At 29.9% G+C, this 57,671-nt stretch carries 49 protein-coding genes (1 of these 49 running past the window's edge); 25 read left to right on the forward strand and 24 right to left on the reverse strand.

Going from position 1 to position 57,671, the window contains the following annotated elements; translation table 4 throughout:
* The first annotated feature begins 567 nt into the window (after positions 1-567).
* From FJR74_RS00590 to FJR74_RS07200, 10 genes are all read left to right on the forward strand, one after another.
* Positions 568-1,653, forward strand: a complete 1,086-nt coding sequence (locus FJR74_RS00590; protein WP_140914610.1) for a M42 family metallopeptidase — start codon at positions 568-570, stop codon at positions 1,651-1,653.
* Positions 1,654-1,842: 189 nt separating this feature from the next.
* Positions 1,843-2,232 (forward strand): tRNA (adenosine(37)-N6)-threonylcarbamoyltransferase complex ATPase subunit type 1 TsaE, encoded by a 390-nt coding sequence (tsaE, locus tag FJR74_RS00595; RefSeq protein ID WP_140914611.1) that lies wholly within the window; start codon positions 1,843-1,845, stop codon positions 2,230-2,232.
* Entirely contained in the window at positions 2,232-2,786 is a 555-nt protein-coding gene (gene tsaB / locus FJR74_RS00600; protein ID WP_140914612.1) for a tRNA (adenosine(37)-N6)-threonylcarbamoyltransferase complex dimerization subunit type 1 TsaB, read from the forward strand. The genes tsaE and tsaB overlap by 1 nt, the downstream gene beginning before the upstream one ends.
* Positions 2,780-3,709 carry a tRNA (adenosine(37)-N6)-threonylcarbamoyltransferase complex transferase subunit TsaD gene (gene tsaD, locus FJR74_RS07180; protein WP_140914613.1) on the forward strand — a complete coding sequence of 310 codons (930 nt, stop codon included), beginning with the start codon at positions 2,780-2,782 and terminating at the stop codon, positions 3,707-3,709. Before tsaB ends, tsaD begins: the two co-directional genes overlap by 7 nt.
* Before the next feature lie 37 nt (positions 3,710-3,746).
* Positions 3,747-4,298, forward strand: coding sequence for a ribosome biogenesis GTP-binding protein YihA/YsxC (gene yihA, locus FJR74_RS00610; RefSeq protein WP_140914614.1), 552 nt, complete (start codon positions 3,747-3,749; stop codon positions 4,296-4,298).
* A gap of 58 nt (positions 4,299-4,356) precedes the next feature.
* Entirely contained in the window at positions 4,357-6,321 is a 1,965-nt protein-coding gene (locus FJR74_RS07185; RefSeq protein ID WP_140914615.1) for a GGDEF domain-containing protein, read from the forward strand.
* Positions 6,302-6,739, forward strand: a complete 438-nt coding sequence (rplI, locus tag FJR74_RS00620) for a 50S ribosomal protein L9 (RefSeq protein ID WP_140914616.1) — start codon at positions 6,302-6,304, stop codon at positions 6,737-6,739. The genes FJR74_RS07185 and rplI overlap by 20 nt, the downstream gene beginning before the upstream one ends.
* A 23-nt stretch (positions 6,740-6,762) precedes the next feature.
* Positions 6,763-8,223, forward strand: a complete 1,461-nt coding sequence (gene dnaB / locus FJR74_RS07190) for a replicative DNA helicase (protein WP_140914617.1) — start codon at positions 6,763-6,765, stop codon at positions 8,221-8,223.
* A gap of 8 nt (positions 8,224-8,231) precedes the next feature.
* Positions 8,232-9,683 carry a DUF2179 domain-containing protein gene (locus FJR74_RS07195; RefSeq protein ID WP_306766858.1) on the forward strand — a complete coding sequence of 484 codons (1,452 nt, stop codon included), beginning with the start codon at positions 8,232-8,234 and terminating at the stop codon, positions 9,681-9,683.
* A 120-nt stretch (positions 9,684-9,803) separates the two neighbouring features.
* Positions 9,804-11,114, forward strand: coding sequence for a YitT family protein (locus tag FJR74_RS07200; RefSeq protein WP_140914618.1), 1,311 nt, complete (start codon positions 9,804-9,806; stop codon positions 11,112-11,114).
* A 67-nt stretch (positions 11,115-11,181) separates the two neighbouring features.
* Here the strand turns inward: FJR74_RS07200 and FJR74_RS00640 are convergent, their stop codons facing one another.
* Together FJR74_RS00640 and FJR74_RS07205 are read right to left on the reverse strand one after the other, a co-directional pair.
* Entirely contained in the window at positions 11,182-11,637 is a 456-nt protein-coding gene (locus FJR74_RS00640) for an RpiB/LacA/LacB family sugar-phosphate isomerase (protein WP_140914619.1), read from the reverse strand.
* Between the two features lie 11 nt (positions 11,638-11,648).
* Positions 11,649-12,116, reverse strand: a complete 468-nt coding sequence (locus FJR74_RS07205) for an L-threonylcarbamoyladenylate synthase (protein WP_140914620.1) — start codon at positions 12,114-12,116, stop codon at positions 11,649-11,651.
* 30 nt (positions 12,117-12,146) lie between these two features.
* Between FJR74_RS07205 and mutM the strand changes: the two genes are divergently transcribed.
* From mutM to nrnA (FJR74_RS07215), 4 genes are all read left to right on the forward strand, one after another.
* The gene (mutM, locus tag FJR74_RS00650; RefSeq protein WP_140914621.1) at positions 12,147-12,971 is read left to right on the forward strand and encodes a DNA-formamidopyrimidine glycosylase; all 825 of its coding nucleotides are present in this window, start codon (positions 12,147-12,149) and stop codon (positions 12,969-12,971) included.
* Positions 12,971-13,219 carry a hypothetical protein gene (locus FJR74_RS00655; protein ID WP_140914622.1) on the forward strand — a complete coding sequence of 83 codons (249 nt, stop codon included), beginning with the start codon at positions 12,971-12,973 and terminating at the stop codon, positions 13,217-13,219. Before mutM ends, FJR74_RS00655 begins: the two co-directional genes overlap by 1 nt.
* A gap of 110 nt (positions 13,220-13,329) precedes the next feature.
* Positions 13,330-14,307: a bifunctional oligoribonuclease/PAP phosphatase NrnA gene (gene nrnA, locus FJR74_RS07210; RefSeq protein ID WP_140914623.1), complete on the forward strand. Its 978-nt coding sequence runs from the start codon at positions 13,330-13,332 to the stop codon at positions 14,305-14,307.
* Complete coding sequence (nrnA, locus tag FJR74_RS07215; protein ID WP_140914624.1) at positions 14,294-15,280, forward strand: bifunctional oligoribonuclease/PAP phosphatase NrnA; 987 nt, start codon at positions 14,294-14,296, stop codon at positions 15,278-15,280. Before nrnA (FJR74_RS07210) ends, nrnA (FJR74_RS07215) begins: the two co-directional genes overlap by 14 nt.
* A 74-nt stretch (positions 15,281-15,354) precedes the next feature.
* Here nrnA (FJR74_RS07215) and FJR74_RS00670 read toward each other — a convergent pair whose 3' ends face one another.
* Both FJR74_RS00670 and FJR74_RS07220 read right to left on the reverse strand, forming a co-directional pair.
* On the reverse strand, positions 15,355-16,011 hold the full coding sequence (locus tag FJR74_RS00670) for a hypothetical protein (RefSeq protein ID WP_140914625.1): 657 nt from the start codon (positions 16,009-16,011) through the stop codon (positions 15,355-15,357).
* Entirely contained in the window at positions 15,998-17,017 is a 1,020-nt protein-coding gene (locus FJR74_RS07220) for a nicotinate phosphoribosyltransferase (RefSeq protein WP_140914626.1), read from the reverse strand. Before FJR74_RS07220 ends, FJR74_RS00670 begins: the two co-directional genes overlap by 14 nt.
* A 124-nt stretch (positions 17,018-17,141) precedes the next feature.
* Here FJR74_RS07220 and FJR74_RS07225 point away from each other — a divergent pair, with 124 nt between their 5' ends.
* Positions 17,142-17,534: a hypothetical protein gene (locus FJR74_RS07225; protein WP_140914627.1), complete on the forward strand. Its 393-nt coding sequence runs from the start codon at positions 17,142-17,144 to the stop codon at positions 17,532-17,534.
* 86 nt (positions 17,535-17,620) lie between these two features.
* Here the strand turns inward: FJR74_RS07225 and yidC are convergent, their stop codons facing one another.
* The 3 genes from yidC to rpmH are packed head-to-tail and all read right to left on the reverse strand — an operon-like array spanning position 17,621 to position 20,114.
* Complete coding sequence (gene yidC, locus FJR74_RS07230; protein ID WP_140914628.1) at positions 17,621-19,627, reverse strand: membrane protein insertase YidC; 2,007 nt, start codon at positions 19,625-19,627, stop codon at positions 17,621-17,623.
* Entirely contained in the window at positions 19,617-19,943 is a 327-nt protein-coding gene (rnpA, locus tag FJR74_RS07235; protein ID WP_211333928.1) for a ribonuclease P protein component, read from the reverse strand. The genes yidC and rnpA overlap by 11 nt, the downstream gene beginning before the upstream one ends.
* Positions 19,944-19,967: 24 nt before the next feature.
* Positions 19,968-20,114: a 50S ribosomal protein L34 gene (gene rpmH, locus FJR74_RS00695; protein WP_140914630.1), complete on the reverse strand. Its 147-nt coding sequence runs from the start codon at positions 20,112-20,114 to the stop codon at positions 19,968-19,970.
* 385 nt (positions 20,115-20,499) lie between these two features.
* On the opposite strand from rpmH, the gene dnaA reads away from it, so the two are divergent.
* The 5 genes from dnaA (at position 20,500) to FJR74_RS07245 (ending at position 24,209) form a co-directional block, all read left to right on the forward strand.
* Complete coding sequence (dnaA, locus tag FJR74_RS00700; protein WP_140914631.1) at positions 20,500-21,858, forward strand: chromosomal replication initiator protein DnaA; 1,359 nt, start codon at positions 20,500-20,502, stop codon at positions 21,856-21,858.
* Between the two features lie 14 nt (positions 21,859-21,872).
* Positions 21,873-22,970: a DNA polymerase III subunit beta gene (gene dnaN / locus FJR74_RS07240; RefSeq protein ID WP_140914632.1), complete on the forward strand. Its 1,098-nt coding sequence runs from the start codon at positions 21,873-21,875 to the stop codon at positions 22,968-22,970.
* Position 22,971: 1 nt separating this feature from the next.
* The gene (locus FJR74_RS00710) at positions 22,972-23,190 is read left to right on the forward strand and encodes an RNA-binding S4 domain-containing protein (protein WP_140914633.1); all 219 of its coding nucleotides are present in this window, start codon (positions 22,972-22,974) and stop codon (positions 23,188-23,190) included.
* An 80-nt stretch (positions 23,191-23,270) separates the two neighbouring features.
* Positions 23,271-23,468, forward strand: coding sequence for a 50S ribosomal protein L28 (rpmB, locus tag FJR74_RS00715; RefSeq protein ID WP_140914634.1), 198 nt, complete (start codon positions 23,271-23,273; stop codon positions 23,466-23,468).
* A gap of 99 nt (positions 23,469-23,567) precedes the next feature.
* Entirely contained in the window at positions 23,568-24,209 is a 642-nt protein-coding gene (locus FJR74_RS07245; protein WP_140914717.1) for a nitroreductase, read from the forward strand.
* 44 nt (positions 24,210-24,253) lie between these two features.
* Here the strand turns inward: FJR74_RS07245 and FJR74_RS00725 are convergent, their stop codons facing one another.
* From FJR74_RS00725 to FJR74_RS07270, 8 genes are all read right to left on the reverse strand, one after another.
* Positions 24,254-25,099, reverse strand: coding sequence for a hypothetical protein (locus FJR74_RS00725; RefSeq protein WP_140914635.1), 846 nt, complete (start codon positions 25,097-25,099; stop codon positions 24,254-24,256).
* Between the two features lie 2 nt (positions 25,100-25,101).
* Complete coding sequence (locus FJR74_RS07250) at positions 25,102-26,586, reverse strand: phosphotransferase (RefSeq protein ID WP_140914636.1); 1,485 nt, start codon at positions 26,584-26,586, stop codon at positions 25,102-25,104.
* A 24-nt stretch (positions 26,587-26,610) separates the two neighbouring features.
* Positions 26,611-27,360: a phosphotransferase gene (locus FJR74_RS07255; protein ID WP_140914637.1), complete on the reverse strand. Its 750-nt coding sequence runs from the start codon at positions 27,358-27,360 to the stop codon at positions 26,611-26,613.
* Positions 27,361-27,372: 12 nt separating this feature from the next.
* The gene (gyrB, locus tag FJR74_RS00740) at positions 27,373-29,337 is read right to left on the reverse strand and encodes a DNA topoisomerase (ATP-hydrolyzing) subunit B (protein ID WP_140914638.1); all 1,965 of its coding nucleotides are present in this window, start codon (positions 29,335-29,337) and stop codon (positions 27,373-27,375) included.
* Positions 29,338-29,482: 145 nt separating this feature from the next.
* On the reverse strand, positions 29,483-30,142 hold the full coding sequence (locus FJR74_RS07260; protein WP_140914639.1) for a LemA family protein: 660 nt from the start codon (positions 30,140-30,142) through the stop codon (positions 29,483-29,485).
* 46 nt (positions 30,143-30,188) lie between these two features.
* Entirely contained in the window at positions 30,189-32,090 is a 1,902-nt protein-coding gene (locus FJR74_RS07265; protein ID WP_140914640.1) for a hypothetical protein, read from the reverse strand.
* A gap of 68 nt (positions 32,091-32,158) precedes the next feature.
* On the reverse strand, positions 32,159-33,442 hold the full coding sequence (locus FJR74_RS00755; RefSeq protein WP_140914641.1) for an SLC5/6 family protein: 1,284 nt from the start codon (positions 33,440-33,442) through the stop codon (positions 32,159-32,161).
* A gap of 31 nt (positions 33,443-33,473) precedes the next feature.
* Positions 33,474-35,129 carry a ribonuclease J gene (locus FJR74_RS07270; protein WP_140914642.1) on the reverse strand — a complete coding sequence of 552 codons (1,656 nt, stop codon included), beginning with the start codon at positions 35,127-35,129 and terminating at the stop codon, positions 33,474-33,476.
* 151 nt (positions 35,130-35,280) lie between these two features.
* Here FJR74_RS07270 and FJR74_RS00765 point away from each other — a divergent pair, with 151 nt between their 5' ends.
* The 3 genes from FJR74_RS00765 to FJR74_RS07280 all read left to right on the forward strand — a co-directional run bounded on the left by FJR74_RS00765 (position 35,281) and on the right by FJR74_RS07280 (position 39,190).
* Positions 35,281-35,799 carry an adenine phosphoribosyltransferase gene (locus FJR74_RS00765; protein ID WP_140914643.1) on the forward strand — a complete coding sequence of 173 codons (519 nt, stop codon included), beginning with the start codon at positions 35,281-35,283 and terminating at the stop codon, positions 35,797-35,799.
* Complete coding sequence (pepF, locus tag FJR74_RS07275) at positions 35,799-37,634, forward strand: oligoendopeptidase F (RefSeq protein ID WP_140914644.1); 1,836 nt, start codon at positions 35,799-35,801, stop codon at positions 37,632-37,634. The genes FJR74_RS00765 and pepF overlap by 1 nt, the downstream gene beginning before the upstream one ends.
* 224 nt (positions 37,635-37,858) lie before the next feature.
* On the forward strand, positions 37,859-39,190 hold the full coding sequence (locus FJR74_RS07280; protein ID WP_140914645.1) for a hypothetical protein: 1,332 nt from the start codon (positions 37,859-37,861) through the stop codon (positions 39,188-39,190).
* Here FJR74_RS07280 and FJR74_RS00780 read toward each other — a convergent pair.
* Positions 39,183-39,710 carry a cysteine hydrolase family protein gene (locus FJR74_RS00780; protein ID WP_140914646.1) on the reverse strand — a complete coding sequence of 176 codons (528 nt, stop codon included), beginning with the start codon at positions 39,708-39,710 and terminating at the stop codon, positions 39,183-39,185. The genes FJR74_RS07280 and FJR74_RS00780 overlap by 8 nt on opposite strands.
* 173 nt (positions 39,711-39,883) lie before the next feature.
* Between FJR74_RS00780 and FJR74_RS07285 the strand changes: the two genes are divergently transcribed.
* Positions 39,884-41,599, forward strand: coding sequence for an APC family permease (locus FJR74_RS07285; RefSeq protein ID WP_140914647.1), 1,716 nt, complete (start codon positions 39,884-39,886; stop codon positions 41,597-41,599).
* 138 nt (positions 41,600-41,737) lie between these two features.
* A complete protein-coding gene (locus tag FJR74_RS07290) occupies positions 41,738-44,644 on the forward strand; it encodes a cation-translocating P-type ATPase (protein ID WP_140914648.1) in 2,907 nt (968 codons plus the stop codon).
* Between the two features lie 42 nt (positions 44,645-44,686).
* Here FJR74_RS07290 and FJR74_RS07295 read toward each other — a convergent pair whose 3' ends face one another.
* The 8 genes from FJR74_RS07295 to FJR74_RS07325 form a co-directional block, all read right to left on the reverse strand.
* A complete protein-coding gene (locus FJR74_RS07295) occupies positions 44,687-45,556 on the reverse strand; it encodes a diacylglycerol kinase family protein (RefSeq protein WP_140914649.1) in 870 nt (289 codons plus the stop codon).
* A 103-nt stretch (positions 45,557-45,659) separates the two neighbouring features.
* Positions 45,660-46,364 carry a pseudouridine synthase gene (locus FJR74_RS00800; RefSeq protein ID WP_140914650.1) on the reverse strand — a complete coding sequence of 235 codons (705 nt, stop codon included), beginning with the start codon at positions 46,362-46,364 and terminating at the stop codon, positions 45,660-45,662.
* Between the two features lie 48 nt (positions 46,365-46,412).
* A complete protein-coding gene (locus FJR74_RS07300; RefSeq protein ID WP_306766859.1) occupies positions 46,413-47,732 on the reverse strand; it encodes a M20/M25/M40 family metallo-hydrolase in 1,320 nt (439 codons plus the stop codon).
* A gap of 85 nt (positions 47,733-47,817) precedes the next feature.
* Entirely contained in the window at positions 47,818-49,455 is a 1,638-nt protein-coding gene (locus tag FJR74_RS07305) for an endonuclease (protein ID WP_306766860.1), read from the reverse strand.
* Positions 49,456-49,595: 140 nt separating this feature from the next.
* Positions 49,596-49,724 carry a hypothetical protein gene (locus tag FJR74_RS07310; RefSeq protein ID WP_306766861.1) on the reverse strand — a complete coding sequence of 43 codons (129 nt, stop codon included), beginning with the start codon at positions 49,722-49,724 and terminating at the stop codon, positions 49,596-49,598.
* Positions 49,725-49,777: 53 nt separating this feature from the next.
* Complete coding sequence (locus FJR74_RS07315; protein WP_140914651.1) at positions 49,778-52,588, reverse strand: DNA topoisomerase (ATP-hydrolyzing); 2,811 nt, start codon at positions 52,586-52,588, stop codon at positions 49,778-49,780.
* An 8-nt stretch (positions 52,589-52,596) separates the two neighbouring features.
* Positions 52,597-54,516, reverse strand: coding sequence for a DNA gyrase/topoisomerase IV subunit B (locus FJR74_RS07320; RefSeq protein WP_140914652.1), 1,920 nt, complete (start codon positions 54,514-54,516; stop codon positions 52,597-52,599).
* A gap of 891 nt (positions 54,517-55,407) precedes the next feature.
* On the reverse strand, positions 55,408-57,671 hold the end of the coding sequence (locus FJR74_RS07325) for a valine--tRNA ligase (protein WP_306766862.1). 2,620 nt of this gene lie beyond the right edge of the window; the window shows 2,264 of its 4,884 coding nt (coding positions 2,621-4,884); the start codon falls outside the window, past its right edge; it ends in the stop codon at positions 55,408-55,410.

A 57,671-nucleotide genomic window follows, 5' to 3' on the forward strand; every position in this document is an offset into this window, starting at 1 on the left:
AGGCTGGAGGTGTAAGTGCAGCAATGCATTCAGCTGACCAGTACTAATAAATTGATAGGTTTAATAGTGAATTCTATAGAATAAGTTAATCTAAATTTACAAGTCGTATTCAGTTTTCAGAGAACAATTAATTATAGCCAGTTGGCTATTTTTTTATACTTTTGTAACCCCACTATTAAAAAAGCAGTATTTAATTTGATTTAATATGGTTAATTATGCTTATTTGAACCACATTGTATAAAATTAATTAGATCCTTTTCTTCATTTGATGAGATTTTATCAGTATCAGAAATTATTACAATATATAAATCAATTACATTAATTATGTTTTCTATTATTAGCCGGTGATTAAAAAAAAGCAAAATTATGCCTTTAAAAGGTGCTGTGGGTATATATTTTTATCTATTTTTATTTACTTTATGCTTATTTAAATCTATTAAAAATATAATATTTCAAAATTATAAAAGCTATTAAAATTAAGATAATAATATCTTATTTGTATAATTGACACTTAGATTTTTTTAAATGATAAAATTAAGTTATAAATTTTTGTTAAGGAGTAAAAATATGAACAAACAAGAAAATTTTAAACAAAGATTAATTAAATATATGGAATTAAAAGGAATGTCACGTTATGAAGATTTAATTGTTGAAGAATTAAAAAATTCATTAGGAAACAAAAACTTTGAAATTTCACGTGATAACCTTGGATCAGTTATTTTTCACAAGCCTTCAAAAAAAGCTAACGCTCCCAAAGTTATGATCGCAGCACACATGGACGAAGTTGGTTTTATTGTAAGAAACATTGATAAAAAAGGACAATTATTATTATCAGCTGTTGGTGGAATTTGACCAGCAACAGTAATTGGAACAAAAGCTACTTTAAAAACAGCTGATGGACGTGAATTTATAGGTTTATTCGGACATACTTCAATTCACATTATGAAATCAGAAGAAATGTCTAAAGCTCCTACTATTATGGACTTATATGCTGACTTTGGTTTCAAATCTGAAGAAGATGTTTTAGCTAACGGTGTTGGTGTTGGTGATTTAGTATATATGAGTGGTGAAACAATTCACTTTGCTGACCCTAACTTAATTGGTGGTAAAGCTATGGATAACCGTGCTGGTGTTACTGTACTTGAATACATCGCTAAAAACATTGAAAATCTAGATTTAGATGTTGATTTATATTTAGTTGGAACAGTTCAAGAAGAAGTTGGAACACGTGGTGCTAAAACTTCAGTAAGTTTAGTTGACCCCGATGTTGCCATTGCACTTGATACTTGTGCATCGCACGATACACCTAATACAATTCCAGGTAACACTTCATTATTTAAAGGTGCTGCTTTAAGAATTTTTGACCGTGGTACAATGATGGACCCTAAATTAGTAAATTATTTCCAAAATGTAGCAAAACAAAACAATATTCCTGCTTATAAATTTGTTGCTATGGGTGGTGGAACCGATGCTCACGAATTACAATTCTCACACGGCGGAGCAGCTACTTTAACTATTTCATTGCCTCAAAGATATTTACACTCACCAATTGGTGTCTGCGCAATTAGTGATTTATTAGCTGCCGGTGATTTATTAACTGAATTCATTAAATCATTCAACGAAAACGACTGAAAAGAAATGCAATACAAATAATAAAAATTTTAAGCATAAGACTATGGTTGGTTATCAAATCAACCATTTTCTTTTTTCATTGCCAAAATTAAAAAACATGTAATTTGTTTTGATTTGAAAATATTTTTCTAGTAAAGATATTATACTGGGCTTTTTTTGGCAATTTATAATATAATTTTTTATTGATAAATAAACATTGAAGGATCTAATATGAAATTTACTTTTAAACATAATGAAAATTTAAAACCATTAGTTGATTATGTATTGCAACGCAAAAATATTGAAGCCATTTTATTAAACGGAGAATTAGGAGCCGGCAAAACAACGTTTACTTCTGAATTGGCTAAGGCTATAGGAGAAAGGAAACAAATTGTTTCGCCTACATTCAATACAATTTTGGTATACGATAAATTAGTACATATTGATGCTTATAAATTAAAAGGCGATTTGTTTGCTTATGAAGATTATTTTGAAAATAAATTAGTTGTGGTCGAATGATCTGATTTAATTAAATGTAATTTCAAAAAGTATTTAAAAATCAATGTTTATTTCGATAAAGATCAAAACCACGTATTTGAGATTGTTGAGGAGGCTTTATAATGAAATTATTTGTTGAAACTTCATTATCTGATTTATATATGGCATTAATCGATAATCATGAAATAATTGCTAAAGTTAGAGTTGAAAATTTAGTCAAAAAGACTGACGCATTTTATGAAAATTTAAATCAGTTATTAGAAGACGCAAAAGTTTCTATTGACAATGTTGAATCAATTTATACAACATTGGGTCCAGGAAGTTTTAGTGGAGCTAGAATTGGCTTCCTATTTGCCAAAACATTAGCTCAAATTAGTGATAGAAAATTATATGTTTCTCCTACCTATGAATTATTCAGATGGCAAAAACAATTATTGAGTGAAAACAATAACAAAATCAGAATCAAGGCCAATCGTTATAATGTTTATTTAATTGAATTTAACCCAGAATTTAGTTGCAAATTAGTTGATGATGATTTAGCATACGATAAGTTTGATTATGATTTATTTGAGCAAAATCCTATATATTTTTTAAATAAATTTACTAAAGTAGAAAACCCATTGGATGTTGAGTTGCTTTATTTACATGAACCACAAATTGGAGGTGAAAAATGTTAATTTTTGCTATTGAAAGTTCGCATGATGATACCTCTTTTGCATTACTAAAAGATAATGAACCACTATGAATGAAAACAATATCTCAAATTGATGTCCACAAGCAATATGGCGGAACTGTTCCTGAAATTGCTTCAAGATTACATGTTAAAAACATTGGTTTATTAATTGATGATTTAAAACGAGAAATTAATTTAAATGAAATTGATTTGATAGCCTATACCAAGGAACCAGGATTAATTGGCTCTTTACATGTTGGGCATATGGTGGCACAGGCAATGGGTATGTCATTGCATAAAAAAGTAGTCGGCTTAAATCACCTAGAAGGACATTTTTATTCAGCATTTATTGGTAAAGAAGTTCAATATCCCGCGCTAGGATTATTGGTATCTGGAGGACATTCTCAATTAATGCTATATAAATCTAAAGATGAATATGAATTGATTGGCGAAACTCAAGACGATGCTGTCGGCGAAGTGTATGACAAAGTAGCCAGAAAATTAAATTTAGGTTTTCCTGGTGGACCAATTATTGACAAAACATGACGCGAGTATAAAAATATTTATTTAAGTCACTATACAATACCTAAAACAGATAAATACTTGAACTTTTCATTTAGTGGTATTAAAACCAATATTATTAATTTAATTAATAATCAAATCAATCGTCATGAAGAAATTGATTGAAAAAAATATGCGACTGAATTCCAAAATACGGTTGTGTTATATTTAAAAGAACACATGCAAAAGGCAATTGAATTATATAATCCAAAATGTATTGTTTTAGCCGGAGGAGTTAGTGCTAATTCTGCTATCAGGGCAATGTTTGAAAAGTTGCATGACAATGTATATTTACCTCAAATGGAATATACTACAGATAACGCAATGATGATCGCACGTTTAGCGTATGAAAAAAACCGTAAGTAACCTTTTATAGCGTTACTTTTTTTTGTATAATTTTGGTATGTGAGAATATGTAAAAAGCGCTTCAGACCATCGTAGTTGATTGGAACATGGTCAAGAAGAAATTGTTTTTTGAGGTCGTTCGAATGTTGGAAAATCAAGTCTGATAAATGCTTTGGCAAAACAAAAGATTGCTAAAACATCTTCAACGCCCGGTAGAACAAGATTAATTAATTATTTTAAAACCGATACTGGTAAAATTATTGTTGACTTACCCGGTTATGGTTATGCGGCTATGAGCAAGAAATCGCAAGACAAAGTAGCGGGAATTATTGATTATTATTTTAGAAACGATACAAACCCAAAAACTGTTTGTATTTTAATTGATGCTAAAGTTGGTTTTATGCCAATAGATTTAGAAATGATTGAATATATTCAAGAATTGGGCATTAAATTTGATATTATCATTACTAAAATTGATAAAGCAAATCAATCGCAAAAACACAAAGTAAAGCAGCAAGCTTTAACTTTTACTAATGATATTAATATTTTCATGATTTCTTCAGAAAAGAAAATCGGATTACAAGATATCATAGACTTTTATAACTTATAAGGTACCAATATTTATATATTGGTATTTTTTATGCAATTTTTTATATAATTTTAATTGTATGAATAACAAAAAAAATAGAAGAATATATTTAATTTTAGAAATTGTCTTCTTATTCTTACTTCCAACAATTTTATTTTTTGTAGGAATTTTTAAACTAAATTGAAGCGGCCAAATTGCTGTTGCTGTTTTATACACTTTGTTTATTGGTGGTTTAGCAATATACATCGCAATTTTATTAACTAATTATTTAAAAACCGCAGCTGTTGCTAAAAATTCATTAAATTATTATGTGCAAAACGAAATAGGACAATATGGATCTGGCTTTATCTTTTTTTTAAATACAGGAAAGATAATTTTGGCTTCTAATTTTGTGGAAAGTCGTTTTGGCAAAAAAATTATCGGTCAGAATATTAGAGATGTTTTTAATGTTAAGGAATGAACAAATAACAACCTAGACTTTAACTTTTCAAAAGATAACTTTGAATATGAGGTTCACGTATCATTTGAAAGAAATATGGCAGTTATTAAAGATATTACAACGCAAACGAACCTTTTGAATGACTACAAACGCCAAAGAATTGTGTTTGGTGAGTTGAATGTGGATAATATAAATTTATATCAAGTGTTTTTATCGCAAGAAGAAATCTTTAAACTTTATGCTGGTATTGTTAATGTATTAGATGATTTAGCAAAAAAATATAATCTAATATATCGTCAATATGAAAACGGGCGTTTCTTCTTGATTACTAACCAAGAAACGCTAGAAATATTTGAAACAGATAGTTTTTCATTCTTTGCCAATATTAAAAATAAACTAGTTATCAAAGATATTTCTGTAACTTTATCAGCTGGTTTTGCTTACGGTATTTATAAACATGATACACTCGACCAAATGGCAAAAGAAGCCTTGCTTCAATCACAAACCCGGGGCGGAGATCAAATCACTGTAATGACAAAAAATGAAAAACCTCGGCACTATGGTTCAAGTTCTGAAATTGATGTTAATTTATCAAGAACAAACGTAAATTACATCAGTAAACTATTGATATCGAGATTAAAATCAAAACAAATATCAAAAGTGATTATTTATGGGCATAAAAATGCTGACCTTGATGCGTTAGGTTCGACTATGGGAATTTATGCGTTATCAAAAGGTTTTGGTAAACGACCATATATTCAAAATGAAACGTTTGACGATACAACAAATCGTATAATCAAAACATTACCAAAAGAAGAACAAGAAATATTTATTAGTCCAAAAGAGGCACAAGCTCTTCAAGATGAAAAAACCATGGTGGTTATTTGTGATACATCTGACGAAAACAGAATTGAAAATACGGCACCATTCAAAAATATCAAAAAAGAAAATGTTTTTGTTTTAGATCACCATAGAATTAGTAAAAATCCAGACTTTGCCTTTAGAGAAAATTTATATATTGACTCATCAGCTTCATCAGCATCAGAAATAGTAACTGAAGTTATTGCCCTAACTAATAACCGTGATAAGATTAATGAGCAAGTGGCACAATTTTTACTAAATGGTATTTACTTAGATACAAATACTTTCCAAAAACAAACTTCAGCTAAAACTTTTGCTGCAGCTTCGTTGTTGCAAGAATGAGGCGCAAAGATTTTAACATCAGTGAATACATTGAAGATGAATGAAGAAATTTTTAAAACAGTTAAAGAACTTTTGGAAAATCTTCAAGAAGTTAAACCGGGTTATTATCTTGCCTATAAAGATATTGAAGCATCAACTGATATTATTTCGATTGCTGCTGATGAAATTTTAAGAGTTAATGGCAGAAAAGCAGCTTTCGTAGTTGCTAAATTACCTGGCACAAAAATTTGTAAAATGTCTGCTCGGGGTATTAATACAAACGTTCAAATTATTGCCGAAGCAGTTAATGGTGGCGGGCACTTTGGTGCAGCCGCTGCTGAAAGTAATGAAAGTCTAGATTTATTTGTAGACAATATTAAACAAGCGATAGTGAGTGTGAAAGATGAAAGTAATATTAATTAAAAACTATGAAAAACATAAAGTAAACGAAATCATTGAAGTTAATGATGGTTTCGGAAAAAATTTTTTAATCAAAAATGGTTATGCACAACCTGTTAATGAAAAAACCTTAGCAAACCTACAAAGAGTTAAGGCAAACATTGCTGAAAATTTAGCAAAAGAAATTGCTGAAGCTAGTGCAGTAAAAGCTGAAATTGAAAAATTAAATTTAACATTCTATTTAAAATCAAACGGTAACATTGTACACGGTAACGTTACAAGTAAAGCTATTGAAAAAGAATTAGCAAAACACAACATCAAAGTGGGAGCTCACGCCCTAAAAGGAGTGTCATACAACACTTTTGGTGTTCACATGGTTTCTGTCAAATTACATGACCAGGTTACCGCAAAATTAAAAATCACAATTTTAGAAGAAAAATAATAATTTAATTAACGGAGGATTTTATGAACGAATTGGATACCAAAGAATTTGCGATTCTAAATAATGAAACATCATTGTTGGGTTTAATCATTAATGATACTGTTTCTTATTTAAATGTTAGTGAAATCATCCGTCCTGAAATGTTTCATTTCGCGCCTAATGGAATTTTATACGGCGCAATTCAAGCCGTAAGAAACGGTTCTGAAAATTTTGATATTAGTAACTTAATTAATTACCTAACTAAAGAAAAACTAATAGAAAAAATTAAATTATTAGGTATGGAAGGTTATGAATATATTAGCAAATTAATGGCTAATGCCGGATTTGCTTCTGAACTTGAAACATACAAAAAAAATTTAATCGATCAATATAAAACCGATAGACTAAATGCATTGCTAAAAGCAGTTGAACAAACTGTTGAAAATAAGAAATTTGATATTAATAATTTGATAAACGAATTACAAATTCAATTAATAAATTTAGATATTTCCGAAGTTAATGCTATGTGAGAAACTATTGGGGACTCTTCTAAAACTATTCTAAATAACATAATTAATAAAGAAAAAACTGATACCGGGATTGGCCTTAAATTCGGTTTTCCTCAGTTGGATGATTTAACATTAGGTGTTAACCCTGGTGATCTCGTAATTTTGGCCGCCAGACCAGCCATGGGGAAAACAGCCTTTGCCTTGAATATTGCAAATAACGTAGCTAAAAAAGGCAAAACTGTATTGTTTTTCTCGCTTGAAATGTCAACTCCGCAGTTATCACAAAGAATGGTTGCAATTGACTCGATTGTTCCAATGTCAGCAATTCGTAAAAATGAAATTAGTCAAGACCAATTGAAACAATTATATTGAACAGTTGATAGAATGAAAGATTGACCGATGTATTTAATTGATAAAGCATCATTGACGATTTCAGACATCATTACTTTATCAAAACGTTTTCACAATAATAAAAGAGTTGACTTAATAATTGTCGACTATTTACAACTAATTGCCGATTCTGGCAAATCAAATCAAGAAAATAGACAACTTGAAGTTGCTAAAATTTCTCGTTCATTAAAACAATTGGCACGTGAATTGGGTTGTCCAGTTTTATCATTAAGCCAATTGAGCCGGAACGTTGAAAAACGTGAAGACAAAATTCCAATCATATCAGATTTACGTGAATCTGGTAATATCGAGCAAGATGCTGATAAAATTATTTTCTTGCACAGAAAAGACTATTATAATAAAGTTAAACCGCTTGGCGGCACTGATGACTATGATGAAAATAAATTTTTTAATGATAATTCAAACACTACCAAGTTTAATAATTCATCATTAACAGACGTTATCGTAGCTAAAAACCGTCAAGGTGGGACAGGTGTTGTTAAATTGTTATTCAACCCTGAATGTAACCGCTTCATTTATGATGCTGAAGCTGTTAGAAAACAAGAAAAACAAAAATTATATGTTCCTAAAAAGGGAGAGGAGTAAATTTCTTTATGCCTAATTTAAGCTCAAAAATGCAAAAGGCTAAAGCAAAGGTTAGAAAGCAAGCTCTTACTAAAGAAGAACGTATTAAGAAAAACGCGGAAAAAATGAAAATATTGAACCCACAAAAAGTTAATTTGTTCAATATTTGAAAAAAATATCCTAAAAAAGTGTTGTGAATGTTTGTCAGTGCTTTTTTATACAACGTTGCCTTAACAGTGTTCTTAAAGAAGGCCGCAACTATTGCTAGTGGTACTTCGTCATTAGCACAAATTATTACCTTTACTGCGCCTGCTACTGCACAATTTTATGGTTTATTCTATGTTTTGGTAAATTTACCATTGATGTTTATTTTTTGGAAAATGAACCCGAGAATGTTTATGGTGCTCACTTATTATTGAATGTTATTCCAAGTAATTATTCAATGTATTTTTATTGAGTATGCTGGACGTGGTTCAAACCCAATCGTAAACTTTATAAACCAACGTATCACAATTTATAATCCAGTCGGACAAGTGGTTGAAAATGGTAAAGTTTTAAGATTCTACTGAGACCCATTTGGTCTTGACACAAGAATATTGCCTCAAATAACTAAAGAAAATTACAATATTATTTTTGACAATGCAATTTTATTATCTCAAAACAAACCATTAGCAGCAAATCTATCTGCTGAAAACATGAGATTAATAAAATATTTTGCTAACTTATTAAGTGAAAAAGATTTAAAAATTGTTTACCACAATATTAATTCACTATTTGAATCTTCGAGTGCTTTATTAGCGCTAAATGAAAGCCATGTCGTAAAAATTCTATATGGAGATGGCGCTGCTTATAACACTCGTTTATTAGGCGTTTACAACGGTGAAAACTGACCCGTTTTAGTTTATGCAATTTTAGGGGGAGCGGCTGAAGGATTTGCTTCTATCGTTGCTTGAAGACAACGTGGTTCAATTGGTGGAACATCAGTTATTTCTAACTACATTGCTTATAAAAATAAAAAACCAGTTGGAAATGTATTTTTAATGGTTGCTATTTGTTTCTCATCATTTTCAACCTTAGTTATTGGTTCACTTGAATACACCGGAAACATTTTAGGCCATGTGTGAAACTTTGACGAATTTTTAGTAAGAATTATGGGTACAATAGTATATCTATTAGTCTTCTCAGCATTAGTAAATAAATTCTATCCTAAGTACAAAAAAGTTAAAATTGATATTTACACAAAAAGACCTGAACTTGTTGCTGAAAGATTCAAAAAAATTGGTTACATTCACTCATTTAATATTTTCAATGGTGTTGGCGGATTCAGTCACGCCGAATTCGGTAAGATTGAAACTGTTGCTTTATATCTAGAACGTGATCAAATTTTAGATGAAGTAAAAAGAGTCGATAAGGACGCTTGAATTACCATTTCGAATATACATGGTTTGATAGGTGAATTTGATACTTCATATGTAGATTAATTAAAGCCAGAAATTTCTGGCTTTTTTATTACTCATTTTAAATATTTTATTTAAATATAAAATTGTAAAAAAGCATAAAAAAATGTTATTATTATTGCGAAGCAGAATATAGGAGTAAAAATGGCTAACGAAACAGAAGAATTTAGAGAATTAAAAAAACAATCCAGAATAAAACATTCGAAACGTGTGAAAAACAGAGTTAATGGTATTGATATCAATCCATACGGGGTTACATTCTTTAATGTTTGAGTCAAGTTTCCTAAAAAAATGTTAATGATTTTTATTTCTGCAATTTTATATAACATTGGTGTTGCCACGTTCTTAGCAAAAGCTGCAACTGTTGCTACCGGTATATCAGCGCTAGTTCAATCGATAACTTATACAGTTTCTGCAACTGCACCATATTTTGCTTATATATACTTTTTATTTAACTTGCCATTCATTATTATTTTCTGAAAGAAAAACTCACGGCTATTCATGGTTTTAACAACTTATTGACTGCTATGGCAAGTTGTTTTCCAATCGTTTTTATTAATACCTGCAGTGCAAAGTTTATTTGATAACGTTTCGATACTCTACGTTAACTGACATTCACCAATGAAAGATGGTAAAGAAATCACTAACTCATTTAAAGCCTTAATTCCTTGAGATGTATACGGAAATTATCAATCACATTACGCGCCGGTTTGAGATTATATTAAAGCGCACAACGGTGTTGCTTATACACCTGCCGAAGCAACCATTGGTGGCATCGCATATACAGCTGCTCAGATGTCGCAATTCTTACGTTTCTACATCATTTTAGAAGCAGGATATAATAATCCAACTTGACCAATTATCGTTTATACAATTATTGGTGGTGTATGTGCCGGTTCGGCTGGTGGCCTATCATGAAAAAACTCAGCTTCAACCGCTGGTTCAGATTTTGTAGTTTATTACGTATCAAGAATTAAACAAAAAAGTGTTGGTAGAATCTCAACCATCGTTGCCCTATGTTTTGCAGCATTCTCAATCATTTTAATTTCATCACTTGAACTTGCTGGTGTAATTGATAAAACAAGTAATAAACCTTTAAATCACGCAGCCTTGTTATTAAGAGCTGTATGTACGATCGGATATGTATTTCTATATAATGCATTCATCGAGGTTATTTATCCTAAATATAGAAAAATTAAAATTGAAATTTATACCAAAGAACCAGATAAGATTATTAAACACTTCAAAGAAATTAATTATTGACATGGTTACAACATTGATAACATGTTAGCGGGATACACAAATACCCAAACTGTTCGGATCGAAACTTTTGCTCTTTATTTAGAACAAAACCTAATTCGCAACGAAGTTTTATTGGCTGACCCTAATGCATGAATCACAGTAACTAAAGTTCATCAAGTATTTGGTAAATTTGACACTTCGAAAATAGAATAAAATTACAAGGCCACAAAGCCTTGTTTTTTAAATTTTTAATATAAAAAAATTTGGTCGAAACCAAATTTTAATTATCTTCCCCAACTTCGTCAAGTTTGTTAATTCTTGGAATGTGACGATTGCCTTCAAATTGGGTGTTTTCTCATTCGTGGAATATGTTTTCAACTTGATCTGATTCCAACATTCTTCCACCCATACATAATACATTAGCATCGTTGTGTAATTTTGCTAGGTGCGCATCTTCTTCACTGGTTACCCTTGCGCCTCTTACGTGTTTGAAACGATTTAATGCCATACTGATGCCAAGTCCTGAACCACAGAAAGCAACGTATTTTGTATTTTCATCATCTTTGTCTTTTAAAATTTCTTTAGCAAATTCAATTCCAACTTCTGCATAAGATACTGATTTGTCAGCTGATGTTGATCCAAATAATTCAACATCATAACCTTCTTTTTCTAAACGTTTCGCTAATTCTTCTTTAGCTAAGTGTCCTGCGTGGTCGCTTGTAATTTTAACTTTCATTATCTCTCCTTTTAACTTCTTAAAATTTCGCCATCTTCAACTCTAATAATTTTGCTAGGTTGTTGAGACATTTCTCCAAAATTATAAACATTATCAATTTCTGGAAATAGTTGTTTTGCATTTTCAATAGTTTTACATACCGGAGCATTTGATAGATTGCAGCTTGACATATAAGCTGGCCCATTAGTTTCTAAATATTCTAATAAACCTTTTTGGTTAGGCATTCTAAAACCTTGATCATTTACTACTAGAGTAACAGCTCCTGGTCAATAATTTTTAGCATAAGCTTCAGCTTGTGAATTTCATTCTGGAAATTTGCGGGCTTGTTTGATTGAAGAAACTAAAATTATTAATTTTTTGTTTCTATCGCGGCCCTTAATATCATATATTAAGTTTTTTACTTCTTCATTAACTGGGCCACCGATGCCAATGACAGTGTCAGTAGTTGAAATGAATAATTTATTATATTTATTTGGCATAATTTTATTATAACAAAACAAGGAGAATATATGCCAGAATTACCAGAAGTTAGAGTCGTGTGTAAAGCCTTGCGGCAAAAAGTTTTACACAAACGCATTAAGGATTTAGTAATTTTGAAAGAAAAATTATTTAAAGAAAAAAATGTAGCAGATTTTAAAAAAGCCTTGCTCAATAAAGAGATCTTAAATATTGAAAATCGCGGAAAACATATCATTATATTTTTAAGTGATAATATAGTACTGCTTTCTCATTTAAGAATGGAAGGTAAATATAGATATTATGATAAACCAAGCCCAGAAGACAGTCATTTGATGGCACGCTTTATATTTGAAGACAACTCTGAATTACATTATTGCGACAGCCGTATGTTTGGAACATTTTATTTAAGAGACCTAGACAATTATAATAAAATCTTGCCGCTATCTAAAGTGGCTAATGAGCCAAATTCAGTTAATATTGATGAAGTTTATAAAAAGCTTAAACATTCAGATGTTTCAATTAAAACAAAATTATTAGATCAAGAAATAGTTTCGGGAATTGGAAATATTTATATTGATGAAGCTTTATTTGCTTCTAAAATTAGCCCCCTAACAAAATCATCAAGTTTGAGTAAAGAACAAATTGCGAAGATTATTAAAAATGCTGGTGACATTATGGAGATAAGTTTTCAAAAAGGCGGCACAACGCTATTTTCATATGAAAGTTTGAATAACCAAGAAGGCGAGTATCAAAACTTTTTAAAAGTTCACAATGACAAATTAAAAGAATGTAGCGTGTGTCATAATCCAACTAAAAAAATTAAGGTTAATCAAAGAGGCACATATTACTGTCCACATTGCCAAAAAGAGTACTAATGAACTTTAGATTTTTCCCCTTAGTATTGGATTTACACGGCTATGACACAATCGAAGCAACTGCGGCGACATTGAATGCCTTAAAGGAATTTGAAGAAGATGAATATATGGAGTATATTGACATCATAGTTGGCATTGGAACTGGGGCAGTTAAGTTTGTTGTAGAAGATTTATTAGAAGAAGAGTGCTTCCCCTTTAGTTATTTAAATAAAAATGGGTCAAAAATAAGAGTATATAAACGTAAATAAGTTAGTTGCTTTTTTTTGCTTTTTTGAAATTTAATCATAATTAAAAATGATTAATTTATAATTAATAATGTACATACACTACAATTTTAGATTTTATAATAGGAGCATATATGGCAAAAAATACATGAGAAATTGCTAAAAAAGCAATTGAAGAACATGAAAATATTTTTATTTTTCACCACATTCGTCCAGATGGTGACTGTCTAGGTTCACAATTTGGACTTAGAGAATTGATCAAAACTAACTACCCTGATAAAAATGTTTATGTATTAGGAGATAATGGTGGAATTTTCCCATTTCTAGTTTGAGATTTTGATAAATTTGACGAAATCCCAAAAGAACACTTTAATAATTCATTAGGAGTTGTTGTCGACGCTAATAGTTCAAACAGAATTCAATTCGCAAAATACATTTTGGATGGTAACTTTACCCATATGTTACGAATTGACCACCACCCTGTTGATCCAGATATTAATTATGACTATACTTGAGAAGATGCAACATACGCTGCTGCTGCTGAACAAGTTGCTTACATTGCAATGAAAGCAAAATGAAAAGTTACTGAAAAAACTGCTGAATATACATATTTAGGAATTAATACAGACTCAGGTAGATTCCAATACGAATATGTACAACAAAGAACATTTGATGTTATGAGTTATTTACACGAAGGAAATAATTTCAGAGTATGAGATGTTAATTTCCCATTGTCAGTGCGTGATGAAAAGAAAGTTCGTTTTAGCGCTTACGTATTATTAAACTACGTAAATGACGGCCAAGTTCTATGATTCCACGCAAGCAAAAAAGTTCAAAAGAAATTTGGCTTAGATGAAAATAGTGCAAATGATGTCAATATCATGGCAAACATTGGAGATTGCAAAATCTGAGTATTATTCATTGACCAACCAGATGGAACAATTCGTGCTCGGGTAAGATCAAACGGCATTTGAATTAATCACATTTGTGAAAAATATGCGCCTGGCGGTGGCCACGAAGTGGCTTCGGGCGCAACATGTCAAAATAAACGTGACATGAAACACTTAATCGAAGATCTTAAAGCGGAGGTTAGAAAACATGCTAAAAATTAGTGATGAAAAAATGGAAATTTTCTATCAAATTAGATCTAAAATCATAAAACATAAAAACATCGTTATTTTTCACCACATTCGTCCAGATGGTGACTGTCTAGGTTCACAATTTGGAATGAAAAACTTAATTGAAGTAAACTACCCAGAAAAAAATGTTTATGTAGTTGGTGATCCTAAAGATGTGTATCCATATCTAAACTTTAAAATGGATGACTTACCATATGAAAAATTAGAAGACTCTTTAGCAATTATTGTTGATGCAAACTATAAAGAAAGACTAGAATGCAGAAAATACTTAGACGATAATTGTTTTGATGAAGTTATTAGAATTGACCACCACCCTAATGATGATGATTTAAACGCTTCATTGCGTTGAGTTGAACCAGAAGCTCCTGCAGCTGCTCAACAAGTTACTGAATTAGCATACGGCTTAGGATGAAAATTAAACTCTGCAGCCGCAACATATCTATATTTAGGTATTTATACTGACTCAGTTCGTTTAACAACGAATACAACAACCTATAAAACTATGTTCTTAGTAAGCTGATTATGAGAAAATGGTGCTCAAAAAGATTTATTACATGGTGAAATGGCAAAAAGAAGTTTAGAAGACATTAAAATCAATAACTATATTCAACAAAATATGCAAATTAAAAACGGCGTTGTTTCATTCTTCTTTTCATTAGAAGACCAAGCTAAATTAGGAATTGATGACCCTCTTAAAGCTAATCGTCCATTCGTATTGTCTTCTATTGATGACAATAAAGCGTGAGTATTTTTCACTGAAGAAAAACCAGGACAAATCAGATGTGAATTCAGATCTAATGGTGCTTGTGTAAGAAATGTTGCTGTTAAATGAGGAGGCGGTGGACACCACCGTGCTTCAGGAGCACAAATTAGTGACCCTAAAAATATTCCATTGATTGTTAGAGATTTAGAAGAAGAAATCAAAAACATTGCTGAATATAAATAATATAATTAGACCTTATTGGTCTAATTTTTTTATAAAAAAATAGAATGACAAAAGCCATTCTATAATTTAATTTACTATTCTGATTTTTTTACAGTAATAAATGTATCATAAATAAAATCATCACAGCAATGAATTATACTTCTTATGTATTGGAAGTAAGTTTTGTATTTTTTAAAATCACCTTTTCAGACGAATTTTTTATTCAATGATTTAGTAAAATCAATTGCTAGATATAAATCAAATAATCCATATTCTTTAGTAGTTTCTATAATCATTTTTTCAATTAAAGCCCTAACTTCAGGGTTTGTTATATGAATTGAGTCACGCTTAAATTGTTTCTTTTCAAGTTCATACATGAAGCCAAAATAAATATTAACTGCGCTTTGTAGGTTCGCATAGTTTGTTTTAAATTCCTCATGAATTTTAGCTTCTTCTTCGCTTAATACCGAATTTTTAAATAATGCATCAGTATCAATTGCCTGCTTTTCGTATAGATTCTCCGCCTTAATAATTAAAATTAATTTAACAATGATTAGAATAAACAATACTAGAAAAATCGAACCGAATACATAACATGTAATTTGACTAGCTTTATTTAGCTGACCTAGCACTTGTGCGCCAGCAATCATTAATATAATTCCGATTACTAAAAATGCAGCAACAGCTAAAAAACCTAAAAAGTTAAAAAAACCATTTTTAAATTTAGCTTTACGTTCCTTATTTTTGTCCATTTAGGCCTTCTTCCTTGTTTCATACTAATAACTTTGGATTTTTTAAATATCCACGACCAGCTTTAGCAATGTTTTGTCCGTTCAATCTAGTTGCATCAGCACTGAAATTTACTCATATTTTCAATAAAGAAGCACCAACTCCATAATAATCAACAGGGATGCCTTCAGCTTCAAATTCGGCAATTCTATCAGCATTAAACCCGCTTGAAACCGTTATCTTGACATGCTCACCGCCGTTTTCATCAAGTGCTTCTCTTAAACGTCTTACTTGAGTTGGAGTTACGCCAAATTCAGCTTCACCTTCGGTAAACATTTTATCAATCAATGCTTTTGATGTGTCTATTCTTACGCCTTTTAAAGTTTTTCCAAATTCTTTTAGACAAGCTAATGAATCGCCAATAACATCATTATGGAAATCAACTAACGCGTATAAATCATCTTTTGGAAATGCTTTATGGTATGCCCGGCAAGCTTCAACAACATCTCCACCAAACATTTGAATAAGCGCATGTGGCATTGAACCAAAAGTGTGAGATTTATCGTGATTTGAGCTTGCTAAGGTTGAGTGGTTTTCGATACCGCCGACTTTGATAGCATATGCATCATTTAGTTGATTGATGTAATGATCAGCACGATCGGCCATACTAATAACGACTTTTCCGTTTGCTGCTTTAATCACACGATATGCATTGGTTGCAATTGATGTTTGACGAGCCAAAATACCATCAATCATTCCTTCTCAAATCCCAAATTCATAATATGGGCCTTCTAATTCTAAAACAACCTCACGGTTATTAATAATGCTGCCTTCGGGTAAATAGCGAATAATATATTTTGTTGTATCTGTATTTTTAGTTAATAATTCTATTGCTTCATTAATACCGCATAATTTAACATCATTGTGTCTTTGGAAAAATTGCAAAGTAACGATATCATCGTGGCGGTACTTTTCAGCAATTTTTTTAGTTTTAAAAAAATAAATAGATATACGATCTTTTAGATTCATAATTTTCCTTTACACATAATATTTTATTATAAAGAAAATATATTAATTATATTTAGGCAAAAACCCTTTGAATTTATATAAAAAAGTAATAAAATAATATTGATAATATTATTAAGGAGTTAAAATGGCAAAGAAAAAGATAAGCAAACCGATGAGATTATATAAAATTGGTAAATGATTTATAACCTTCGAAATTTTCTTTTTGGTAGGAGCGATTTCGGCAATTATTTTATTAACAACTAATAAAATAAATAATGGAAATTATGGTCATATTTATCCAACTTCAATTTTATTTTTCGTAATGACATTTGTTTTCATGATAGGACTTATGATTTGAGGTGGTTTTGGATATAAATATAGCATTAAAATAAATGACCTTAAAATGAAAAATAAATTTATCTTTACTTTTATTCCTTTGTTAAACATCGTTTGACTTTACTTCTGCGTTGCGGCAATGATTGCACTAAAAGAAGCAAATGATAAACCAATTCAAGCATACATTCAAGCTGATAATTAAAATAATTAATGATGCATATATAGCATCATTTTTTTATATTTTTGTAAAACTAGATAATAAAAAGCCGAATCACATTCGGCCCTCTATTATAAACGTGGTTCTACTTTGGTTTTGAATAATTTTGTTCTTTGGAAGTAGAATACGAAGATGTGTTGGAAGATTGTTCAAATTCCACCGATAATTCAATAAATTTGTAAACCGGCGCTGAATAATACACCTATACCAATAAAGACTAAGGAAATAATGTTAGCCTTACGATTTTCCTTTTTCATTGCTGCTCTTTGATATGCATCGCCCCGTAATGATTTTTTACGTTTTCAATTCAATATCTTAGGCATGTATTGAGCTAAAGCTTGTATTGCAATAGAAACTAAAATAATCGGAATGTAAATATATTCTTTTGCTCTAAATACCTGGTTAATTGAAGTGGCTGATAATTGAATTCCATATCATGAAGCTTGTTTGATTTCAGGAGATGTAGAAATAATTCTAAATACAACAATTAAGATAGGCAATGTAATGAACATCGTGACAATTTGTCCGAACGGAGAAATCTTTTCACGTTTGTATAGTTCGCTAATTTCCATTTGTTTACGTTGTTGCATTTGTTTATCGCCTTTATAGGCTGAATATTTGGCTTCGATTTTAGCTTTCTTTTGATTAAATTCTTCCATCTTTGATTGAGTAAATAAGGTTTTGAATGAAACGATAAATGTAATCAATCTAACGATAATAACTGTAACAACTAAAGCTAAGATAACACTTCATCCAGTTGTTCCTAAACTTGAAATAATTGAATGCATAAATGCATTAACTGGTTGTACAAACATTCCGTAGAATGGACCTTGTTGTCAGTATTCTTTGTATGTTGTAACTGCTTTTTGAGGCACTAAAGCACCTGTGTTGTATAAGTTATTTTTTCAGTTGTCTAATGAGAAGTTACCAATAGCACTAATGTTTGAGTGAGTTAAAACTTCTTTGCCATCTGGTCTGTAACCATTTGTTCTAAAGTTTAGAGTGGATAAGTAACTCTTAACTGCTTCAGAAGTTCATAACATAACAGCATTGAATTTTTGACCTTCTGCTTCGGTAATTTTTGTTTGATTTTTAGCTATTTCAGCATATTTTTGTAAGTAAGCGTTTCAAATTTGAATTAATTCTTCACCAGTGGCATTTGGGTTTGCGCCAATAATTTGGTTGAAGGTAAATTCATTGTTTGAAGAATTTTCAGTAACTTTGATTTTAAGTGTGTTGCTTTTGTTTCAGGTTACAAGAGTTTCTTCCATTAAGATTTGCAATAAATCACGTAACAGAACTGTTTCTTGTGAAGTTCCACCAGGCAATGTGCTATCAACATATTGTAATTTAATAGATTGCAAGCTTGTGTAGTCATTTACTTTAGCTTTAACATTTGCATTAGCGTCTTTAATTTCATCTTTTTGATCCCAAATAATCGAAACTGGTACATAAATTTCGGTAAATTTCGAAACTGGTTGGTAATTTAAAGTTTTTCCAACTCCCTTGTCGGTACCAAGGTTCATATATACATAATTTCCATTACGCTCGTATACAAAACCCTCTTTAGTTGATACACCTTCTGGAGTGGCAACGACGTTATTTCAACTATTTTCATCTTTATAGTTTGTTGCACCATCTTTAGGCGTTTGCAATTGTAATGCAAATGTTGACCCACCATAAATACCGTAATCTCCACCGGTTTTTTGGTCTTGTTCTCTTAATTTAGCAACTGTTTCTTTGCTTTTTAAACCTAAGTAAGTATTAACAACAACGTTCTTTTCGTCATACTTGTTAGGTAGAACAAACATGTTTTTGGTTCCGTCATATCTCATGGTAACAACGTTTGGAGAAATGTCAGCTTTGTTAACATAAACTTCCTGACCAGCCCCAACTTTGGTACTTGATTTAACTGAGAATGACTGAACGCAACCAACTAAACCAACTGTGATAAAAAGCACCATGATAACGATTTTTAATCATTTCCAGATTTGTTTTCAAACGTTTTTAGGCGCTTTGTTTTCTGGCTTATGGACTCTAAATTCTTGATAGTGTTTAGAACCGTCTTTATTTGCCATCAGTTATCCTTTCGTAAAGTTTATTTATTTCTTTAACCTTTTGGTTTCAATCAAGTGAGAAAAAACCTTTGCGAGCAATAATCACAGTATCGTAATTAATTTTACTTATGTCCATCTTTCTCAAAATTGATCTTATTTGGTTTTTGTAATGATTTCTTTGGACGGCATTTGCAAATTGTTTTGGTATTGAAATTCCAACTCTAAAGAAATCAGATTTGTTAAAGTAAAGAATTAAGTTACGAGACACAACTTGGTTATGTTTGTCGAGTATTTTTTGAAATTCTCAATTCTTTTTAACAACGTTAGTTTTATTCATAATTAAAATAAAAATAATATCAAACTATTTATCGTCTGATACTGTTAATCTATGTCTTCCTTTTGCACGTCTAGCTGCTAAAACTTTTCTTCCGTTTTTAGTTTGCATTCTAGCCATGAAACCATGCACTTTAATGTGTTTACGTTTTTTAGGTTGATATGTTCTTTTCATAATATCGCTCCTTTGTGATGTTTTATATAATAAAATAACTTAATTTATTTTACCAAATAACCAAAAAATTAAGCAATAATATTATAGAAAAAATTGCGTAACTTTTGGCGTAAATGTCATATTTTTTAATGGCATTTAAATATATATAAAGATTTAGCGGAAAATAAGTTGTCAAAAATAAAAAAAACTGAAAAAGTTAATAACAAAATAAAAAAACTAAAACTTAAAAATGTTAATTATATTTTTTATTTAAAATTCTGACTTATTTTAAGAATTATTTTATAACTAATTAATGTTAATAACTTTGTTTATAATCATGAAAAAATGCTTTATTTTGTGATAAAAGCCGCCTTTTTTCGGGTTTATAAACTATAATATTTTAAATATGAAAACTATCGAAGAACAACAAGCAGATTTGAAAGTAAATAACTTGGCATTTCAAACCGAATTAAAAAATAATGCAGCGGATCAATTAATATATAATCAGTTTTTATCAACGATACAAATTGTTTATGAAATGAATGATTCTGTTTATATTTATGTACCAGAACCAATCATGCAATATGTTAAACAGTTACATAATTCTAATATTGAAAGAGCAATCAAAAATGTTTATGAACGGCACATGAATGTTACTTTAATCAGTGACATGAACGAGTTACGTAAACTTAATCCGGTTAAAGTTGAAATCCCTAAAAATACGGTTAATAACAATATAAAATCGCATTTAACTTTTGATAATTATGTTACTGGAAAATTCAATCAAACAGTGCTTAAAGCTGCAAGAATTATTTGCCAAAATCAAGATGTTATTTATTCTCCATTATTTATTTATTCACCAAGCGGACTGGGGAAAACTCACTTGTTACACGCGATTGGAAACGATATGGAAAAAGCTGGCAAACGTTGCTTATATATTAACCCTGATTTATTAACAAAAAAATTAGTTGAGCAACTAAGAAATAAAAACCAAGAAGAAATCAATCGAATCGTGGATGATTTAACAAGCTATGATTGCTTAATGTTCGATGATGTTCAGCAGTATGGAAACCGCGAAAGTACATTGAATGTTTTATTTAATGTTATTAACACCATGATATCAAACAATAAACAAATTATTGTTGCTGGCGATAAAAAACCAAATGATTTGGGTGGATTTGAACAAAGATTTATCACGCGTTTTAATGGTGGCTTGACAGTTGAAATTGTTTCACCAGATATCAATGATGTTATTTCGATTTTGAAATTTAAATTAATTGAAAATAATATAAATCCTGAATTATGAGAAGATGATTCGCTTAAATTTATTGCTAGAAACTTTTCGACTTCAATTCGTAGTATTGAAGGGGCAATCAACAGAATTAAGTTATTTGCTGAAGATGATGATTATTTTACATATGACTTATCAACAATTCAAATGATATTTAAAAATGTGACCCAAATTAAAGAAAATATTACACCCGAAAGAATAATTGATGCAGTCTCAAAATATTATAAAATTGATAAGAAAAAAATTACTGGAAGCAGTCGTACAGAAGATGTAGTTATTGCTAGAAGAATTTCAATATATTTAATTAGAAATAATTTCAATTACACATTAATGGAAATTGGAAAAATGGTTGGTAATCAATCACACTCAACTATTTTAGTTTCATTGCAATGAATTGACCAAAATATTAAATCCAATTCAACACTGAAAATAGCTATTGAAAAAATTCAAGATAACCTAAGAAAAATTATTTAAAATAAGGAGTTTTTATGCAATTAAAAATTAATAGATTACTATTAGATCAAGCAGTTGAAAGAGTGGCAAAAGCGATTGATCCCAATCCATTTATTCCTGTAATGAAAGGTATTTTAATTACTGCTGAAGATAATAAAATTACCCTAGTAGGTTCAAATGGAGAAATCAGTATCAAACATGAAATTCCAGCGAGTGTTGATGCTGAAATTCTTATTCCAGGAATTTTCTTAGTAGAGTTAAGTTTATTTAGAAATATTATTAAAAAATTGGATGGTGATTTAATAATTACAAGTAATGATTCAACATTAGAAATCAGCACTGAAAATGACATTTACCGTTTGAATTTATATCAAACAAATGAGTATCCTGAAATTGATTTCAATGTTTATGGCGATAAACTAAGAATCAAGTGAGAAACATTAAAAGAAATGTCAAAAGACGTTATTTTTGCAGCTTCAAATAATGAAATGAATATATTGTTATGTTGTGTAAATATGTCAGCGCAAAACCATAAATTAAAATTTGTGACAACTGACCGCTATCGTTATGCTGAGGTAGTTAACGAGATTGAAGAAGATGTTGAATTTAACATTTCAATCTTAGCTAAAAACTTAAGAGATATCCTAGGGTTTGAATATAGCAAAGAAGTAACATTAAATATTTCAGATCAAAAAATTCTATTTGAAATCGATGGTACTATTATTCAATCTAAAGTTGTAGATCAACCATATCAAGATATTTCGCGGATTGTTCCAAAAGAGTTTGCGACCGAATTAATTATTAATAAAAAAGAATTAAATAACTTATTAAACAAAGCTTCAGTAATTATTACTGAAAATTATAACAAAATTAGAGTGCACATTTTAGATGGAACTCTAACAATAAGCTCAGCAAGAGAAGAAATTGCTAACGCAACAGTAAAAACTCAAGCTTTCACATATAATGGTGAAGAATTAAAATTAGCATTAAATAGCAAATTCTTAAAAGATGCAATTTCAGTATTTGAAGAAGAATTAAGAATTTTATTAACTAAGGACAAAATGAGAATTGTGATTAAATCAGATTCAAATCCAAATGTGCTGCAATTAATCACACCACAAAAAGGTTTTTAATATGAAAGTAGAAATAACTGGTGAATTCATTAAATTAAGTCAATTTTTAAAAAAAATTGAAGCATGTCCTACTGGTGGAATGGCTAAATATTTTGTTAAAATTCATAAGATTTTAGTTAACGATAAACCAGTTGATGGAAGAAATGCCAAGTTAAGAGTAGGTGACACAATTTGAATTGACGACAACATTTATATCTTAGTTGCTAAAAAAGAACAATAAAAATCAACATTTTTCTTTATTTTAATATAAAATAATTGCATACTAATTTAATAAATACGATAACAAATAAAGGAGATACCATGCCAGGAAGAGATCAATTAACAGGTCAAAAAGCTCTAAGTGGAAACAAAAGATCACACGCTTTAAACACATCAAAAAGAACTTTTGACTTAAACCTTCAAAAAGTTACCGTTTTAACCGAAAACGGAAGCAAAAAAACAGTTCGTGTAACTGCTAAAAATGCAAGAACTTTAAAAAAATACGGATTAGTAGCTTAATATATTTATTTTAATCAATTATAAGTGGTTGCTGAAAGCAACCTTTTAATTGCTCTATTTTGAGTTATATTATAATTTTTTTATATAAAGGAGAGTTATATGGAATTTAAAGAGGTAATAAAAAATCGAAAATCAATACGTGATTTTCTTGATAAAGAAATTGATGATGAGATAATTTTACAAATTATGAAAGATGCACAACAAAGCGCTTCATGAATGAATTCTCAACCTTGAAAAGTGTATGTATTAAAAGGCGAATTACTTAAAAAAATTAGAGAAGACCATTTACGCTCAGTTATAAATAGTGATCCTATTTCATCAGATTATAAACATTATAAAAGAGAAGAATGACCAGCGTACATTAGCGATCACATTACCCAAATGTCATTGATTAGAAATGAAACAGTCGATAATAAAACATTCAACGAACTTAACTGAAGATTATTCAATTCGCCCGCAATAGTTTTATTGTGTTTGCCTAAAAATGCACTAGTTTGAAATGTTTTAGATTTAGGCGCATTTTCATCTACACTGATGTTGTCAGCACAAAATTATGGGATTGATTCAGTACACGCTTATGAAATAGTTAAATATGGTAAAAACTTACATGAAATTGCAAACATACCATATGAATTTGACATTGTAAGTGGAATAGCATTGGGTTATCGCTCAGATCATAAAATTAATTCATATAAATCACAAAGAATTGATGTTAAAGACTTTTTAGAAATTTTAAAATAAAAAACACGCTTGCGAAACGTTTCTCGCAATATAGCGCGTTTTTTTTAATTATTTTCATTTGCTTTGGTTAATTCAATAACGATTTTATTATTAAAAACAATACTTGTAACTTTGCTTAGTTCATCATTTAAATTCACATTAGCACTTAAATTGGCACTAATTAATTTATAATCGATCGCATCAGGCAAATTATTTTCCTTACGGTAATTATCTAATCATGTAGTGATTGATCTAAAGAAATTAACAGTACTATAACCTTGATATCCCGGCGCATTGTCATAATATACTAAAAACTTTCCATTCACATAAGCATATGTCATTGAAGTATTAACTTTGTCAATTGATTTAATAAAAAATGAATCACTTACTTTGTTTTTAGGTGAACGACTCTTATTGAAGTCTTCGATCATTTTTAGTATATCGATATTGAAAATTTGTACATTATTTTGATTAATTTCGACTGTATGCGTTTTTTTATTGTTGTTTGCAAAAAAACTATCGAAGTTATACCCTGATTGAATAAACGAAAAAGTGTTTTGATAAGCTAATAAGTGATCATATTTCGATTTTTCTTCAATCTCGCGCGGATTGCTAGATAGAATTTGAATTTCATTAGGGGTAATTTGCTCAAATGTCACTCTAATTTTATTATCTTTTAATTCTTCAATAACGGGAGCTTTAATACTTTCTTTTGAATCAAAAAACACTTTGTTATTGCCATAATTTTGGCGTTTATTTAAAGCTAGCGGAATAGCGATAACACAAACAGTTGGAACTAAAATACCCGCAAACATAAAGAAGGTTTTGGCTATCTTGGGGCCTTTGCCTTGCTTTTTTGCCTTTTTTTCATTCGGTTCTATTAGGTCTTGATTTTGTTCTTGTTTGGCCATGGTTAATTTCCTTTATATTGTTTTCACAATTCTTTGATTCTGGTAACGTTTATTCCAGCTCCTGTATAGTCGCCATTTAATACCCGGTTGTATAAATAAGCTGTAAAGTGTACGATAATACGGTATTTATAAAAATCTTTAGGTTGCTGCATATCATATACTTTTCAAAAAATGCTTTCAATAGCTTTTGGTGTATATGTGTTTTCAAATAAAAAGGCAATGTCTAAGAAACGAGAGCTGCGGTATGCTACGGCTCAGTCGATAATGTAAAGATTTAAATTATCACTAAATAAAATGTTATCTAAATTTAAATTATTATGGCAGTTAGCATCGGGTTTAATTTGTTTAATTCATCTCACAATTTCTTCGATAATTTTTTCATTATTGAAGTCTTCTTTTAATTGCTTTTTGTCAATGTTATTAATATATCATTCAATTTTTTCTTGAAGGATGTATGGAGGAAATTCTACATCAGAGTCATGGTATGTTCTCATTGCTTTTGCCAATACTTTGATTTGACGTGAGTTGATTTCTGTTGTGTTAGGACAATTCAATCATCTTCAAATAATTCTGTCATTGTCTTCGTAAACGCATGTTGGCACAAAATAAAAGTGTTGAATTAAATTAATGTCCAAACGATTGTCAAAATGGTTGTGATATTTTTGAACAATAAAACGATTAGGTATTGAAAAATCTTTGTTGTTATACTGATTTAAAGATTCACTAACCTTATTATTAGGGGCTTTAATGTTAGCATATGTTTCTTTATACGAAGTTTCATTATAAACTTTAAACATATATGTATAGTCATCAAATACATTTGGATCTAAATCAAATTGTGTAATGATAGTTTCCTTTGGAATTCCTAAAAATAAATGTAAGGCAACGGGATCGGCATAACGTGAATTAGCACTGGCAAATTCAAAGTCGACAAGCTTAATGAAACCATATTTATTAACTAGAATATTTTGTCTTTTTAAATTATTATGGCTTAATACATAAGGTTCATCTTTGTATTTTTCAACCAATTCCAAATACTTTTTATCAGTAATATTGTATTTAAGTCAGTTGAAACGTTCTAATTCAATATCTAAATTTTGAAAATTTTTAACACAATTTAAAATAGCATTAGAGATTTTTTCATCTATTTTTAACTTGAATAAATCGACTCCAGGGAATCATTTTTTGATGATGATACCATCTTTTACGTATAAATAATCTTTGAATGTAGTGATAATTTTTTCTTCATTACCATGGTCAATTAAAACAACATTTTTTGGTATTCTAATTTGAACTCAGGTTTCGCCTAATTTGCCAATATAACTTTTATTATGAAAATCTTCATAGTATGAACGAATATTAGAAATTTCTTCAAAAACTTCGGTACCGAAATTTTTCTTAATGATTTCATAAACTTCATAGATTTCGCTATTTTTCTTTTTATTGTGATGATGAAGTGCAAATGAGTTTTTATTATTAATAATCATATTTATTGCATTAAAACACGAAAATTATATTTGGTATGTGTCCAAATATAATTGCATGTATTTTTCGACCCTTTCTAAATATTTTAAGTCATCAAATGGTTTGGTTTCGTGTTTGTTGATCCATAAAACAACTAAAGCGTTAACGATAATTCTGTGAATTAATAAATATTTAGGTTCAAAATCATCTCCATAAGCTTCAAAGAATATTTCTTCTTGTCTTTTATCTAAATCACTTGATTCAATAAAGTAAGCTAAATCAAAATGAACATCACCCATTGATGAGTATTCTCAGTCAGTAATATAAATCTTATCTTTAGCTTGAATCATGTTGAATAGTCATAAATCATTATGAACTGGAGCTGAAGTGTCAATGTTTTTGATAAATAAATTAATTTTTTTGAAATATTTATCTAATATGGGAATTTTACGACCTAATTTAGCAATCATTTCACGATAAACCTTGAAACGACGGGCAATTTGGTTTTCCTTGGCTAATTTTAATTTTGAATTATGCAAGGTAATTAATTGTTTTCCAATTTCTTTTAGTTGGTCATCTGTTAAAGTAGCAGGACTTAAGATTGGACCATCAATTCATTCAGTAACTAATTTTTCAGGAGTATCTTCAATTACTTTAGGAACAAAATCTAAAGCATTTAAAATTTTATAATCAGTTTTGTGATTAAACCCATCGTATGATTTGATTTTGATGAACTCGGTTTTATCATCGTTGTGATATGTTTTGTTTGTGAAACCTTGATTTTCTAATAATTTCATATTTAACCTCGACTAAAAATCAATATTATTAGCATATTTAGCATTTTCTTGAATAAAGTCATGACGAGGTTCAATTTCTTCGCCCATTAAGGTCGAGAATACGGTGTCGCAAATAGCAACATCATCAATTTGAACTTGCAACATTTTTCTAGTTGTTGGGTCCATTGTTGTTTCTCATAGTTGTTCAGGGTCCATTTCCCCAAGTCCTTTGTAACGTTGAATTGAAACTGATCTACGATCTTCTAATGTTGATAAAATTTGTTCTTTTTCAGCATCGTTGTAAGCATAAGCAACAGTCTTGCCGGCTGTTATTTTATATAGAGGTGGTTGAGCAATGTAAACAAATCCATATTCAATTAATGGACGCATGTAACGATAAAAGAAAGTTAATAATAAAGTAGTAATGTGAGCTCCATCGACGTCGGCATCGGTCATAATAACAATTTTGTGGTATTTTAATTTGTTGATGTTAAATTCGTCACTAATTCCAGTACCTAAAGCGTGAATCATGGTTGCTATTTCTTTATTTGATAAAACTGAAACAACAGCATTCTTTTCAGCATTAATAACCTTACCACGCAATGGTAAGATAGCTTGTATTGAACGGTCCCGTCCCATTTTAGCCGAACCACCAGCTGAGTTACCTTCGACGATAAATAGTTCTCTTAATTCGGCGTTTTTGCTTGAGCAGTCTGCTAATTTACCTGGTAGGTTACCAATATCAATACCATCTTTTTTACGTGACGCTTCGCGAGCGGCGTTGGCCGCTAATCTTGAACGTTGTGCTAATAGAGATTTTTCAATAATAGCTTTAGCGTGGTCTGGGTTTTCAATCATATATCTTTCAAAAATTTCTGAGAAGATTTTGTTTGTTGCGACACGAGCATCTTTATTTTCTAATTTACCTTTTGTTTGACCTTCAAAAATTGGGTTAGGGTGTTTAATTGAAATAATTGCTACTAAACCATCTTTAACGTCATCACGGCTAATTTTTTCATTGCTATTTTTGAATAATTTGTTTTCTTCGGCATAGTTATTATAAATTCTTACTAATGAGTCATAGAAACCTTGTTCGTGGGTTCCGCCTTCTCCAGTTTGAATGTTGTTTGCATATGAAACAACGTTAGCGCTGTAACTTTCATTATATTGCATTGCTATTTCAACTTTGATTTCATTTCCTTCGATTATTACACCGTTTTCTTCACGATCTCTATCTTTGAATGTTCCTTCTGCATATATAACATCAGGGTTTACTAATTTTTTGCCCTTATTTAATTCATGTACATAATCAACTAATCCGCCTTCGAAGCAGTATGACCTACGATCGTTTTTAGCTACATCTTCAGTGTTGATTCTTAAACCTTTGTTTAAATAAGCGATTTGTTTAGAGTGGTCTGCAATGGTTCCAAAATCGAAGTCTAATCTATCCATGATTGTAAAGTCGGGGTGGAATTTAATTCTAGTACCAGTATCTTCCAAATCTACTTCGCCAATAACTTCTAATGGTTTTTCAGGGAATCCGCCGTGTGAGAATTTTTGATAGTGTAATTTACCATCACGTTTAACTCAAACTTCAAACGAATCGCTTAATGCGTTTACAACCGAGGCTCCAACCCCATGTAAACCACCAGAAACTTTATATGTAGATTTATCAAATTTACCACCAGCGTGTAATACTGTTAAAATAGTCTCAACTGTCGATTTACCAGTTTTTTGATGAATACCAGTTGGAATTCCCCGCCCATTGTCAGTTACTTCAATAACATTATCTGGATATAGTTTAATATCGATTTCATTAGCAAAACCAGCCATTGCTTCGTCGACTGAATTATCCACAATCTCTCAAATAAGGTGGTGTAATCCTCTTACGCCAACCGAACCGATATACATACCAGGTCTAACTCTAACGGCTTCTAATCCTTCAAGAACCTGAATATTATTTTCTTCATATTTATGTACTTCGTCTAATTTATTCATGTTTACCTCAAATATTTTTAATATATAAAATATATTAATATTATACCAAAAAAGCCATTTTATTATTTAGGTATCTCTTAAAGCTTTGATTTTCAAAAATAATGCATTAAAAAAAGCAGCCAATTTTGGCTGCTAAATAAATATATTAAATGTTTCTTAATGCCGATGTATCGATATCTTGTCTTTCGGTTTCTGAAGCTTGGAATAATGGTTGGTTATAAGCTCCTATTTTTGCTGCAACACAGTTAGTTCAGAAGCTGTATATTGAACCATTGAAGTGGTTAACTTTCATGTTGTACATTCTAATTGTTGAATAGATTTCATCTTCTTGTAAAGCAATTTCGCTATTAAATTGTAAAAATAAACGGTCTGCTTTTAAATTTGGATATTGTTCGAATTGGAAGTTTAATCCGGCTTGAATTCTATCTAAGTTTGTCTTTAAAACTGTAGCGTTATCATCGGTATTCATTGTTTCTAATTGTGAACGTAATTCAGCAACTTTTGTTTGGGTTTCTTTTTCGAATTTTGCATAGCCTTGTACAGCATCGATTTGTTTAATTAATATTGCACGTCTTTTCTTTTCGGCTGCTTGAATCATTGAAGAAGCTTCTTGGATTTCGTTAATTTCTCTATATAGTCTATTTTTTCTTGCGTAATATCAGAATCCAAAAATTCCTAAAGTTAAGATAAAAAATAATACGAATAAAAACTTTTCAAATCCTGTTGGTTGTGGTTTTTTGATTGAATTGTCAACATTTGGTTTAAATCCATCTTTATCTTGTTGTGTACGTGAGTCAAATAACATAATAATCTCCTTTTATTTTATTTAAATATTATACTCTATATTTGGGTTATTTTAAGCCTCATAGACGTTTTAATTCAGCTTCTAAACTATTTAATTGATAATTATTGTTTTCTACAATACTTATGTCGTTTATATAAATAGCTAAAGCAACATCATCTATTTCGATTTTACAATTATTTTTTAAAAATGGAAAACGATCGAAAATGAAATTAACTGTCATTATAGCATCTTCTAATTCATCCGATTTTTCAGCCGCTTGAATGTTGTAACTAATGCTATTTTTTTTGATTAAATCAGCATAATATTGTTCGTCGTTAGTTGGATTAGGCACATCATAAATTAAATTATTTGTATCGTTTGCATATAGTTTTGCACCAGGCGTTGAGAAATGGTAATTCATCGAATATAAAGTCTTTTTAATTTCTTCGAATGGATAGAAACGACGGAACGGAACATCAATAGCATAACCTTCGACATATACTGTATCAATCATATCAACACCATAAAATGACTTCATTGATAAACTTTGTTCATTAACAACGCGGTTATTTGTTTCATTTGTATCTTTGAATTCATATATTGCGTTTTTTTCCTGTGGATGGGTGAATAGACTATACGAACGGTTTCCAATAATTCTGTTTAATAAATACATCCTATTGGTATAAACAGAATCATCGATTTGATCCAAATCCTTGTATGTCGAAATGTAACTATCGCCTAATTTTTCATAGTTTTCTGAAGCGATATATTTATTAGCAAAACCTAATGTTAAGGTTAAAATTTGTGGTTCTAAATTTTTGATAATAACATCAGCAAGAATATTGACAATATAATCTAATGTAATTGGCTCATCTTGTGGGATGTATTGCAACGCTCAGTTATGCACGGTGCTATAAAGAAGCAAAGTAGAATTAAACATTCTATCTTCAACTAAGGCAGTCCCGTATTTATTTAGTTTTGGCATTGGTAGGTTAGGAACTTTAGTTTCAAAATAATGAGCTAATTCAATGTATTTATCTTGGGTAATATTTTGAAAATAAGTTAAATAGCTAATTTGGTCATTGAAATCATGGTTGTAATATTTATAAAATTCAGGTTTTTCTAAAACAAATTCACCCTTTTTAACTTTCTTTTCATAAGCTTTTTGATTGAATGTATTTCTAGTTTGTAAAAATACTAATTTAGGTAAATAATTAGTAGGTATTAATGTGGCTTGTTTTATATCAACAAATGGCGTTTTTTCATAATGATATCCGGTAAGGGTTTTAGAATATGTTTCGCCTTCACTATTAGTTTGAGAAATCGTTATTGAGGCAGATGTTGTTACAATTCTATATTCAAGAACTGAGTATAAAATGTCATAGAAATAAGAATTTCTTAAATCATATTTATTGGTTGAGTATAAGCTTGCAAAATTCGCTTCGCTTTGTACTAAAGGAAGTATTTCTTTAAAATCTAAATTTTGCGTTTTTGTGATTTTTAAATATCTTAAAATATCATCTTTTAATTCTTGCATTGTCGTTTTAGAGAATACCGAAACCAAAGTTTTAATATTTTTTTCCATAGTCTCTGCAATGATTTTTTGTCTATCTTTTTCAAATTCATTAAATGCCTTGATTATTTTTTTATTTTTTAATAAAAAGCTTAAAAAACAAAGACCAATAAGCAAGCAACTGAAAATTATTATAAACACATTACCAACTTTTTTAGCAGTAATGCCATCGGCTTTCTTTCTTGTTTTTATTTCTTCTTTTAAACTTAGTATCTTGTCATAATTGGCTTTATATTCGTTAATTGTCTCGTCACTTACATGCGCACGAATGTTATCTTTAACAGCTAATTCAACAGCTTTGTGAATATTGCTCATTACTTGAGCGTGAAATTTATTTCCCGGGTCTCTATAAACTTCGTCGTAATTAATTTCTAATCTTTCTTTTTTACTTTCCATTATATTATTCTCCTTAATTAATATTATATAAAACTTATGCAATAAAAAAGAGCCGATTAGGCTCTAAATTATTCAAAAAAGTCAATTTCATCTTCAATAACCGAATAACGTTTTTTATTGGTTTTATTTTTAGTATCTTCTATATTATTTTTATGTTCTAAAATATGCTCTGAAATCTCATTATGACTTTCTTCGCTAGCTTGAGGTTTTTCATCATCTAATACAATGATTTCTTCAATGAGGTCAGAATCTTTTTCTTGACTTGAAATGGCAATTTCTTCAGTTTCAAGAGGTTGTGTTTCATATTTTGAAACATAGTTTTCGATTTCTGCTTCGCTGACTGGTTTTTCTTTTTTAATTTCTTCTGGCAATCTGTCAATTTCAGCGTTTTCAAAAGGGTCTTCATCAAATTTAATATTTGAATCTATTAAAACATCTTCCTTTTTTTCTTCAATGACTTCAACAATATCATTTTTATTATCTTCTATTACTGAAAAATCAGCAATGTCTTCAAATGCATTTTCAGCAATGTTTTGATTTGTTTCTTCGATTTTATCCTGAATAGTGTCTTTTGTTATTTCTTTTGATTTTTTAAGTTTGTGATTTGATAATTCATCAGATTTGACAATGATAGATTCAATATTTTCTTGATTAATTTTAGTATTTCGTTTAATACGAATATCAGTTGCTTTTTTCTCTTTGATTCTAGCCCTTGCTGCTTCTCTTTTTTTCTTTGAAAGGCTCATTAATTTGAAATGATTATCATCAATAAAGAATAAACCAATTGCAATTGCTAATATTATTATTGAAAGGATATATCCAATTGCCAAGCCTGCTTTACTACCCAAAAAAGTAAAGATACAAAATATAAATGTTCCAATTACGCCTGGTGTGTAACGGAATGGCAATAAAGGTTGTTCACCATTTCCCTTAAATAAAGCAAATCATTTTTTAAATACAACTGGGAATACATTTTTAGCATTATATGACAAGCCCTTCATTTGAGTTGTATAGTAAATCATTGTCCCCAATACCATAGTTGCAAAGAAGAAAAATAATAACCTTCCGAGACTATAATGGAATGCCCCGAATGAATATGTTTTTTTGAGTTTGAAAATCTTACTAATACATAATAGTAATAAAAAAACATAGAAAAGTATTGAGAACATTCCTAACAAAACATTAAGGGTATATGAATGAATTGTTGTTAAACCCTTAATGTTTAAATAAGAAATAACTATGAAAAAAACAGTTAAAAGTGCTAATAATGTTCACAAAAAGATAACGTCTTTTGTGACATAGTATTGTTTTTCTTTTACTGTCTTTGTCAGTTTTACACTATTCTTTTCCATGTTTTCCATATAATCACCTAATTTTTAGTTATTAAATTTCATATAAAGTAATAACAACCATTGGTTCTTTTTCAATAACTTTTGATATTTTTCTTTTAATTGTTTTTCTTAATTTTTCTTGTATTTCTTTTAAATCAATTTCAGATGCAGTTTTATCTTCAAATTCTTTTTTAAATAAGTCATTAATTATTTTATGAATTATTTCTTTATTGTCTTTTGTGATAATTCCGTACGATGCAATTTGTAATTCGTTGATTGGTTTTTTCTTTTTGTAGTCAATTAGTGAACTTAGACCAATCACGCCATCACGTGCCAAATTTTCTCTTTCATTAATAACTTCGTGTGAAATATCACCAATACCAAATCCATCAATTACTACATCACCAACACTTCTGATCCCGTGTTTTTGGTTAACTAATTCTAAATCATCGAATTCTGCAACCCGTCCATTTTGTAATACTAAACAATTTCCCATGTTCATTCCAGCTTCTCTTGCTATTTGGGTTGCGACAACTAAATAACGATATAAACCTTGAACAGGAATGAAATATTTTGGTTTTAAAGCTTTAATAATTTCACGAATGTCTTCTTTAGCGGGATTACATGCATAATATTGATCTGCCCCTAATTCGATTAGATTAGCTGTGTTTCTTGCAATTTCATCTAATGTTAAAGCATAGTTAACTTCAAGTCCATTAACTGGTGGTGCTATTACAATTACAGCATCATCTGATCTTAATTTTAAATATACATCATTATTAGAAGCTATTCTAATGAATCTTAGATACAACCTTTCAATCGCTCCAGTAACTAAAATAACTGCATTTTTAACATCGTTTGCTGCCCGGTAATCAATAAATTCTGGTCACTGTAAATCGGGGTTAATTTTAGCAACTAAATTAATTAATTGCGAATATGTGCGTCCGTAAGTAATAACAGGACGACGATAACGTTTTGCCAAGATTAAAACTTCGTGCGCCGTTATCATGTCTTCATCGTATAGACCAACGATAATACGATTATCTTCTGGTGTTTCTTTAAATTTGTATTCGATTTTTCTCGAAACTCATAATTTATCAATACTTTTACCAGGATATGCTGAATGTCCCGAATCCATAATTAAAGCATGTAACTCTTTACCATTATCAACAATTTTTTTGATTTGTTCGATGTCGGTTTTACCATAAGGACCTAAGTCACCATGAACAAAATTAGTCATAAACAAAATATTGCCTTTTTCATATTCAAAATTAAAACCCAATTGACCAGGCAATCCACCAGCTAAATCAAATGAAGTTACTTTAACATCTCCGAAAGTCATTGGACTATTAATTGTTCTAACTTCATATTCAGAATTTTCAATATTATATTTTGAGATCCGGTCTAATAAAACGATTTTGTTAAAAGCGCTTGTAAAAATTTTGATCTTTTTAATTTTCATTAATAATCAAGGAATTGCTGAAAAAGTATCATTATGAACATCAGTTAAAAATAAACCAACGATGTCTTTTTGTCTTTTTTCTAAAAATTCGTAATTACATATTAATGTATCAATTCCATTATGTGAATTGATTGGAACTTTAGTCCCTGAGTTAATAATAAAAAGCTTGCCATTGATTTCTAAAACATAAGCATTTTTACCATTTTCATCTAATCCGCCTAATGCAAAAAAGTTAATTTTATTCATAAGTCCTCCAAATTATCTTTTGAAACGTAAGAAAATTATTTTTAATAATTCCGGTTTTATTTTATCAATATTATTGTTTTTTTACGTAAATTAATAAAAAATTCGCCCTTTCTTAATAATAAAAGCAAAAAGCATATATTATTTTATTGTTATGGAATTAAAATCATTAATTAGAACAGTTGAAGACTTTCCTATAAAGGGAGTTAAATTTAAAGATATATCGTTATTATTGGCAAACGGAGAAGCCTTACATTACACAATTGATAAAATGGCCGAAATGGCTAAAGATGCTGATATCGTTGTTGGACCAGACGCTCGAGGCTTTCTATTCGGAACCCCAGTTGCAGCTAAGTTAGCTAAACCTTTTATTATGGTTCGTAAAAAAGGTAAATTACCTGGTGAAGTAATTAGTTGTGATTATGGGCTAGAATACGGAAGAAATATTTTAGAAATCCAAAAAGGATTAGTAAAACCTGGACAAAAAGCAGTTATTATTGACGACGTTTTAGCTACCGGGGGAACATTAGAAGCAATAACTAAATTACTAGAAGATCAAGGCGTGATTGTTTCTAAAATTATCGTATTAATGGAATTAGGTGGCTTTAAAGAAGCACGTGAAAGACTACCATATGAAATCAATCACTTAATTTATATAGAAGAGGAAAAATAATGGCTAAAATCAAAAAATTTAATTCATATTCAGAAGTTGATGAAAATTTAAAATGAGATTTAGATGACATCTTAGGTTCTAAAACATATCAGGAGCTTGAAGATGAATACTTTAAGTTATATGACATTATTATTAAAGTAAAAGACAGTAAATATGAAACGCTAAAAAACTACGAAGACTATTTAAAAGTATCAGCAAAAATGGCAATTTTAGGCAATAAAGTAAGTAACTATTTATCAAATAAATTAAACACTAACATTGTTGACTTTGAAACTAACACATTGCTAGCTAAATTCGATTCAAAATCAGCAGAATATGCTAAAAAACTAGGCTCAGAAACTAACCGTATCGCGCAGCATAGAGCTAAAATTGAAAGTTGATTAAATGAACCTGTATTAAGCGAAGTTAAAAAAGACTTACAAGCCACATTAGATGAATTAGATCACAAATTGGATGATGCAGTTGAAACTTATTTAAATGACACCGCAAATGGTAATCCTTCCCCAGAAGAATTATTTTCAGTATTAACCGATAGTGAAATTGATTACGGTTTTGCAACCGATTCAAAAGGCAAAAAACACAAAATCACTGAAGGAACAAGATTATCTTTATTAAAAAGTAATGATGCCTTATTAAGAAAAGAAACTTACTTAAATTATTCAGGTGCTTATTTAAAACACAAACAATCACTTTCAAAAATGTTATATCAACATATTAAAGAAATTTCAGTCCAAGCATTATATCGTAAATATTCATCATCTTTAGACTCAATTTTAAGTGCAGACCATGTTGATAAAAAATTATTAGAAATTATTTATTCATCAGTACAAAACAACATGGAAGTATTCAGAAAATATCACCGTGCTCACAAACAATTTTTTAAAGCTAAATTTGGCAAAAAAATGGAAAAATGAGACGGAGCAGTTGATTTAGTTAAAGTTAAATCAGAATATTCAGTAGAAGAAGCACAACAAATCTTAATCGACATTACTTCAGTTATGCCATACGAGTACCCCGAAGTCGTTAAAAAAGCTGTTAAAGAAAGATGAGTTGACTACATGAACGTGCCATCAAAACGCAGTGGTGCATACTCAATTGGCGGTTCATATGGTTTAGATAAAAAATACATTTTAATGAACTTCGATGGAACCTTGAATGCGGTTGGTACACTATGCCATGAAATGGGTCACTCAATGCATTCATACTACTCAGATAAAAATCAATCTGTGTTTAGATCACAATATCCAATTTTCTTAGCTGAGATTGCTTCAATTTTTAATGAATTATTATTAAATGATTACTTAATCGAAAGAGCTAAATCAGACGAAGAAAAATTCTATTTACTATCAGAAAGTATTGGCGATTTTATTGGGACTGTTTTACGTCAAACCCAATGATCAAATTATGAGTTTGAACTATACAACATGATTGACCAAAATGAACCTATGAATACTTATGAAGCATTAGAAAAATTATATGTTGATAATGCTAAAAAATACTCAATGGAACCAGAACAAACTAAAATGGGCGAACCAGCCAATGTTTATGGTGTTATGGTACCTCATTTCTATTACTATTTCTATGTATATAAATACGCATTAGGATACATTGTTGCTAATGTATTTTTCCAAAAATACAAAGAAGAAGGCAAACCGGCTTTAGAAAATTATGTTAACAGATTTTTAAGCGCCGGTGATAGAGACTGACCAGCACAAATTTTAAAAGATGCAGGCGTTGATATATATTCACCCGATATTTATAATCAAGCATTTAAAGTACTAGACGAGAAAGTTAATGCCTATGTAAAATTGGGTAAAAAAATTTTTAAAAAATAAATTAATTTCATTTCAAAAATAATTGAAAAATTTCGGAAAACACAATCCGGAATTTTTATTTTAAAATAAAATTTATGGATTAGACGAAGAAAAATAACGTTGGAAAGTAAAATTCTTTTTGTTTTAAGGTAAAAATTAAAATATTGGATGCGCATTTATATATATTAAAATATAATTTAAATGTAATAAGGAATTGAGGGTTTATAAAAAATCAAATACCAATATTGATCCAGTTATCGCCTGGAAACGTTAATAAATGAGTTTATATTGAGGTTGAAGAAGCCGATTTTTTCGCATATAATGATTCTAAAAAATGAAACTGAAATAAATTTTCAAGATTACTTTTAAAAAAAGAAAAAAAATATAGTAATGATAAAAATATTAAAAGTTTATATCTTAAAAATTACACAAAATTTGTTAACTATGCGCTTAAACAAGATTGTGTATTTTACATAAACTTGCATAACCAACGTGATAAGGGCATTATTAAAAAAGAATTACAACAAAAGTTTATAGACAAATATTTAAAATATAAAAAACTCGACTCTGTATTCAAATGCTTGGAATTCGACGGCAAAAATTTATTTAATATTTTATTTAATAAATGGACCAAAAACAAGTATCAGTTTTTAGAAAAAATTAATATTTGAAAAAACAATATTTTTCTCGAAACAAATGAACTTCAAAAATACTTTCATGAAGTAGATAAAAATACCATTTCATTAAAAGAAAGATGAATAAAAAATAACCCTTATACTAAAGGAGTAATTAATAAGCAATTAAGTCAAGAAAGTTATGTACATTGCCTTAAAGTTCTTCATAAAAATTCAAAAAATGAAGTTAAAAGTATTGAATATTTAAAAGCTTTAGAATTAATTGAAAATTGAAACAAATATGAGATTACAAATCTCAATAAGATTGAAAATTTTTCTGATATTTATGATTCTTATAATTGAAACATCACTTGATTTAAAAAAAATCGAATACCAAGCAAAACTTTGATATTTGACTATTATAGATATTTGAATATACCAATGTGAGCTGATAGTCAAACATTGCTTAGTTTAATAAAACACAAAACGCGTGGCGCAAAAAATAAATATGAATTTAAACTTTATAAAAAAATAAACTTTCTATACGAAAGTGCAAAATCTAAGTTTACTAATCCAACTTATATATGATTGTATAACCGAGACTTAATTTTTACTTTTTCGCCATTTCATTTGAATGTTAACTTATTTGAATTATTTGGTATTGGCGAAAAATCGAATTATGTTAATTTAGAATATCATACGAACCGCAAAGCAATTATAAAAATCTATGATAATTTAATTAAATTTTTACGTTCTGAAAAAATGTTCGGAACAGAAATTCAAATTACAGATTTTTTATATGATATTGCCCATAATGAAGATTTATGAAACGAGTACAATGAATATTTATTAGATTTTAATAAAAAAAATAAGCATATGAAATTGAATAAATCACATACTTATATGCTTTTATGCAAGTACTTTCGCTCGTTTAAAAACGTAATAGAAAATAAAATTATTTAATAATTATCCCGGCGTTTTCCATTAGTGAAAGCGCCATTTTTTGATACTCATCAGCTTTGTGTGAAGGTGAATCGAATGTAGCAACTAAGTCTTTATATATAATAACATTTTTATTTTCGCCAAGCATGTTTAAATAGGTTTTAAGTGTTGTGGCAAATTGCATAACGCAAATGTCGGTACAACATCCTATGATTTCAAACTCATCGTATTCTTTTCAGATTTGCTTCGAAACTTCAAAAAATCCATTAGTTGAGTTTTTGTGAACAATTTGTTTTACATATTTTTGAAGTTCAGAGACAACTTCGGCTTCCTCGCTTCCCTTTAAGCAATGTATTGGATATGATTGCATTTCAATATCGTTTGCACTGTGGGCATCACAAATGAATATATTATCAACGTTGATTCGAGTCTCTAAAAAAGCGGCCATTGGTTTAATTATTGCGTTTATAAGAGGCGAAGACAAGGCGCCTTTTTTTGCAAAACCACTCAACATATCAATAACAATTGTTATCTTTTTCATCTTTTTATTCCTTTTATACTCAATTTTTTGATTTATTTTAAATAATAAAATCGATTTCTTTATATATATTATATAATTTTATCGGATACATCTTAGAGGGACATAATTTTTATAAATGTTGGTGTATCTAAAGTTCGAATTTTATTTATATATATTTATAGAAAGGAAATCTAATGGCCGAAGAACAATTAGTTGTTACTTCAAGTCCTAAGAAAAAGATTGGCTTCTTTTCAGCTATCTTAGTTGTTTTGGGTTCATCAATTGGTGTTGGTATCTTCCTAAGATCTAAATCAGTTCTTGTAAACTCAGCAAACAACGTTGTTTGAGCTATGATTGTTTGATTAATTGCAGGTTTCGCAGTTATCACAATGGCTCTTGCTTTAGTTGAAGTTGCTTCTGGACGTAACGACAACTTAGGTATGATCGGTTGAACCAAAGCCTTTAGTACATTATACTTGTACAAAGGAAACAAATTCTTCATGACCTACCTATACCTACCATTCACCTACTTCTTCATGCCTTACTACGTAATCGTACAATTCCAAGATGGTCTTGCAGGTTTCGTTGGCTACGAACACGTTGGTTTTGGTGGATCAACAGCTGCACCATGAATTTACTTTGCAATTGGTCTAGCTATTACATTATGAATGATCTTCTCTAGCGGTATCAGCAGCCGTGCTGGAAACATTCAAAACTGAATTATTACATCTGTAAAATTCATTCCTATTGTTGCAATTATTATCATAGGATTCTACTTTACAGGAGTAAACGTTAAAGAAAATCAACCTATTTGACATGCTGTTACAGCACAAAGTCTATTTGATAAAACTTCAACTAGCTTTTTAGGATTATCACCATTCCTAGCTGTATTTGCTTCACTAGGTGGTATCTTCTTCGCATTCGACGGATTCTACGTAACCGCTGGTATGCAAACAGAAATGAAAAACCCAGAAAAAACTCCAGCAGCTCTAGTTATTGGTCTATCAAGCATGACCGTGTTATACATCGTTATTGCTACAGCTATGACCTTAGGTGGAACTGATGGTGGTTTCTACGGATTTGGTGACGCTCTTGCTAAAAAGAACGCAGGATGAGTATTTGGTGTAATTAACATCATGATCTCAATCGGTGTTATCGGTATCTTAAATGGTTTCTCAATTTGAGCAACTAGATGAGTTGAAGACTTAATTAAAGAAGGAGAAATGTTTGTACCTGTTAAAGCATACAGATACTTAAAACACTCTAAAACACCTATCGTTGGTGCTCTATTCTGTCTATTCATCTCATTACCAATCATGGTTATCTTCACCGCTATAGGTTCATACGCTTACATCGGTGGAGGATACACAACTGACTACGGATACAAGATTGATAACTTATTAACATTCTCAGACTTGATGGCAAACTGAATGGCTGTATTCGCATTCGCATTCATCTGTGCTGCTATCGTTGGTGCAATTCAAAACAGAAAACAACACTTTATTGCTGTTCAAGAAAACAAACACACCATCTGAGCAGGTTACACATCAGTAATTATCATCTTATTAACAATGTTCTTCCTAGTTATCGACCCATTCATTTCAACTGGAATAACCGCAGTTAAATACTCATTAGGTGATGCAAAAGTTAAAGCAGAGTTAACCGATGCATTAACCGGTTATGCAGCAACATCAGTATTATTTATCTTCTACTTAATAGTTATGTTCGCTTCAACCCCAATTGAAAAAGCAATCGCAGTTGCTAACAAGAAGAAATACGACAGAGTTCTTTCAGGAAACATTTGTCCATGTGAAAAACCTGATTGATGTCCATGCAAATTAGCTGAATTAAGAGAAAAAGCTGAATTAAACGACTTAATCCTAGCTACATACGCAGACGCTCGTAGATAGTTAATTTATAAAAGCCAGTAGCGCAAGCTATTGGTTTTTTCTTTTTCAGTTTTAAATAAAAAATTAATAGTACAATTTAAGTATATTTTTAATAAGTATTATTAAAATATAAAAAATTAATTTGAGAAAGGAGAAAAGATGACTAAAAAACAAACAGTTGAAGCAATAAGACCCCAAGTAACTGATGACTTATTACAAACCAATTTAAAAGATGGCTTGAACGATGCAGAAGTTACTTTGCGTCAAAGTAAATTTGGTTCTAATGAACTTCAAAGCGCAAAAAAATTAAATCCATTTTTAGTTTATTTAGCACAGTTTAAAGACTTGCTGGTTATCATTTTGCTTTGTGCTTCAGTTTTGTCTTACATTTTAGCAATTGTAAATGGTGTTCAAACTGGTTGAAATTGAAAAGATGATAACTATCGTTTACTAATAGAATTCATTGAGCCTTCAATTATTTTATTTGTTGTTTTAACTAATTCGCTCGTCGGGGCTGTACAAGAGATAAAAAGTGAACAAGCAATAAATGCACTTAAAAAATTAAGTCCATTACAAGCTAAAGTTATTAGAAATAAAAATTTAATTACTATCCCATCATCTGAAATAACAGTTGGAGATATCGTGTTAGTTGAAGCCGGTGATGTTGTTCCGGCTGATGGTTATTTATTATTCAGCTCAAACTTGACTTCAATTGAAAGTTCATTAACAGGTGAAAGTGAACCAACAGAAAAAGATTACACTGTAAAAAGAGATTTATCTTTACCTATTGCTGAACGTAAGTTTATGTTATACTCTTCATCAATTATTGCCAACGGTACTGGATATTTCATTGTAAGTGAAATTGGTCAAGATACCGAATTAGGCAAGATTTCAAGTTTAGTTAATAAACAAGAAGAAAGCCTAAGTCCGTTACAAATAAAAATTAATAAGTTGGGAAAAATATTTGGATACGCTGGTTTAGGATTATTTATTGCAAGTATCTTGGTACAAATTATTTTCCAAGCAATTTCAAAAAGTTCATTTAGTTCAACAATTTTCTGAAGTACAACAATTGTTAACGCTATATCATTAGCAGTTGCAGCTATACCAGAAGGATTGATTGCGTTCTCATCAATTATTTTAGCAATCGGCGTTCAAAGAATGGCTAAGAAAAGAGCAATTGTTAAAGATTTAATGGCAGTTGAATCATTAGGAAGTTGTGCGGTTATATGTTCGGATAAAACTGGTACATTAACACAAAATAAAATGACTATTGTTAATTTATATGCCTCTTCTGAAGAAATGCAAACTACCGGTTGAATTCAAGATAAATATTTAAAATTAATCGAATATGGTTCACTATGTTCTGAAGCTAACTTAGTTAAAGAAGGTGGCGAATATAAAGTAACAGGTGATCCAACTGAAGCGGCTTTTTTATATTCATTAGAACAATATTCAGAATATAAAACAAAAAATTTAATAACGGAAAAAAATCCAAGATTAATGGTTATTCCATTCGATTCTAATCGTAAAATGATGACCACAATTAACAAAATAAATAATAAAAATATTGTTGTTGTTAAAGGTGCGCCCGATGTGTTGATTAAACACTGCAGTAGTTTAAGCGATAATGAATTAAAAGAAACTGAAGAAGTTAACGAAAGATGAGCAATGAATGCATATCGTGTTTTAGCGATTGCATCTAAAGAAATCAGCGATAACGAATTAAACAATTTGATGGCAATGCCACAAGATGATGCGCAAAAACTATTAGAAAATGATTTAACATTTAACGGTTTGGTAGCGATGATTGACCCACCAAGAGAAACTGCAAAAGATGCGATCGAAATGTGTCGTCACGCTGGCATTAAACCAGTTATGATTACTGGAGATAATATCAACACTGCCAAAGCAATAGCGACATCATTAGGAATTTATCAAGAAGGTGATTTGGCAATTACTGGATTAGAACTTGATAATATTTCTGATGAAGACTTGGCAAAAAATATTGATAAGTATTCAGTATATGCCCGGGTTAAACCTGAAGACAAACTAAGAATTGTTAAGGCTTGACAAGCGCGCAAACAAGTAGTTGCGATGACTGGTGATGGTGTTAATGACGCGCCTGCATTAAAAGTTTCTGACATTGGTTGTGCAATGGGTATTACCGGTACTGAAGCTTCTAAACAAGCGGCTAACATGATTTTAGCAGACGATAATTTTGCTACTATTGTTAGTGCGGTTAAAAACGGACGTTCAGTATATCAAAAAATCAAAAACGTTATTCAAAACTTACTGATTACATCAATTGCTGAAATTATTTTAGTATTTTTAGGATTATTCGTATTTAAAGCTATTTTTTCATCAGGCGAATGAAAAGCTGTAATGAATGGCAAAGAAATCTATATTCTTTCAGCAACACAATTATTGTGAATTAATTTATTCACTCATGGCTTCCCTGCTATTGCATTGGGATTACAAGATTCAAAAGAAAATTATATGAATCGCCGTCCTATTTCAAAATATGAATCAATCTTTGCTGGCGGCATGGGATGAAATACTTTATGACAAGGTATTTTAGTTGGTGTTTTATCAATGGTTGGATATTATTTAGGGGCATTATATGTCTTGAATGATTCAACAATTCCGATGATAAATAAAGCGGATGAAATTTTAAGAGCAGGTTCAACGATGGCCTTTTTAATCTTAGGTATTACTGCGACATTTAACTCAATTAATTTAATGTCTAAAAAACCTATTATTATGTCGAATCCATTATTCTATTGAAAAGTTTATGCATCTGTAATATTCTCATTAGCCTTTTTAATTTTAGTAGCTTTTGTAAAACAAATCGCGTTAGTATTCAATGGATATGAAAACCTAGCTCACACACCTGTATTAATTGCATACGGGCTTGCCTTGCCCTTAGTATTAATTCCAATTTATTTCGTATATAAATTAATAGTAATGGCTGTTGACAAAAGAAGAGCAAAGAACAACCAAATTAATACATTTGAAATGATATTGCCGCCAAAAGAAGCTAAAAAAGCAATGTTAAGAAAATAGAAAAAAACTAGAACAATCATAAATAGTTCTAGTTTTTTTGTTTTATTTTTGACAAATACATAGTTTCTTTTGAACGGGGTATGTTTCGCCATCAATCTGACTTAATTCAATTTGTGGACATTCAATTTTAATATTTTTTGCAAAAATTTGTTTAACGTATTTTTTATAAATTATATGTTTGCCACTATATACTGATAAAAATAATAGCGGTAAATGATATTTGCTAATATTGTGAATTATTGTAATGCTTAAATAATCACCTTCACGATTAGCATTTGGAGCAATTTTCATGCCGCCACCGTAATATTTTCCGTTCATTATGCTGATAACTCAAACATTTTCAAAAATGTATTCATGACCATCAGCTATTATTTTCAATTTATCATAAGTTTTAAACGTTTTGAAAGCGTTATATGCCGTTTTTAAAAATGAAGCATGCCCTGTTCGTTTCTTTTCTTCATTTACATATTTTGCAATATAAGCATCAATTCCAAATCCTGCCCCATTTAAAAATTTCATTTTTTCTTCGTTGACTTTTACTGTTGGCAGATTTTTAATGAATGGTGAAATGTAATAAAATCTCTTTTTAATAATTTCACATTCTTTGATTGTGAACAAATCACGCAAAAAGTCATTTCCCGTACCAGCCCTATAAGCATATATTTTAGGTTTAATATCGTATTTTGCAATTTCATTGGCAACATGGGTCAAAGTACCGTCACCACCTATTAATAATACTATGTCATTTTCAGACATATCGTTAATTAAAACGGCTGGGTCAGTTATTTTAACTAGGTCAATTACCTTAAGCGAAGGTTGCATAAAAACCTTAACCGCTTCGGAAACTATTTTGTACATTTTGCGTTGATTTGAACCACTTTTGGAAAACGAATTATAAAAAATATATAGCATGGTGAATTTATTATATAAAAAATATATTTTTTATTGTGAAAATAACGCGATTTATAAACAAAAAAACATAAATTAAAATTAAATAAAAACTGCATATAGCAGTTTAGATATTTTTCTTTAATAGTTTAATTTCTTCGTCACTTAATTTGCGTGTTTCACCAGGTTCTAAATTTTCATCTAAAGTAAGCGGTCCAAATGTTAGTCTTTTTAGATAAATAATTTCATATTTAAAAAATTCTAGCATTCGTTTTACTTGATGGAATTTGCCCTCTTTTATGGTCAATAAACACTCAGTATCAGAAATAAATTCAAAATTGTAATCATATATTATTTCATCAGCTCCAATTTTGATTGGTTTTGGAAAATGATTTTTAATTTCTTCATCAAATGATTTGTCAACTTCAACATAATATGTTTTTGGAACGTGGTATTTTGGGTTCAATAATCTATGTCCCAACTCACCATCGTTGCTAATAATTAAAAGTCCTTCAGTGTCTTTATCAAGTCTCCCGTATGCAAACAGTTTTTTGCTACGCAACTCAGGTACCAAATCAAATATCGTTGGATCAAATCTATCATGATTTGCTGTAATATAACCACTAGGTTTATTCATCATATAATATTGATATTTTTCGTATGTCAATACTTCATCATACATGCGCACTTCGTCGTTTGTATCAATGCTGATTGAGCGGCGAATTGTTTCTCCATTAACTGTGATGAAACCTTCATCCATTATTTTTTTAACTTCTTTACGAGTTAATGAGGTTGTGTCAGCAATAAATTTTTCTATTCTTATTCGTGCCATAATTCAATATTATATATTGTAAAAATAAAAATAAGCAAACCAAGTTGCTTATTTATCATAATCTTGTAATCTATTTAGGGCATTAATGTAAATTTCAAGCGATTCTTTGATTTCTTTGAATGTAAAGTATTCATTTGGTCCGTGCATTAAGTGCATATATTTAGTTGAACCAAATGCTACACAGCTGTCAATTAATCTAGCGTATGTTCCACCGCCAATTGCTAAAGGGACTTCTTTAACGTTCAAGGCTTCATTGAAGGTTTCCATTAAAATTGTTACTAGCTTAGATTGAATATCTATGTATTTAGGATTTTTACTTCCAACTAAATGCATCTTAACGTCGCCTTCAAAATGGTCTTCTAAATAATTTAATAATGTGTCAGTAACTTCTCCAACACTGTGAGTAACCGGAACTCTTAAATCAAAAGACATAATGTATTTATCTTGATAAGTTCTAACCATGCCCAGATTAGCCGATAAGTTTCCCGAAAAATCAGCATAGTTTTTAAAAATATTATTTAATTCATAATTGCCTTTTGATAAATTATCCATCACAAACTTAATTAATGGTTTTTCTCTTAATTTTGAATCGATGTTATATAACATCTTAATTGCTTTAATAACGGCATTGTCTCCTTTTTCGGGAGTTGATCCATGGCCACCAATACCTTTAATTGTCATTTGTTTATTTTGGTATTTTAAAATCACGCTATCTGGAATTTGGTTGACAACATCCCCAGCATCTAAACTAACTCCTTCAATTTTTGGAAATTCTAAGTTAACATGGTATACCATTTTTTCGGCATAAATTAATGGTCATTCTCCGTCGGGCGTATAAGAAATATAAGGAGCTCCAAAATCTGCTAAGTAGTATTTCATTGATTTCATTGTGGTTTCTTCAGAAATACCAAAAATAATTCTAATTTTTCATTCACTGCTAATTAAGTTATTATCCAAAATGTATTTCATTGCATATAGATTGATGATGCTTGGTCCTTTATCATCCAAACTTCCTCTGCAAATTACGGCATCATCAGTAATAACTGGTACGAAAGCTGATGTATTTCATTGAGATTCATCACCAGCTGGAACAACATCAAGGTGAGCTAAAATTCCGATTATTTTATCTCCTGAACCTATTTCTGCAAATCCATAACGGTTTTGTACGTCTTTATATGTATTAAAACCGAATTCTTTAGCTAAATTTAAAGCATAGTCAAGCGCGTTATTAGCTTCTTTTCCGAAAGGATAGTCTTCAGATTCTCCTTCAATACTTACTGATGGTATTGCACATAAATTTGCTATATGATTTATCATTGATTTAAATTCATCTTTGTCTTGTTGATATTTAATATATTCTTTCATCATAAAACTCCTTTCAATATATTATATGCTTATTTTTATATCTTTTATTTTTTAAAAAATAATCAGCATGAGCTGACCATTTTTATAATTATTTTTTAACTAATTCAGTTGCGAAACCTTTATTATGGAAAACAAAATCATTATTGCCATTGAATACAACATCAATTAATTCTGGATAGTCAATAAAGGGATTGCGATTTCCTTGGTGTTTGTATATACCATTATTTCTATCAATATCAAATTGAGATATATTGTCACTTTTTGCCCAGTTTAGCATTGTTTGTTTAAATTTATCTTTTATTTCAGCTAAGCCCAGTCTATTTCTTACAAAAAATCTGTTAGCCGATTCATTATTATACAAATTTTTATCTCTGTATGTGAAAGCAAAATATAAATGGGCTCTAGCAACATCGCCTTTGAATTCATCAATTACTTCTGCAACGGGTCTGCCATCTTCTACTGAATCGCCAATTTTGGTTCCGTTGACAGATATTATTTTCGGAGTTTTAACTGTTCCGTAAGGATAATTTCCATGTCATGCATTGACTTTTTTATCTGTAGGCCATACATGATGAGCATCATTTCTCATTGGTGCTTGTTGACTAAATCAACTTTGAGCTATCAAGTGTTCGCGGTTCATACCTTTTCCTTCGGCATTTCCGGTATCACGATATTTACCATGTCATTGAATATAAGTATCTTTACCCTGTGGATTTTCTTCATAAATATCTAAAACAGATCCGTCTTTTTCATAGTATTTATCAACAAAAGCATCTTCGTAAGTTTTGAATAAATCATTATAGCTACCAGTCTTGTTTCTATTCGCTTTTTGTATACTGAATAAACCTTCTCTTAGCGCCTGACCGCTCAAACCTTCCAAAGAAGCATAAAAATTCATATTTTTATTACTGTATCTTATTTCAGTATTTTTATTTAAAGTTAAAGCTGCCCCATTAAATGGAGTGCCATTTGAATTATTATGCTCATGGTTATTGTTTGCGTTGGTATCTGCATTTGTATTAGTTTCTTCAATATTAGAATTACTTAAAGCACTTATTTCTAAATTTATTGTAGAAGTGTAAATATTTTTGCTAATTAGTGGTTCATCTGAATTACGATATTTAATCATTCGATATTTAACAATTAGATTATTTCCGCTTATTTCATATTCAAGTTTACTATTTATTTTAATTTTATTATTTGAATTGGTATATGGTGATTCGACAGGAGCGGCCAATTGATAGTTTCTAGGTGGAACACTAATAAACTCAATTAAATATGGTATATTTTTTCAATCTACCTTTTTCTTGTCTTTTGGATTTAACCCTATTTTATTAGACGAATATGAATAGTAAAGATCTGAACTTTTTATAGAAGATATTAATTGTTCTTTATTTCCGTTTTGAACAGTTAATATATTGCTGCCTCTTGAAGCTCATTCAGCAAAATCAGGATCTAATTCTTGCAATTCGCTTTCATCTTTTAACACAGCCGTATTGCTGTTATTATTTGAATTATCGTTTGAATTATCTACCAAAGTAGGTGTTTTATTGTTTGTGTTGGTATTAGAGTTTGTGTTATTGTCGTTGTTTGATACACCATTATTATTTATCGAATTTGGTAATGGTTTTTCAGGAGTTAATTTATGGCATGATATAGCGCCTAAAGGTATAGCAAAAATACCACAGGTTGCTAATGAAACTGCCAAAACACTTAATTTTTTCATATAATATTCCTTATTTTTATTTCCCTTAGATAAGCTTATTGCCTAGTTAAATTTTACATTATTTATTTCAGAAAACAAATAAAAAAACAGAAGGAATACTTCTGTTCGGATAAATTAATAATAAGAAATAGATAACAAAATTATTTGTTTTGAGCTTCAGCTTCAGCTTTTCTAGCTGCTCTTCTAGCGTCTCTAGCTCTTTCTAATTCTAGTTTGTGAGCTCTTTTTTGTGCTTTAACTTTGTTAGCTAATCTAACATCTTTTCTCATAGTTTACTCCTTTTGCTAAATATATAAGTTATCAATTGATTATTCTATTATATCTATTTTTTCTTAAATTGTTTAACTTTTTTCATCAAAGCATCAACATCAATGTTTTCAATCTCGGCCAATTTTTCTTCTAGACTTCTTTTTTGAGCCGGTTCTTTTTTCTGTATATTGACTGATTTTGTGATTGAAAAGTCCTCATCATTAAATAAAGTTACTTGTTCTAATTCATCTTTTTGTTCTTCGCCATTTTCGGTTTCTTCTTGATGAATTTCATTATGATAATAACGTTTTAATAAACTTGTTTCTACAGTTAAAGAAAGGTCATCTTTATTTTGTTTTGATAAATATTCTTCTCTGATCTTTTCTTGTTCAGCTAAACTGGGATCTTTTAATTCATTAATCTTAATATGTTGGATTAAATTACCCGGATTGTTGAATGTATAATTTAATTTAATTAATTTATCTGATTTTGAACGATCTTTTAAAATAGGTTCCAAATCAAATTTTTCTAAATTATTGTCTTGGTTCGTGTAAATAAATTCTAGGCTGTCGGTTAACACTTCTAATGATATTGGTTCTGAAATGTCATTTTTTAAAGCTACAAATAATTTTGCGCCACGATTGTATCTGCCTACATATTCCATTTCTTTCATATTTCACGATTTAGCCATTCCGCCCTTGCTAATCATAATAACATGATTTATTTTTGATACAGTTGCAAAAGTTGAAACGAATACATTGTCTTTGGTTTGCAATTTTCCTAATAATTTAATTCCCTGTGCCCTTAATGCTAAAGTCGTACTGAAAACGCTTTCATTAATTAGGTGATAAAAACCATTGTTCAACAAGATTAACATATCTTTTTCACCATTACTAATTCTTGCGTCAATCAATTCGTCGTCATTGTTTTTAAATGACATACAGTTACGTTTTTTAGCGATTAATTTACTATTAAATTCTTCTAGTTTAACTTTTTTAGCATAACCATATTTAGACATTAAGATTATGTCTACATAAGTGTTGAATGAAGTTATTTCCATAACTCTAATGATATGTTCATTTGAATCAAGCGCAGCAATTGAAGACACGTGATTTCCAAGGTCTTTTCATTGTGAATCTTTTAGTGTATGTGCATCAACAATAAAGTAATTTCCTGTGTTAGTAAAGAAAATTAATTTAGAAAGCGAATTGATTTTGTCATAGTATTGTAAAGCGTCCCCTTCTTTTAACTTATAAGTAGAAAGTTCGTTAGTATTATACATTTTCAAACTAATTTTCTTAATGTAACCTTCCTTAGAAATGAAGAAATAGAAGTCTTCATTTTTGGTTAGTAATTTATGGTCAATTTCAGTTTGAATTTTTTCTTCACTTATTTCAGTTTTTCTTTCAATTCCATATTCGTCTTTGATGGCTTTAATTTGTTTGATTAGATATTTATCAAATTCATAATTATCAGTTAATAATTTAGTGCAAAAAGCAATGCTTTCTTCAAGTTCTAATTTTTCGTTTTGAAATTGAATTTGGTCCATTCTAGAAAGTTTATATAATCTTAATTCAGCTATTGCTGTAGCTTGAATTTCAGTGAAGTTAAAGATGTTCATTAAGGCTAAGATAACACCCTTTTTAGAGTTATCGCTATCCTTAATTACTTTAATTACTTCATCAGAAATTTCGGCAACTCTGATAAAACCTTCAACAATTTCCAGTCTTAATTTATACTTTTGTAGATCATATTTAATTCCGTTGATATTAACTTCCTTTAAATGACCTAAATAAGCTCTAAGGGCAGTATCTAAGTTTAATACAACTGGAGCGTTTTTATCAATCGCTACCATGTTATAGTTATAAGTAATTCTTAAATCAGTTTTTTTCATTAAATAAGCAATAATTGCTTCTGGATTAGCGCTATCCTCTAATTCAATATATATTGAGATACCATTACGGTCAGATTGGTCACGCACATCTTTAATTCCATTGATGATTTTGTCAATTGCAATTGCATCAATATCGGCAACTAATTTAGATTTAATTACGCCAAAAGGAATTTCAATGATTTCAATTCCATTGATTTTTTCTTCATTTTTTTCATCATATACATAACGATATTTAGCTGAAAGACTAATCTTGCCTTGACCTGTTTTCATTGCATCAATTATTCCATCAACACCGTTAATTAAACCACCAGTTGGAAAATCAGGGCCCTTTACATATTGCATTAATTCTTCGATTGAAATATTAGGTTTTTTAATCATCGCAATAGTAGCGTCAATAACTTCTTTTAAATTGTGTGGCGGAATTTCGGTAGCAAATCCTGAAGCAATACCTTTGGCTCCATTAACTAAAAGGTTAGGGAATAGGGCAGGCAATACTGTTGGCTCATACTCTGAGTCATCAAAGTTTGGGGCCATAGATACAACTTTCCTATCTAAATCTTTTAGCATTAACTCGGCTATTTTTTCAAGCCTTGATTCGGTATAACGCATAGCAGCGGCAGGGTCATCATCAATCGAGCCTTTGTTACCGTGCATTTCAATTAGAGGATAGTTACTCTTTCATTCTTGACACATTCTAACTAATGCTTCATAAATTGAACTATCACCGTGTGGGTGATAACGACCGATAACATCGCCGACAATACGGGCAGATTTTTTAAATGGTTCTTTATTTTTAAGTTTCAAATTTCACATTGAATATAAGATACGTCTTTGAACAGGTTTTAAACCATCACGAGAGTCCGGAATAGCTCTTTGTTGAATTACATATTTAGAGTAGCGACCAAAACGGTCACTCATTATTTCCACCATGTTTTTTTCAATAATATTTTCAGTTACACTATCAATTTCATCTTTTCTATTTTTTTTCATAATTTAACCTACTTTTTAATTTCGAAATCATCTTCTGATGAAAAATCAACATGGGTATTAATTCAAATTTTTCTACTATTTACATCTTGACCCATTAATGTGGTTACATTTCTTTCAACTAAAGCTTCATCTTCAATTTTTACTTGAATGATTGAACGTGTGGCTGGGTTCATTGTAGTTTCTCATAATTGGTCGGCATTCATTTCACCCAAACCTTTGTATCTTTGAATTTCATAATTTGAATAATTAGAAGTTATCTCTCTAAGTTCATCTTCATCTCAAGCATAAAATTCTTTAGCACCATTTCCCTTTGTGCTAATTTTATATAAAGGAGGAAGTGCAATGTATACCATTCCCGCTTCAATAAGTTTTTTCATGTATCTTCAGAAAAATGTCAACAATAATATTTGAATGTGAGCACCATCGGTGTCGGCATCAGTCATTATTATAATTTTGTTATATTGAGAGTTTTTAATATTAAAGTCTTCGCCAATACCAGCGCCAATAGTATTAATAATTGTTGCTATTTCTTCATTTGCAAGCACATCGCTAAGTTTTGATTGGTCAGTATTAAGAACTTTACCACGTAATGGAAGAATTGCTTGAGTAACACGGTTACGGCCTAATTTTGCCGATCCACCAGCCGAATCACCTTCGACTAAAAATAGTTCTTTAACGGCAGGGTTTTTAGATTGAGCGGGTGTTAATTTTCCAGATAAGATTTTTTTATTTTCTAATTTACTTTTAGCTTTTCGTATCTCGCTTTTTGCATTTCTTGCTGCAACTTTAGCATCATAAGCTTTTTTAATTTTAGCAATTATTTTATCTGCTTCAGTTTTGTTCTCGTTTAAAAAGAACATAAATCTTTCTGAGAAAAATGCCTCAACAGTTTCTCTGGCTTCCGGTGTTCCTAATTTATCTTTTGTTTGTCCAACAAACTCTAATATTTTTTCGGGAACCTTTAAAGAAATAACAGCAATCAATCCTTCTCTAACATCATTACCTTCGAAAGCGATTTTGTTTTTGTAAATATTGTTTTTGCTTATATATTCATTAATGGTTTTGGTCAATGCGGTTTTAAAAGCAGTTTCATGTGTACCGCCATCTCTGGTTTTTACATTATTAACAAAGCTATAAATTGTTTCATTGTAATTATCCGTATACACTAAAGCAATTTCAACTTCAATACCATGTAATCCTGGAGCGCCTGCATAAAAAATATCACTAATAAATGTTTTGCCTTCTGAAACGAATTTAATATATTCTTTTATTCCGTCAATGGCTTCAAAAACAACATTTTCATCATTATTTTCGTTAATAAATTGGATTTTTAAGTTTGGAATTAAAAAACTTGCTTCACGTAATTTTTCTTTAACGATTTCACCTGAAAATTTAGCCTTTTTAAACATGTTGTAATCAGGCCAAAATTGAACTCTTGTTCCTTGTTTTGTTGTTGCACCAACGCATGTGGTTTTTTTGATAATAGTATCTTGTTTAAATTCAGTAACGTATTCTTTTTTATCACGATATACAATAACTTCAAGTTTAGTACTTAAAGCATTAACAACTGATGAACCAACCCCGTGTAAACCACCACTTGTTTTATATGCTCCATCACCAAATTTACCACCAGCATGTAACTCTGTAAAAACTAGTTCAACCCCGGTTTTGCCTTCTGAGTGTTTATCAACAGGAATACCACGTCCATTATCTTCAACAACAACCGAACCATCTGCTTTTAAAATAACTTTAATTTTATTAGCAAAACCCGCTAAAGCTTCATCGATTGAGTTGTCAATAATTTCTCATATTAAATGGTGCAATCCGGTTGAATCGGTCGAACCGATATACATACCAGGTCTTTTGCGAACAGCGTCTAAACCCCTTAGAACTTTTAAATCACTTGCTTCATAATTATTCATACTCATAGTATAACAATTATAAAATATTTAAATTGAGTAAAATAGGATTTCTAAAATAATGAATAAAAAAAAGAGAAAACATTGCATTTTTCTCTTAAAATCTGCCTTTTTTATGAATAAATTCATAAATTTATACATTTTCTTAATTATTTTTAGATTGATTTTTTTGCAACTTTTCGCGTTTTTTGCGTTGTGAAATATTAAATGAAGAAGCTACAATAACTACTAAAATTAACGCTATTACTGGTATTAAAAAAATAAGAAAAAGTTTATAATCCACGTGCCCTCCTTTAATATTTATAATAAGATTTTACATTAATTTTTGCTTTTTATTGCAAATTAATTCGCCTGTATTTATTGATATAGAAAATAGATAAAAAAAGGCAGAAAAACATATTGAAAATATATTGACAGCACTATTGCTTGCAATAGTAATATCGGGCGTGTTTTTGTAATTCAAAACTAGCAATAATACTATGAAAATAATATTAAAAATAGCGAAAATTATTGATGTTGAATAACCATTTTTTATCAAAATAAATTGCGAGGTTTTTTTGAAGTTTGAGTGGGCAAACTTTTACAATACATATTACAATTCAAACTAAGGATATTAACGCATTTGTAGCCCATATTCCGATGCTTAAATTGAATGTATGGTCATTTCTTGATTGAATGTATGATATACCACTTATTAATATTAAAAAACAAATTGCAGTCGTTATCAAAATCAGCATTGACAAATACAATTTTTGCATTTTATTATCACTAATTTTCCCCCATATTTTTACTTTCCCTATACTTATATTTTAAATTATTTAAAACCTTAATTTAATGAAATGGGCAACTTAAATAAAAAAATCACATAGCAATTACTATGTGATAAGTTAAAAAAGAAAACTAGTTATTTTCTTTTTTAGCAAGCTCTTCTTTATAGAATGCTAGGTTTTTTTCATGCATCGCAAGTTTATCAACTTTTTCTTGAATAGTTGCTTGACTAGCCTTAGCCATGAAACTAGGATTATTGATAAATCTTTTGTTAAATGCAATTTCTTCTTCGGTCTTTTTAATTAATTTATTAAGCTCTTCAATTTCAGCGGCTTTATTATCTTCATTTAATTTAATGTAAACTTCACCATCGCTTAATTTAATTGATAAGTCATGATTGTCTTCTCAGCTGAAGTTAGCTAACTTAGAAATGATGGTTAATTCAATATTACTTAATTGAGCATTGTCTCGATAGAAGAATAATTCGGTTGCTTTTGATATTTTTTTATCTTCACGATATTTTCTTAGTACGGTAATTAATTCAATTTGATTTTCAACTAACTTAGGATCGAATTCTTCGTCTAATTGGTAGTCATGAACTGTAGATTCAAGTAGCTCTTCGCTATAAATATTTTCAAAAATATAATCAGATGTGAAAGGCATATATGGATGCAATGCAATTAAGATTTCGCGGAATAGATAGTGAACAAAATAGTTATTGTTTTTAAATTTAATAAATTCTAAATATCAAGATGAATAATCATTGATAATAAAGTTTTGAATAGCTTTGAAAACAATTGTAAATTCATATTTTTCCATTGCTGCTTCAATATCTTTTTTAAGATTATTAAATTTAGCTAAGATTCATTTGTCATAAATATCTAGTTTGCTTAAATCTAAAGATTCATTGATATTAGCTTTGATTGATGAGATGTATCTTGCAATGTTTCAGAATTTATTTAAAAATAATCTAGCACCTTGAATTTTTTCATCACCGAAGTTAATATCTTGTCCCGGAGTTGAGTTGAATATTAATGACATTCTCAATACGTCTGAGCCATATTCATCAATGACAGCAATAGGGTCGATTCCATTACCTAAAGATTTAGACATTTTTCTACCCTGCGCATCCCTTACTAGTCCATGAATTAAAACTTGTTTGAAAGGTTTGTCTTCCATAAAATATAAACTTTGGAAATACATTCTTGCAACTCAGAAAAATATAATGTCATACCCGGTAACTAATAAATCTGTTGGAAAATAACGTTTGATTTTACTTTTATCTTGTGGTCATCCTAAAAATACAAACGGGCTTAATGCTGAACTAAATCATGTGTCGAGTACGTCAGGATCTTGAACTCAACCATCACCTGGCGAATCAATTTGTACTGCAATTTCTTCGCCTTTATATCAAGCTGGAATTCTGTGTCCTCATCAGATTTGACGGCTGATAGTTCAATCATATGCATTTTCCATTCATTTAATTAAAACATCTTCAAATCTTTCGGGAATAAATTCTACGCCATCGTCGCCCTTAAAGTGTTTTAATAACGCTTTAGCCAGCGAATTCATTTTAACAAATCATTGAGGTTGAACTAAGATTTCGATTGCTTCATGACTTCTTTCACTATAACCTACATTAGAAGTAATATCTTCAATTTTAATAATATATCCTGTCCGTTTTAAAAATTCTGCAATTTCTTTTCTGGCTTCAAAACGGTCTAGTCCTTCGAATTGACCAGCACGTTCATTCATTTTTCCTTCTTTGTCAATACATTCAAGCACTTCTAAGTTATTTTTCTTAATGATATCGATATCGTCAACTGCGTGAGCTGAAACCTTCATAATACCAGTACCGAAATTTAAATCAATGTGTTCTGATGTAATAACTGGAATTTCTTTTTGAGTTAATGGGTGAATGATAGTTTTATTTAATAAGATTTCTGCCCGTGGGTCTTCGGGATTAATTGCTAAAGCAACATCTGAAGGAAGGGTTTCAATTCTTGTTGTAGCCACGGTTAAATATTCTTTGCTATTTTTAATTGGATATTTAATGTAGTACATTTTTTGTTGGGTTTCTTTATTTACAACTTCAATATTAGATAATGCAGTTTGTAGTTTTGTATCTCAGTTAATAGGTTTTTCATCACGGTAAATTAAACCGTCGTTGTATAAGTCAATAAATACTTTTAATACCGCTTCGTTAGCTTGTTTATCAAGCGTGAATCTTTCCGAAGGATAGTCAAGTGCTAAGCCTAATTTAGCTCATTGTTTAGTAATATTATTTGAATATTCTTCTTTTCATTTTCAAATTTCTTCAATAAACTTTTCACGGCCTAGTTCATATTTATTTTTACCTTCTTTTGCAAGGTGTTTTTCAACAACTGCTTGTGTAG

The organism is Metamycoplasma neophronis (genome assembly GCF_006491995.1).
GTDB classification, from domain to species: domain Bacteria; phylum Bacillota_I; class Bacilli_A; order Mycoplasmatales; family Metamycoplasmataceae; genus Metamycoplasma; species Metamycoplasma neophronis.